The sequence below is a fragment of the Arthrobacter sp. 05L428 genome, assembly GCF_056397665.1.
Genome location: NZ_JBFTNW010000011.1, coordinates 1 through 56,919, shown reverse-complemented (window position 1 = coordinate 56,919; position 56,919 = coordinate 1). Strand labels below are relative to the sequence as shown.

General features: G+C 68.7%; 51 protein-coding genes and 1 rRNA gene (1 of these 52 only partly in view). 39 read left to right on the top strand and 13 right to left on the bottom strand.

Annotated features, from left to right (window positions below; translation table 11 throughout):
* A protein-coding gene (gene hflX / locus AC1DH3_RS16085; protein ID WP_476893588.1) for a GTPase HflX crosses the window boundary here: on the top strand, positions 1-881 show its 3' portion. The gene continues 703 nt to the left of window position 1, outside the view; only the last 881 of its 1,584 coding nucleotides appear in the window; its start codon lies beyond the left edge, outside the window; it ends in the stop codon at positions 879-881.
* Positions 874-3,006 (top strand): ATP-dependent DNA helicase, encoded by a 2,133-nt coding sequence (locus AC1DH3_RS16080; RefSeq protein ID WP_476893587.1) that lies wholly within the window; start codon positions 874-876, stop codon positions 3,004-3,006. The genes hflX and AC1DH3_RS16080 overlap by 8 nt, the downstream gene beginning before the upstream one ends.
* Before the next feature lie 255 nt (positions 3,007-3,261).
* Here the strand turns inward: AC1DH3_RS16080 and lexA are convergent, their stop codons facing one another.
* Positions 3,262-4,011: a transcriptional repressor LexA gene (gene lexA, locus AC1DH3_RS16075; protein WP_175323240.1), complete on the bottom strand. Its 750-nt coding sequence runs from the start codon at positions 4,009-4,011 to the stop codon at positions 3,262-3,264.
* Positions 4,012-4,462: 451 nt separating this feature from the next.
* Between lexA and AC1DH3_RS16070 the strand changes: the two genes are divergently transcribed.
* The 8 genes from AC1DH3_RS16070 (at position 4,463) to AC1DH3_RS16035 (ending at position 10,774) form a co-directional block, all read left to right on the top strand.
* Complete coding sequence (locus AC1DH3_RS16070; protein WP_476893622.1) at positions 4,463-4,807, top strand: LysM peptidoglycan-binding domain-containing protein; 345 nt, start codon at positions 4,463-4,465, stop codon at positions 4,805-4,807.
* A gap of 101 nt (positions 4,808-4,908) precedes the next feature.
* Entirely contained in the window at positions 4,909-6,027 is a 1,119-nt protein-coding gene (locus AC1DH3_RS16065) for a histidinol-phosphate transaminase (RefSeq protein WP_441419407.1), read from the top strand.
* A gap of 67 nt (positions 6,028-6,094) precedes the next feature.
* Positions 6,095-6,715, top strand: coding sequence for an imidazoleglycerol-phosphate dehydratase HisB (gene hisB / locus AC1DH3_RS16060; protein ID WP_175323243.1), 621 nt, complete (start codon positions 6,095-6,097; stop codon positions 6,713-6,715).
* Positions 6,712-7,470 (top strand): imidazole glycerol phosphate synthase subunit HisH, encoded by a 759-nt coding sequence (gene hisH / locus AC1DH3_RS16055; protein WP_441419408.1) that lies wholly within the window; start codon positions 6,712-6,714, stop codon positions 7,468-7,470. The genes hisB and hisH overlap by 4 nt, the downstream gene beginning before the upstream one ends.
* A complete protein-coding gene (locus AC1DH3_RS16050; protein ID WP_441419409.1) occupies positions 7,471-7,629 on the top strand; it encodes a hypothetical protein in 159 nt (52 codons plus the stop codon).
* A gap of 96 nt (positions 7,630-7,725) precedes the next feature.
* A complete protein-coding gene (gene priA / locus AC1DH3_RS16045; RefSeq protein ID WP_476893586.1) occupies positions 7,726-8,472 on the top strand; it encodes a bifunctional 1-(5-phosphoribosyl)-5-((5-phosphoribosylamino)methylideneamino)imidazole-4-carboxamide isomerase/phosphoribosylanthranilate isomerase PriA in 747 nt (248 codons plus the stop codon).
* Between the two features lie 13 nt (positions 8,473-8,485).
* The gene (locus tag AC1DH3_RS16040; protein ID WP_476893585.1) at positions 8,486-9,391 is read left to right on the top strand and encodes an SseB family protein; all 906 of its coding nucleotides are present in this window, start codon (positions 8,486-8,488) and stop codon (positions 9,389-9,391) included.
* A gap of 63 nt (positions 9,392-9,454) precedes the next feature.
* A complete protein-coding gene (locus AC1DH3_RS16035; RefSeq protein ID WP_476909748.1) occupies positions 9,455-10,774 on the top strand; it encodes an MFS transporter in 1,320 nt (439 codons plus the stop codon).
* Between the two features lie 151 nt (positions 10,775-10,925).
* Here the strand turns inward: AC1DH3_RS16035 and AC1DH3_RS16030 are convergent, their stop codons facing one another.
* Complete coding sequence (locus AC1DH3_RS16030; protein ID WP_476893583.1) at positions 10,926-11,312, bottom strand: DUF1844 domain-containing protein; 387 nt, start codon at positions 11,310-11,312, stop codon at positions 10,926-10,928.
* Positions 11,313-11,706: 394 nt separating this feature from the next.
* Between AC1DH3_RS16030 and infC the strand changes: the two genes are divergently transcribed.
* From infC to AC1DH3_RS16010, 4 genes are all read left to right on the top strand, one after another.
* On the top strand, positions 11,707-12,741 hold the full coding sequence (infC, locus tag AC1DH3_RS16025) for a translation initiation factor IF-3 (protein WP_441419414.1): 1,035 nt from the start codon (positions 11,707-11,709) through the stop codon (positions 12,739-12,741).
* Between the two features lie 115 nt (positions 12,742-12,856).
* A complete protein-coding gene (gene rpmI, locus AC1DH3_RS16020; protein WP_009358635.1) occupies positions 12,857-13,051 on the top strand; it encodes a 50S ribosomal protein L35 in 195 nt (64 codons plus the stop codon).
* A 119-nt stretch (positions 13,052-13,170) separates the two neighbouring features.
* Positions 13,171-13,641 carry a 50S ribosomal protein L20 gene (gene rplT / locus AC1DH3_RS16015; RefSeq protein ID WP_175323251.1) on the top strand — a complete coding sequence of 157 codons (471 nt, stop codon included), beginning with the start codon at positions 13,171-13,173 and terminating at the stop codon, positions 13,639-13,641.
* A 65-nt stretch (positions 13,642-13,706) separates the two neighbouring features.
* Positions 13,707-14,606, top strand: a complete 900-nt coding sequence (locus tag AC1DH3_RS16010) for a TrmH family RNA methyltransferase (protein WP_476909747.1) — start codon at positions 13,707-13,709, stop codon at positions 14,604-14,606.
* 111 nt (positions 14,607-14,717) lie between these two features.
* Here AC1DH3_RS16010 and AC1DH3_RS16005 read toward each other — a convergent pair whose 3' ends face one another.
* Positions 14,718-14,984, bottom strand: a complete 267-nt coding sequence (locus tag AC1DH3_RS16005; protein WP_441419416.1) for a GlsB/YeaQ/YmgE family stress response membrane protein — start codon at positions 14,982-14,984, stop codon at positions 14,718-14,720.
* 230 nt (positions 14,985-15,214) lie between these two features.
* Between AC1DH3_RS16005 and AC1DH3_RS16000 the strand changes: the two genes are divergently transcribed.
* Positions 15,215-16,135, top strand: a complete 921-nt coding sequence (locus tag AC1DH3_RS16000) for a cation diffusion facilitator family transporter (RefSeq protein ID WP_476909746.1) — start codon at positions 15,215-15,217, stop codon at positions 16,133-16,135.
* Positions 16,136-16,183: 48 nt separating this feature from the next.
* Here AC1DH3_RS16000 and AC1DH3_RS15995 read toward each other — a convergent pair whose 3' ends face one another.
* On the bottom strand, positions 16,184-17,392 hold the full coding sequence (locus tag AC1DH3_RS15995) for an MFS transporter (protein WP_441419418.1): 1,209 nt from the start codon (positions 17,390-17,392) through the stop codon (positions 16,184-16,186).
* A gap of 186 nt (positions 17,393-17,578) precedes the next feature.
* On the opposite strand from AC1DH3_RS15995, the gene AC1DH3_RS15990 reads away from it, so the two are divergent.
* The 4 genes from AC1DH3_RS15990 to AC1DH3_RS15975 are packed head-to-tail and all read left to right on the top strand — an operon-like array spanning position 17,579 to position 20,942.
* Positions 17,579-18,022: a (deoxy)nucleoside triphosphate pyrophosphohydrolase gene (locus tag AC1DH3_RS15990; protein WP_441419419.1), complete on the top strand. Its 444-nt coding sequence runs from the start codon at positions 17,579-17,581 to the stop codon at positions 18,020-18,022.
* 42 nt (positions 18,023-18,064) lie between these two features.
* The gene (locus AC1DH3_RS15985) at positions 18,065-19,222 is read left to right on the top strand and encodes an NAD(P) transhydrogenase subunit alpha (RefSeq protein WP_476909745.1); all 1,158 of its coding nucleotides are present in this window, start codon (positions 18,065-18,067) and stop codon (positions 19,220-19,222) included.
* On the top strand, positions 19,222-19,572 hold the full coding sequence (locus AC1DH3_RS15980) for an NAD(P) transhydrogenase subunit alpha part 2 (protein ID WP_476909744.1): 351 nt from the start codon (positions 19,222-19,224) through the stop codon (positions 19,570-19,572). The genes AC1DH3_RS15985 and AC1DH3_RS15980 overlap by 1 nt, the downstream gene beginning before the upstream one ends.
* A complete protein-coding gene (locus AC1DH3_RS15975) occupies positions 19,569-20,942 on the top strand; it encodes an NAD(P)(+) transhydrogenase (Re/Si-specific) subunit beta (protein WP_441419422.1) in 1,374 nt (457 codons plus the stop codon). The genes AC1DH3_RS15980 and AC1DH3_RS15975 overlap by 4 nt, the downstream gene beginning before the upstream one ends.
* Positions 20,943-21,006: 64 nt before the next feature.
* Here the strand turns inward: AC1DH3_RS15975 and AC1DH3_RS15970 are convergent, their stop codons facing one another.
* The gene (locus AC1DH3_RS15970) at positions 21,007-22,134 is read right to left on the bottom strand and encodes an Rv2578c family radical SAM protein (protein ID WP_476909743.1); all 1,128 of its coding nucleotides are present in this window, start codon (positions 22,132-22,134) and stop codon (positions 21,007-21,009) included.
* Positions 22,135-22,227: 93 nt separating this feature from the next.
* Here AC1DH3_RS15970 and pcp point away from each other — a divergent pair, with 93 nt between their 5' ends.
* Positions 22,228-22,869, top strand: coding sequence for a pyroglutamyl-peptidase I (gene pcp / locus AC1DH3_RS15965; RefSeq protein WP_441419424.1), 642 nt, complete (start codon positions 22,228-22,230; stop codon positions 22,867-22,869).
* Between the two features lie 36 nt (positions 22,870-22,905).
* Here the strand turns inward: pcp and AC1DH3_RS15960 are convergent, their stop codons facing one another.
* Together AC1DH3_RS15960 and AC1DH3_RS15955 are read right to left on the bottom strand one after the other, a co-directional pair.
* Positions 22,906-23,544 (bottom strand): SIMPL domain-containing protein, encoded by a 639-nt coding sequence (locus AC1DH3_RS15960; protein WP_476909742.1) that lies wholly within the window; start codon positions 23,542-23,544, stop codon positions 22,906-22,908.
* A 1-nt stretch (position 23,545) separates the two neighbouring features.
* Positions 23,546-24,031 (bottom strand): hypothetical protein, encoded by a 486-nt coding sequence (locus tag AC1DH3_RS15955; RefSeq protein ID WP_476909741.1) that lies wholly within the window; start codon positions 24,029-24,031, stop codon positions 23,546-23,548.
* A gap of 202 nt (positions 24,032-24,233) precedes the next feature.
* Here AC1DH3_RS15955 and pheS point away from each other — a divergent pair, with 202 nt between their 5' ends.
* From pheS to AC1DH3_RS15940, 3 genes are read left to right on the top strand one after another with little or no spacing between them, the layout of a single operon-like run.
* The gene (gene pheS / locus AC1DH3_RS15950; protein WP_476909740.1) at positions 24,234-25,295 is read left to right on the top strand and encodes a phenylalanine--tRNA ligase subunit alpha; all 1,062 of its coding nucleotides are present in this window, start codon (positions 24,234-24,236) and stop codon (positions 25,293-25,295) included.
* 2 nt (positions 25,296-25,297) lie between these two features.
* A complete protein-coding gene (gene pheT / locus AC1DH3_RS15945; RefSeq protein WP_476909739.1) occupies positions 25,298-27,841 on the top strand; it encodes a phenylalanine--tRNA ligase subunit beta in 2,544 nt (847 codons plus the stop codon).
* A 55-nt stretch (positions 27,842-27,896) separates the two neighbouring features.
* Entirely contained in the window at positions 27,897-28,574 is a 678-nt protein-coding gene (locus AC1DH3_RS15940) for a 4'-phosphopantetheinyl transferase family protein (protein WP_476909738.1), read from the top strand.
* Between the two features lie 28 nt (positions 28,575-28,602).
* Here AC1DH3_RS15940 and AC1DH3_RS15935 read toward each other — a convergent pair whose 3' ends face one another.
* The 4 genes from AC1DH3_RS15935 to AC1DH3_RS15920 form a co-directional block, all read right to left on the bottom strand.
* Entirely contained in the window at positions 28,603-29,979 is a 1,377-nt protein-coding gene (locus AC1DH3_RS15935) for a M1 family metallopeptidase (RefSeq protein ID WP_476893573.1), read from the bottom strand.
* A 66-nt stretch (positions 29,980-30,045) separates the two neighbouring features.
* Complete coding sequence (locus AC1DH3_RS15930; protein WP_476909772.1) at positions 30,046-33,978, bottom strand: Pls/PosA family non-ribosomal peptide synthetase; 3,933 nt, start codon at positions 33,976-33,978, stop codon at positions 30,046-30,048.
* A gap of 94 nt (positions 33,979-34,072) precedes the next feature.
* Positions 34,073-35,038 (bottom strand): quinone oxidoreductase family protein, encoded by a 966-nt coding sequence (locus tag AC1DH3_RS15925; RefSeq protein WP_476893572.1) that lies wholly within the window; start codon positions 35,036-35,038, stop codon positions 34,073-34,075.
* A gap of 128 nt (positions 35,039-35,166) precedes the next feature.
* Positions 35,167-36,270: a fatty acid desaturase family protein gene (locus AC1DH3_RS15920; RefSeq protein WP_476909771.1), complete on the bottom strand. Its 1,104-nt coding sequence runs from the start codon at positions 36,268-36,270 to the stop codon at positions 35,167-35,169.
* Positions 36,271-36,455: 185 nt separating this feature from the next.
* On the opposite strand from AC1DH3_RS15920, the gene argC reads away from it, so the two are divergent.
* The 10 genes from argC to AC1DH3_RS15870 all read left to right on the top strand — a co-directional run bounded on the left by argC (position 36,456) and on the right by AC1DH3_RS15870 (position 46,645).
* Positions 36,456-37,487: an N-acetyl-gamma-glutamyl-phosphate reductase gene (argC, locus tag AC1DH3_RS15915; RefSeq protein ID WP_476909737.1), complete on the top strand. Its 1,032-nt coding sequence runs from the start codon at positions 36,456-36,458 to the stop codon at positions 37,485-37,487.
* A complete protein-coding gene (argJ, locus tag AC1DH3_RS15910) occupies positions 37,484-38,650 on the top strand; it encodes a bifunctional glutamate N-acetyltransferase/amino-acid acetyltransferase ArgJ (RefSeq protein ID WP_441419433.1) in 1,167 nt (388 codons plus the stop codon). Before argC ends, argJ begins: the two co-directional genes overlap by 4 nt.
* 16 nt (positions 38,651-38,666) lie before the next feature.
* Complete coding sequence (gene argB / locus AC1DH3_RS15905; RefSeq protein ID WP_441419434.1) at positions 38,667-39,599, top strand: acetylglutamate kinase; 933 nt, start codon at positions 38,667-38,669, stop codon at positions 39,597-39,599.
* A gap of 107 nt (positions 39,600-39,706) precedes the next feature.
* On the top strand, positions 39,707-40,936 hold the full coding sequence (locus tag AC1DH3_RS15900; RefSeq protein WP_476909736.1) for an acetylornithine transaminase: 1,230 nt from the start codon (positions 39,707-39,709) through the stop codon (positions 40,934-40,936).
* An 8-nt stretch (positions 40,937-40,944) separates the two neighbouring features.
* The gene (argF, locus tag AC1DH3_RS15895) at positions 40,945-41,940 is read left to right on the top strand and encodes an ornithine carbamoyltransferase (protein WP_441419456.1); all 996 of its coding nucleotides are present in this window, start codon (positions 40,945-40,947) and stop codon (positions 41,938-41,940) included.
* Positions 41,940-42,470: an arginine repressor gene (locus AC1DH3_RS15890; protein ID WP_441419436.1), complete on the top strand. Its 531-nt coding sequence runs from the start codon at positions 41,940-41,942 to the stop codon at positions 42,468-42,470. The genes argF and AC1DH3_RS15890 overlap by 1 nt, the downstream gene beginning before the upstream one ends.
* Before the next feature lie 60 nt (positions 42,471-42,530).
* Positions 42,531-43,736: an argininosuccinate synthase gene (locus AC1DH3_RS15885; RefSeq protein WP_175323273.1), complete on the top strand. Its 1,206-nt coding sequence runs from the start codon at positions 42,531-42,533 to the stop codon at positions 43,734-43,736.
* A gap of 5 nt (positions 43,737-43,741) precedes the next feature.
* Entirely contained in the window at positions 43,742-45,178 is a 1,437-nt protein-coding gene (argH, locus tag AC1DH3_RS15880; protein ID WP_441419437.1) for an argininosuccinate lyase, read from the top strand.
* Between the two features lie 148 nt (positions 45,179-45,326).
* Entirely contained in the window at positions 45,327-45,848 is a 522-nt protein-coding gene (locus tag AC1DH3_RS15875) for a pyridoxine/pyridoxamine 5'-phosphate oxidase (protein ID WP_441419438.1), read from the top strand.
* Between the two features lie 56 nt (positions 45,849-45,904).
* A complete protein-coding gene (locus AC1DH3_RS15870) occupies positions 45,905-46,645 on the top strand; it encodes a maleylpyruvate isomerase family mycothiol-dependent enzyme (protein WP_476909735.1) in 741 nt (246 codons plus the stop codon).
* Here the strand turns inward: AC1DH3_RS15870 and AC1DH3_RS15865 are convergent.
* A complete protein-coding gene (locus AC1DH3_RS15865; protein ID WP_441419440.1) occupies positions 46,642-47,157 on the bottom strand; it encodes a methylated-DNA--[protein]-cysteine S-methyltransferase in 516 nt (171 codons plus the stop codon). The genes AC1DH3_RS15870 and AC1DH3_RS15865 overlap by 4 nt on opposite strands.
* Positions 47,154-48,737, bottom strand: a complete 1,584-nt coding sequence (locus tag AC1DH3_RS15860; protein ID WP_441419441.1) for a DNA-3-methyladenine glycosylase 2 family protein — start codon at positions 48,735-48,737, stop codon at positions 47,154-47,156. The genes AC1DH3_RS15865 and AC1DH3_RS15860 overlap by 4 nt, the downstream gene beginning before the upstream one ends.
* Before the next feature lie 102 nt (positions 48,738-48,839).
* On the opposite strand from AC1DH3_RS15860, the gene AC1DH3_RS15855 reads away from it, so the two are divergent.
* From AC1DH3_RS15855 to AC1DH3_RS15830, 6 genes are all read left to right on the top strand, one after another.
* Positions 48,840-49,481 carry a DNA-3-methyladenine glycosylase gene (locus tag AC1DH3_RS15855; RefSeq protein WP_441419442.1) on the top strand — a complete coding sequence of 214 codons (642 nt, stop codon included), beginning with the start codon at positions 48,840-48,842 and terminating at the stop codon, positions 49,479-49,481.
* Between the two features lie 9 nt (positions 49,482-49,490).
* Complete coding sequence (locus tag AC1DH3_RS15850) at positions 49,491-50,126, top strand: hypothetical protein (RefSeq protein ID WP_441419443.1); 636 nt, start codon at positions 49,491-49,493, stop codon at positions 50,124-50,126.
* 54 nt (positions 50,127-50,180) lie between these two features.
* A complete protein-coding gene (locus AC1DH3_RS15845; protein WP_441419444.1) occupies positions 50,181-50,744 on the top strand; it encodes an adenine phosphoribosyltransferase in 564 nt (187 codons plus the stop codon).
* Positions 50,745-50,872: 128 nt separating this feature from the next.
* On the top strand, positions 50,873-53,101 hold the full coding sequence (locus tag AC1DH3_RS15840; protein WP_441419445.1) for a HelD family protein: 2,229 nt from the start codon (positions 50,873-50,875) through the stop codon (positions 53,099-53,101).
* A 148-nt stretch (positions 53,102-53,249) separates the two neighbouring features.
* Positions 53,250-54,563 (top strand): tyrosine--tRNA ligase, encoded by a 1,314-nt coding sequence (gene tyrS / locus AC1DH3_RS15835; RefSeq protein ID WP_441419446.1) that lies wholly within the window; start codon positions 53,250-53,252, stop codon positions 54,561-54,563.
* 369 nt (positions 54,564-54,932) lie between these two features.
* Positions 54,933-56,459: ribosomal RNA gene (locus AC1DH3_RS15830) — 16S ribosomal RNA — on the top strand.
* Positions 56,460-56,919 lie beyond the last annotated feature (460 nt).

The following is a 56,919-nucleotide window of genomic DNA, read 5'->3' as shown; positions in this document are numbered from 1 at the left end:
GCCTGCGCGGCTGGGGTGAGTCGATGTCCCGCCAGGCCGGTGGCCAGGTGGGCGGCGCCGGAGCCGGCATGGGTTCGCGCGGCCCCGGTGAAACCAAGATCGAGCTGGACCGCCGCCGGATCCGCACCCGGATGGCCAAGCTGCGGCGCGAAATCGCCGCGATGAAGCCGGCCCGGGAAACGAAGCGGGCCAACCGGCGTCGTAATGCCGTGCCGTCGGTGGCGATCGCCGGCTACACCAACGCCGGTAAGTCCTCGCTGCTGAACCGCCTGACCGACGCCGGCGTCCTGGTGGAGAACGCCCTGTTCGCCACCCTGGACCCGACGGTCCGCAAGGCCGAAACCTCGGACGGCCTGGGGTACACCCTCGCCGACACCGTGGGCTTTGTCCGCTCGCTGCCGACCCAGCTCGTGGAGGCCTTCCGCTCCACCCTGGAGGAGGTCGCCGACTCGGACCTGATCCTGCACGTCGTCGACGTCTCCCACCCAGATCCGGAAGGCCAGATTGCGGCCGTCCGCAAGGTGTTCAGCGAAGTCGACGCCCGCAAGGTGCCGGAAATCATCGTCCTGAACAAGGCCGACGCCGCCGACCCGTTCGTGATCGAACGGCTCAAGCAGCGCGAGCCGCGCCACGTTGTGGTCTCGGCCCGCACCGGGGAAGGCATCCCGGAGCTGCTCAAGGCCATCAGCGAGGGCATTCCGCGGCCCAGCGTCAAGATGGAACTGATGATCCCGTACAACCGCGGGGACCTGCTCAGCAAGCTGCACGAGACCGACGCCGAGATCATCAGCCTCGACCACGAGGAGACCGGCACCCGAGCCGTGGTGATGGTGCGCGAGGGGCTCGCGGCCGAACTGGATTCCTTCGTCAGCAATGACTGAACCAGCGGTGGCCGAGGGGGCGGCCGCGCCGTCCGAAAGCGCGCCGTCCGGAAGCGGCCCGGCTAAAGGCAAGGCTAAAAGCGGTCCGTCCGGCGAGCAGTTCGTGGTTGAACTGCTCGACCGGGCGGTCGCCGGCATGGGCGGCCAGAGCCGCGACGGCCAGCACGAAATGGCACGGCAGGTGGCGCGCGCGATCGAGACCGGCGACCACCTGCTGGTCCAGGCCGGCACCGGCACCGGCAAATCCCTGGCCTACCTGATTCCGCTGATCGCCCACTCGCTGGTCAGCGACAAGCCCACCCTTGTCTCCACCGCCACCCTGGCACTTCAGACCCAGATTGTCGGCAGGGACCTGCCCCGGCTGCTCAAGACCATCACCCCGGCCCTGGAGCGGCCGGTGAAGGTCGCACTGGTCAAGGGCCGGTCCAACTATGTCTGCCGCCATAAGCTCGAAGGCGGCTTCCCCTCCGAGGAACCGTCCGAGGGCCAACTGTTCTCCCTCGGCGAGGACACCTCGGTGCCGCACTTCGCGGCCGCGATGGGCGGCCCGTCCTCGCAGCTCGGCAAGGAAGTGGTCCGGCTCCGCGAATGGGCCGAGGACACCCAGACCGGGGACCGCGACGAGCTCATGCCGGGCGTGACCGACCGTGCCTGGCGGCAGGTCTCCGTTACCTCCATGGAGTGCCTGGGCGCGCAGAAGTGCCCGCTCGCCGCCGAATGCTTCAGCGAACTCGCCCGCCAGAACGCCGCCGACGCCGATGTGGTGGTTACCAACCACGCCATGCTGGCCGTCAGCGCCTTCGAGGGCCTGGCCGTGCTGCCCGAATACGACGTCGTGGTGGTGGACGAGGCGCACGAACTGCAGGACCGGGTCACGGGCGCCGTGTCCGGCCAGCTGTCCGTGGCCATGGTCCACGCCGCCGCCTCCGGCGCCCGCAAGCACGCCGGGATCACGGTAGATGCGCTCAATAACGCCGCGTCCAACCTTGAGCTCGCCATCGAGGGCGTTCCCAGCGGCCTGATGCCGAACGGACTGAACAGCGAACAGCTCGACTGCGTGGACCAGCTGCGCGACGCCTGCCGCGCCGCGCTCTCCGATTCAAAGGGGGACAGCGCCAACACGGCCGACGGCGGCCGGCAGCTTGCGCGGTCCCGGCTGATGGTGATCCTGGAACTGTGCGAACGGCTTCTGGCCGCCAAGGAGAACCGCGAGGTGGTCTGGTTCTCCCGCAACAGCAGCTTCGACCCGCAACAGGGCTACTCGCAGCCCGATGACTCCGCGCCGGCCCTGATCAACATCGCCCCGCTCAGCGTCGCCGGTCGGCTCCGCGAGGGACTGTTCGCCGACCATACAGTCGTCCTGACATCGGCAACCCTGGCGATCGGTTCGGCTTTCGAGCCGGCGGCCGGAGGGCTCGGCCTGGTGGGCCCGGGCGCACCCAGCTGGACGGGCGTCGACGTCGGTTCGCCCTTCGAATATCCGAAGCAAGGCATCCTCTACGTTGCCAAGCACCTGCCCAAGCCGGGCCGGGGAACATCCCCGGAAGCCCTCGATGAGCTCGAGAAGCTGATCCGTGCCTCCGGCGGCGGCGCCCTGTGTCTCTTCTCTTCCCGGCGCGCCGCCGAGGATGCGGCCGAGGCGATGCGTCCCCGGCTGGGCCTGAGCATTCTCTGCCAAGGCGAGTCGACCATGACCGCGCTCGTGAAGCAGTTCGCCGATGAGCCGGACACCTGTCTCTTTGGCACCATGTCGCTCTGGCAGGGCGTCGACGTGCCCGGGAACTCCTGCCGCCTGGTGGTGATTGACAGGATCCCGTTCCCGCGGCCGGACGATCCATTGATGACCGCCCGCTCCCGGGCTGTGGCCCAGTCCGGCGGCAACGGCTTCATGAGCGTCTCGGCGACCCACGCGGCCATCCGCCTCGCCCAGGGCGCCGGCCGGCTGATCCGTTCGACGTCGGACAAGGGCGTGGTGGCGGTCCTCGATTCCAGGCTGTCCACCGAACGGTACGGAGCGTTCCTGCGGGCCGCCCTGCCCCCCTTCTGGCCCACTACCGACACCTCGGTGGCCTTGGCCGCCCTGGAACGCCTCGCCAAGGAGAGCCCCAAGCAGCCCGCCACGTAACCGGTGAAGCGGCCCGCCACGCAGGCTGCCGTCGGCCGGGGCCGGGCCGGGGGTATGTGGGCCGGCGCTTGCGTTCCCGCCCGCTTTTCCGCGCCCGGGACCGGCACTGCCGGGTCACCGCGGCACCGCGCGGGCGGGCGCGCTGTCAGTGTGCCAAGAACCGGGCGGGAGCGCAGAAGGCCCCGTCCGGAACTGCGGACGGGGCCTTCGAGCTGCCGGGAGATGGGCCGGCCGGAGAGTGGTGTGGCAGGGGCGCTACAGGGAGCGCAGCACCGAGACGACCTTGCCCATAATGACGGCATGGTCGCCGAGGATCGGCTCGTACTGGGTGTTCTGCGGGAGCAGCCAGGTGTGGCCGTCCCGCTGGCGGAACGTCTTGACCGTTGCCTCGTCATCGAGCAGGGCGGCCACGATGTCCCCGTTGACGGCATCGTTCTGACGTCGGACGACGACCCAGTCGCCGTCGCAGATGGCGGCGTCGATCATCGAATCGCCTGCCACCCGGAGCATAAACAGTTCGCCGTGGCCCACCAGTTGGCGCGGCAGGGGCATCACGTCCTCCACCACCTGGTCGGCCAGGATCGGCCCGCCGGCGGCGATACGGCCCACGAACGGCACCATGGCCGTGTCCGTGGCGCTGGCAAGCTCCGAGACGGCGAGGCCGCCGACAGCCCGCAGGCCGCTGGACTTCTCCACGCCGGAAATCCTGGTCGTGCCTTCATCCAGTGTCAGCGGCATGAGGACTTCCATGGCGCGCGGCCGCTTGGGGTCCCGCCGCAGGTAGCCGAGCTTTTCCAGTTGCGAGAGCTGGTGGGTGACGCTGGAGAGGCTGGCGAGCCCGACCGTGTCGCCGATCTCGCGCATCGAGGGCGGGTAACCGTTGTCCGTCACGGAACGCTGGATGGTCTCCAGGATCTTTTTCTGCCGGACGGTCAGGCTTTTCGGCGCCCGGCCGGTTTGGGGGCTGCGCTGGGAAGCCCTCCCGCCGGCGGCTTGTGCTGCCATGTTCGCCATGCCTTTCCATTCCGCCCGGCCGCTGTGGCTACCGGGACCTGCCGAGCTGAAAATGTCAGACCCCGCTGATCAACTGATGTTCATCAACACAAGTGGTTGTCCTGTGATTCAAAAGTAGGCCAGCCGACAAGGTTTTTCAAACATTTGTTCTAGCGAGTCTCGACAATGTTCGTTCATAAGTGCTAAAACAGGAACAGCGAAGTTCGAATATGTGTTCGAAGCTTCACCCTTGGGTCGGTCCGCTGGTTTCGGTTCTGTATTCGAAGTTTCGGGTTTGAGGGTTCGCATTCAAGGGTTTTGCGTTTGAAGGTTAGGCCGGTTGGCGGCAGGTACGAGGAGTACGCCGGGCGGCACAGGTATTTCCAGTGGCACAGACAAGTCCAGGAGGGCTCAGCTCATGTCAGCAGTAAGCGCTATTTCCGGTTCGCTGGTTTCCATCCCCATGGAGGCCGCACCCGCGGCACCAGCCCGGCAGGCTCGGCTGCGGCTGACCCGCCGCGGTCGGTTCGTCTTCTTCGGGCTGCCGCTGGTTCTGTTGGCCGTGCTCGTCCTGTCACTGTCCGGCTTCCTGAATGCTCCGGCCAAAGCCGCCGACTCGGCCGCGGAGCTCTCGCTCACCCCGACGGTCACCGTCACGGTCCAGCCGGGGGAGTCACTCTGGGCCATCGCCGGTGCCGTCGCCCCGGAGCGCGACCCCCGTGACGTGGTCGCCGACATCGTTCAGCTCAACAACCTCGGAGCCGGCCGCGTCCTCCCCGGCCAGCAGCTCTACGTACCCTCCAAGTAAGCCCTACCCGGGCGAGTGGCGCGCCGGGCCATCGGTGCCGCCGGGCGGCCATTCGCGGTCACAGTTTCGGGGCGGGGCCGGGTCTCACTTAAACTGGGCAAGTGACTGACCAGCTAGAGCGCCTCAACCGACTGCCCCTCCGGACCAATCTGCGGGGACTGCGCCCCTACGGTGCGCCCCAACTGGATGTCCCCATCCTGCTGAACGTCAACGAAAACACCCACGGAGTCCCGGCGGACGTCCGCGCCGCCATCGCCGAAGCCGTGACGGAGGCCGCTGCGGGACTGAACCGCTACCCGGACCGCGAGTTCACCGAACTGCGGGAAGCCCTCGCCGAGTATCTCGGCCACGGACTGGACGCCACGAACATCTGGGCAGCAAATGGCTCGAACGAAGTACTGCAGCAAATCCTCCAGGCCTTCGGTGGCCCGGGACGGACCGCGCTCGGCTTCCCTCCCACTTACTCGATGTACCCGCTGCTCGCCGCTGGCACAGACACCGAATACATCGTCGGTGTACGCGCCGAGGACTACGGGCTGAGCGCCGACTCGGCGGCCCGCCAGGTCAGGGAGCTGAAGCCCAACGTCGTCTTCCTCTGTTCGCCGAACAACCCCACCGGCACGGGCCTGGGGCTTGACGTGGTCGAGGCGGTCTACGAGGCCGGAGAAGCAAGCCAGACCATCGTCATCGTCGACGAGGCCTACCACGAGTTCGCCCACGACGGGACGCCGAGCGCCCTGGCGCTGCTGCCCGGCCGGGAGCGGCTGATCGTCTCACGCACCATGAGCAAGGCCTTCGCCCTGGCCGGCGCCCGGCTCGGCTACATGGCGGCGGCGCCGGAGGTGACGGATGCCCTGCGGCTGGTCCGGCTGCCGTATCACCTCTCCGCCATCACCCAGGCGACGGCGCTGGCCGCCCTGCACCACCGCGTCGCGCTGATGGCAGACGTCGAGGACATCAAGCGCCAGCGGGACCGGATCGTGACGGAGTTGACCCGGATGGGCCTCAAGCCGGCCGCTTCGGATTCGAACTACGTTTTCTTTGGCGGCCTCGAGAACCCGCACGAGACCTGGCAGGGTCTGCTCGACGCCGGCGTCCTCATCCGCGACGTCGGCATTCCCGGCCACCTCCGCGTGACCGCCGGAACTGAGACGGAAACCACAGCGTTTCTGGAAGCCCTGGAACGGATCCTGACCGGCCACGAAGTACAGTCCGCCTAGACTTAAGCCAGGACCCACGCACACCGCCCCGTTCGCCGGGCGCCCGCCACATCCAAAGGACACCCACATGAGCAACACCGGATCAGCCGCTGCCCGGACCGCACGCATGGAGCGGACCACTAGCGAATCGTCCGTCCTGGTCGAGATCAACCTGGACGGCACCGGCGTCTCGGACATCAGCACCTCGGTACCGTTCTACGACCACATGCTGACCGCGCTGAGCAAGCACTCGCTGATCGACATGACGGTCAAGGCCACGGGCGACACCCACATCGACGTCCACCACACCGTGGAAGACGTCGCCATCACCTTCGGCGAGGTCCTCCGCACGGCGCTGGGCAATAAGGCCGGCATCCGCCGCTTCGGCGAGGCCACGGTCCCGCTGGATGAGGCGCTCGCGCAGGCCGTCGTCGACGTGTCCGGCCGGCCCTACCTGGTACACGCCGGCGAACCGGCCGGCCAGGAATACCACCTGATCGGCGGACACTTCACCGGGTCCTTGACCCGGCACGTCTTCGAAGCCATCACCCTGCACGCCGGGATCTGCCTGCACATGAATGTCACTGCCGGCCGGGACCCGCACCACATCGTCGAGGCCCAGTTCAAGGCCTTCGCCCGTGCGCTCCGGGCCGCCGTGGAGCCGGATCCCCGCGTCGAGGGCATTCCCTCCACCAAGGGCGCACTGTGACCGGCAAGGTGCTCCGGGACGGCGCCATCATCGACCCCGACGCCGCGAGGAAGCCGGCTTCGCCGGAGGGCAAGCCCACCGTCACCGTGCTCGACTACGGTTCCGGCAACGTCCGCTCGGCCGTCCGCGCCCTGGAACGCGCCGGCGCCGAGGTCATCCTCAGCTCCAAGCCCGAAGACGTGCTCAACGCCGACGGGCTCGTTGTCCCCGGCGTCGGTGCCTTCGAAACCGTCATGAACGAGCTCAAGGCCGTTGATGCCGTACGCATGATCGGCCGCCGCGTCGCCGGCGGCCGGCCCGTGCTCGCGATCTGCGTCGGGCTGCAGGTCCTGTTCGAAGCCGGCGTGGAACACGGCACCGTCGCCGAAGGCATGGGGGAGTGGCCCGGCAAGGTCGAGCTCCTCCCGGCCGAGGTCGTGCCGCACATGGGCTGGAACACGGTCACCGTGCCGGAGGGCTCCCGGCTCTTCGCCGGCGTCGAGAACGAGCGCTTCTACTTCGTGCACTCCTACGGCGTCCAGCACTGGGACTTCGACGTGATCCAGCCGCGCATGGCGGCCCCGCTCGTCACCTGGTCCGAGCACGGCGCCCCGTTTATCGCGGCGGTGGAAAACGGCCCGTTGTGCGCCACCCAGTTCCACCCGGAGAAGTCCGGCGACGCCGGTGCGCGCCTGCTGCGCAACTGGGTCGACAGTCTGCGTGGCGGCGCCAAAGCCCGCACCGGCCAGGCCGGCACCCCGGAACAGACCGCCTAGATGTGGTCCCTAGTCCTGATGGGGCTCGCCGGGCTGCTGGTCGGCGGCGCCTTGTCCTTCCGCCAGCAGAAAAGCCCGCTGTGGGTCCAGATCGTCTTCTACTTCCTGGCCGGGATGTCGCTGCTGGCCGCCTGGCTCTTGACCTTGCCGGGAAACTGACCCCTCCCGGGAAACTGGCCCCAGCCGGAAAACTGACCGGCCCGCAAGCACGCTCCCTATCCCGACCTGCCGCCCCAACACCGTGAGGACCCTACGATGACCACCGAAACCCCGCTGCCGGTACTCGAGCTGCTCCCCGCCGTCGACGTCGTCAGCGGCCAGGCCGTGCGCCTGGTCCAGGGCGAAGCCGGCAGCGAAACCAGCTACGGCACGCCGCTGGAAGCCGCGCTCAACTGGCAGGAACAGGGCGCCGAATGGGTCCACCTCGTTGACCTCGACGCCGCCTTCGGCCGAGGCTCCAACGCCGAACTGCTGCGCGAAGTCGTGGGCCGGCTGGACATCAAGGTCGAGCTCTCCGGCGGCCTGCGCGACGACGAGTCCCTGGAAAAGGCCCTGGAGCTCGGCGTCGCCCGGGTAAACCTGGGCACCGCGGCGCTGGAGAATCCCGAGTGGACGCAGCGGGTGATCGAGCGCTTCGGCGACAAGATCGCCGTCGGCCTCGACGTCCGCGGCACCACCCTCGCCGGCCGCGGCTGGACCAAGGAAGGCGGCGACCTCTGGGAGGTCCTCGGCCGCCTCGAAGAGGCCGGCTGCGCCCGCTACGTCGTCACCGACGTCACCAAGGACGGCACCTTGCAGGGACCCAACGTGGAGCTGCTGCGCCAAATGGTGGAGAAGACCGGCAAACCCGTCGTGGCTTCCGGCGGCATCTCCAGCCTCGAAGACCTCAAGGTCCTGCGCTCCCTCGTGCCGCTCGGCGTCGAGGGCGCCATCGTCGGCAAGGCCCTCTACAACGGGAACTTCACGCTGCCCGAGGCCCTCGACGTCGCCGGCCGCCGCTAGGCACGTCCCAGCCATGGAGCACAGCACCCAGCCCGCCGGGCGGCCGTTGCCCGGGCATATCGCTGCCGCCCTCGCCGGTGCCGGCGGCGCGACGGACTCGGCCGGGCAGCCCTGGGCGGGCCGCAGCCTCAGCGGTGACGACGCCAGGATCCACAACTTCGAGGACGACGACGGCGCCGCCGACGCCGGCTACCTGGCGGCGCTGGCAGCGCTGGCCGCCGGCCAGGGCGACGAGGCATCGGTAGTGGCATCCCTGGCGACCGCACGTGTCTTCGTGCCGATCCTCGCCCGGCTCGCCGAAGAAGGCGAGGCTGTGATCGGCCAGGAAGGCAAGGAACAGTACGGCGGGGAACTGCACGGGGACAAGCAGGCGGATATGGCCCTGGTGACCCTCAAGGCGCCCGACGGCCGGACCGCGCTGCCGGTGTTCACCTCGGCCGAAGCCCTGGCCGCGTGGCACCCCGAGGCCCGGCCCGTGGCGGTGTACGCGGCACGTGCCGCGCTCTCCGCCGTTGCCGAGGGCGGCGAACTGCTGGTGCTGGACCCCGGCTCCGCCGCCACCTTCGTGGTGCGCCGCCCGGCCGTGTGGGCGCTGGCCCGGCAGCACGCCTGGACGCCGAGCTACAGCGATCCGGCAGTGGCGGAAGCGGTCGAAGCGGCCGCGGCCGGTGTTCCGGCGCTCCGGCGCGTGGAAATTCGTCCCGGCGGTGGCGTTGCGTCGGCGCAGGCCGGCGGCAGGCAGCTTCCCGGCGGTGGCGCCGGTCCGGAGCTGCGCGTTGTGCTGTACCTTGAAGACGGACTCGACGCCGCCGCGGTGCAGTCCCTCGTGGCCGGCCTCAACGGAGCCTGGGCCCGGAATGAAACGTTTGCTGAACGGGTTGACTCGATCGAAATCAAGTTGCAGCGCGCAGCTCAATAGCCGACGGCCAGTTCGGAGACATCCCGGGGCTGCCGCAGGCAGTACTCAAAGGAATGCAGTTTCGTGAATTTCGCGCTTTACCGGGACCTGCTTGCCGTGAGGCCCATCAGGAACCTCCTGCTGGTCGGCATGGTCGCCCGCATCCCGCACTCCGCCGCAGGCGTGCTGTTGACCCTTCACATCGTCCTCACCCTGGGCCAGGGCTACGCCGCGGCCGGGGCGGCAGCCGCTGTCATGACGATCGGCATCGCCGTCGGCGCCCCGTGGCGCGGCCGCCGCGTGGATACCGTGGGTCTGCGGAGGGCGCTGATCCCGTCTGTCGTCTCCGAGACCGTCATCTGGTCGATCGTGCCGCACGTCAGCTATCAGCTGCTGCTGCCACTGGTCTTCGTGGGCGGCCTGCTGACGCTGCCGATCTTCAGCGTCGTGCGCCAGTCGCTGGGCATCCTGGCCAGCGGCGAGCAGCGGCGGACAGCTTTCGCCCTGGACGCGATCAGCACCGAACTGGTCTTCATGATCGGCCCCGCCGCAGGGGCCCTCGTCGCCACCGCGGGTTTCTCCGTGTTGGGCCTGACCGTGGTGGGGGTCGCCACTTCCCTGTCCGGCCTGTTCCTGATGTGGATCAACCCGCCCACCCGCAGTGCCGCGCCCGGCGTCGAACCGGATCCGGCCTTCGAAGCGGGCCAGCAGGAGGGTGCGGAGACGGCCCTCGTCGCCGCGGCACCCCATGTCCAGGAGGCTGCAGCGGAACTGGCGCCGCTGGCCGGCGCGGAACAGCGGCGGCAGAGCAGGCCCGGCTTGCGGCACAAGGTCATCCACAACTTCGCCTGGTTCACGGCCGCCGTCGCGGCGGTCTTCGCCGTCGCAGCCGGGGCGGGCATGGTGCTGAGCGGCACCGACGTCGGCATTGTCGCCGCCCTGCAGACGGGTGGCCATCAGGCCGAAATCGGCATCGTGTTCCTGTTCTGGTGCGCGGCATCGGTGCTGGGCGGCCTGGTCTACGGCGCCATGCACCGGCCCGTCTCACCGGTCCTGCTGCTGCTGGGCATGTCCGCACTGACCCTTCCAATGGCGTTCGCCCAGGACACCTGGACGCTCGCACTGCTCTCGCTGCTGCCGGGCCTGCTGTGCGCACCGGTGCTCTCTGCCGCGTCCGAGAAGGTGGCGGAACTGGTTGAGGAGGGCCGCCGAGGCGAGGCGATGGGCTGGTATGGCTCCGCCCTTACCGGCGGGGTGGCACTCGGCGCCCCGCTGGCCGGGCTTTTCATCGACGGCGTGGGCCCTGGCGCGGGCTTCGTCTCGGTGGGGCTGGCCGGCGTCGTGCTGTGCCTCGTGGGCCTGGTGCTGCAGCACCGCCGCCGGCGGCGGCTGGCCGCAGCCTGACCTGCCGCAACCCTGATAACGGAGGGTTAACGACGACGGCGGCGGGCGGACCGATGTGGTCCGCCCGCCGCCGTGGTCGTTGCCCGTTGGCCGTGGATGCCCGGCAGGTGCCGGCAAACGGGCCCTGTTGGCGGGCCCTGGTTGACTGGGCCTAGTTGACCGGTCCGGTGTACTTCTCGCCCGGACCCTTGCCCGGGGCGTCCGGAATGGCGGATTCCTCGCGGAAGGCCAGCTGCAGGGACCGCAGTCCGTCGCGCAACGGGCCGGCATGCTGGGAGCCGATCTCCGGGGCCGCGGCGGTGACCAGCCCGGCGAGGGCGGTGATCAGTTTGCGCGCCTCATCCAGGTCCTTGAGTTCCTCGGCGTTCTCCTCGGCGGCCAGGCCGAGCTTCACTGCGGCGGCACTCATCAGGTGCACGGCGGCGGTGGTAATGACTTCGATCGCGGGGACCTCGGAGATGTCGCGGATCTGCTGGGAAACATCGGCCTGGGCATCGGCCGGCTGGTAAACGTGTGAATTACTGTCTGGAGTGCTCATGCTGGTAAGCTTGTCACAGACCAACTGAATGTCGTTATTTCTGCAGAAGTCCACAAACGGAACAGAGACCCGGCGGCGCCACGTGCGTTGAGCCGGTATCTTTCTGTAGAATTGGTTTTCAGTTTGCAAGCGGAGTTCTCTCCCACCCGCGTCAGCCGCGAGTATTCCCTAGGAATCAAGGTTGCCGGGTACCTGGTCGGGCATTTTCTCCGGGCATTTAGCCTGGCGGGTATGCATGCCTCCTCCTCGCGGGGACGGCAGTACCGATCTTTGAGGCCTTCGATTGCTCCGGCAATTGGAGGCCTTCTTCATTTGCCGGCGGAGTACCCCTCACGAACACAGGAGCTTTAACATTAGCGAGCCAAGAATCAATGAGCGTATCCGCGTCCCCGAGGTGCGGCTGGTCGGCCCTGCAGGCGAACAAGTAGGCGTCGTCCGTATTGAGGATGCCCTGCGTTTGGCTGCCGAGTCGGATCTTGATCTCGTTGAAGTTGCACCGCAGGCCAAGCCTCCGGTGTGCAAGCTGATGGACTTTGGCAAGTACAAGTACGAAGCCGCCGTCAAGGCACGCGAAGCCCGGAAGAACCAGACCAACACGGTCCTGAAGGAAATCCGCTTCCGCCTGAAGATCGACACCCACGACTACGAGACGAAGCGCGGCCACGCGCTCCGCTTCCTCGGCGCCGGTGACAAGGTCAAGGCCATGATCCAGTTCCGCGGCCGTGAGCAGCAGCGCCCCGAGATGGGCATCCGCCTGCTCCAGCGCTTCGCTGACGACGTCGCCGAAGTGGGCGTCGTGGAGTCAAGCCCGCGCATCGACGGCCGCAACATGGTCATGGTTGTCGGACCGCTGAAGAACAAGGCAGAAGCCAAGGCAGAGGCCCGCCGTGCAACGCAGCGCGCAGAAGCCAAGGCCGAGAACGAAGCCAAGTCTTCGGGCGGAGGCCGCGTTGACACGTCCGCTCCCGAGGCACCCCTGACGCAGTCGCTTGCCGATCTGCTGCCGGAGGGCTACCAGGTCCGGACTGAGGCGCCCAAGGCTGAGGAAGCCGCGACGGAGGCTCCGGCAACGGAAGCCCCCGCCGCTGAGGCGCCCAAGGCTGAGGAAGCCGCGACGGAGGCTCCGGCGACGGAAGCCCCCGCCCAGGAAGAGCCGAAGCAGGAGGCCCCCAAGGCCCCCAAGGCGGCTGCTCCGAAGCAGGCAGCTCCGAAGGCCGCCGCGAAGCCCGCAGTGACCAAGGCGCCGGCCGCTCCCAAGGCTGCAGCACCGAAGGCACCTGCGGCACCGGCAACGCCGGCGGCCGAGAAGCCTGCGCCGAAGCCGGCTGCGGCACCGAAGCCGGTCGCCCGGCCCGCGGCTCCGAAGCCTGCGGCACGGCCGGCGGCTCCCAAGGCCGCCCCGAAGCCGGGCAGCAAGAAGACCAACTAGTTCACGGCTGCCGGACAGCAATGTCCGGCAGCAAGCAACCAGCACGCCGCCCGCAGGGGTGGCTGCACGAAAGACTGCAGACCCCGTCTGCGGATACGTAAGGAGATCGGTTCCCATGCCGAAGATGAAGACCCACAGCGGTGCTAAGAAGCGCTTCAAGCTGACCGGTAGCGGCAAGCTGCGCCGCCAGCAGGCCAACCGCCGCCACTACCTCGAGCACAAGTCCTCCAGGCTGACCCGCCGTCTCGCCGGCGACAAGATCGTCTTCAAGGGCGACGCCAAGGTCATCCGGAAGATGCTCGGCATCTAAGTTCCAAGTTCTCGGATCGATTGCCACCTGGCAGCGGTCCACTACCAAAAAGGCTTCTCAGGCCAGCCGGGTTTTCCGGCAGTAGATGCTTGGGATCAGAATTCTGAAGGAGTACGCACGTGGCACGTGTGAAGAGGGCGGTCAACGCCCACAAGAAGCGCCGGGTTATCCTCGAACGCGCAAAGGGCTACCGTGGACAGCGTTCACGCCTGTACCGCAAGGCCAAAGAGCAGCTGCTGCACTCGTTTGTGTACAGCTACGGCGACCGCAAGAAGAAGAAGGGCGACTTCCGCCGCCTGTGGATCCAGCGCATCAACGCTGCTTCCCGCGCCAACGGCCTGACCTACAACCGTCTGATCCAGGGCCTCAAGGCCGCTGAGGTCGAGGTTGACCGCCGTATGCTGGCCGAGCTGGCCGTCTCCGACGCCAACGCCTTCGCCGCGCTGGTCAAGGTCGCCAAGGACTCGCTGCCTGCCGACACGTCCGCTCCGGCCGTCCAGGTCGAGGCTGCTGCGGCCCCGAAGGCTGCGAAGAAGCCTGCCGCGAAGAAGCCTGCTGCCAAGAAGGCTGACGCCGAGGCCGCAAAGTAGTTCCTCCCGCCGTCGAAAGACAGCGTCGTTCAAGAACTGCTCGCGAGAGCAACTAAGGTTCTTATATGAACGAAACCGGGCGCCCGCAAGACTTTCCACTTTCCAACCCTCGAGCCGATCGAGTGAGGAAGGTGGCACAGCTTGCCGGGCGCCCGGCCCGTTTAAAGCGCAGCGAGTTCCTGGCGGAGGGGCCGCAGGCCGTCCGGGAAGCCCTGGTCCTGCACCAGAAGAGGGTTGCCGCGGGGGAGCCGGGCATCGTCTACGAGGTCTACGCGAGTGAGGCCTGCCTGGACCGGCACCCGGACCTGGAGGCACTCGCGGAGGGCACCAGCGCGTACCTGGCCACCGACGAAGTGCTGGCCGCGATGGCGGACACGGTCACCCCGCAGGGCATCCTCGCGGTCTGCGGCTTCCTGGACGTCGGCGTCGATCAGGTGCTGGACGCGGACCCGCAACTGGTCGCGGTCCTGTGCCAGGTGCGCGATCCCGGCAACGCCGGAACCGTGCTCCGGGCCGCCGACGCCGCCGGGGCGGATGCCGTCATCCTGACTGCCTCCAGCGTTGATATCTACAACCCCAAAGCCGTGCGCTCTACGGCCGGATCCCTGTTCCACCTGCCCGTGGTGCTCGGCGCCGATGTCGAGGAACTGGTGGCACGCTGCAAGGAACGCGGCATCGGTGTCCTCGCGGCGGACGGCCAGGGCCAGCTGAATCTGGACCGGCTCCAGGACGAGAACGCGGCCCGGCGGCTCGGCGCGTCCGCGGCCGAATCAGAGTACGCCCTGGAACAGCCAACCGCCTGGCTGTTCGGCAACGAGGCCCAGGGGCTCTCCGAAGAGGAACTCGCCCTCGCAGACCACCGTGTCGCCGTACCGGTCTACGGAGCGGCGGAAAGCCTCAACTTGGGCACCGCGGCAACGGTCTGCCTTTACGCCAGCGCCCGGTCGCAGCAGCGCACGGCTTAGCCGGCAATACCTATAGAAGAACCAACGACGGCGGGGGCCCACCAATTGGTGAGCCCCCGCCGTCGTGCCTTCACCGCTGCGGCATTGCTGCCGGGCGGTGGCGTGAGAGATTTACGTGGTCCGGTTTCGCCCGGTGATGGCGCCGTAGATGCCTGCTACGACGAGGCCGCCGACTATGGCCAGGATCCAGGAACCCAGGTTCCAGAATTCCATCTTGCCGCCGCCGAACAGCAGGTCGCCGATCCAGCCGCCGACAACGGCCCCGACGACGCCGAGCACGAGGCTGGTGACCCAGCCGCCGCCGACCCTGCCAGGCATGATTGCCTTAACGATTGCACCTACAATGAGTCCGAGAATGATCCAGCCTAGAAAGCCCATGTCTCCTCCTACATATTCGTCGGCATTCACCTTAGGAATCCCGATTATGGCTTCAAGCTAACACAGGCGTGATCGCGTGTCAGCAACATCACACTCAATCGTTACGTACCGCAAACCGGCCCCGCCGCGGTGCGGTGGCGGGGCCTAAACGGGTACGGTGTTCCTTGCGGACACGGGCCCCAAGCGCTTTCCGCACGTTCCCCTGAAAAACCTCCAAAGGAGAAGCTCTCTTGGCTGCAAACGGCGGTACCAAGGCGATTGTCGCGGCGTTGGCCGCCAACCTGACGATCGCCGTCCTCAAGTTCGTCGCATTCATCCTGACGCTGTCCTCGTCGATGCTCGCGGAGGCCATCCACTCGCTCGCCGATTCAGGGAACCAGCTGCTCCTGCTGGTCGGCGGAAAGCGCGCCAAGAAGGAAGCGAGCCCTGAACACCCGTTCGGGTACGGCCGGGAACGGTACATCTACGCGTTCATCGTCTCGATCGTGCTCTTTTCCGTCGGCGGCCTTTTTGCGCTCTACGAGGCCTGGGGCAAGATCCAGCACCCGCACGGCATTGAAGGCGACTTCTGGTGGGTCCCTCTGGCCGTGCTGATCGGCGCCATCGTCGCCGAGTCCTTTTCGTTCCGGACCGCGATCCGGGAGTCCAACCCGCTGCGCGGCAACCAGAGCTGGGTCCACTTCATCCGCAACGCCAAACAGCCCGAGCTGCCCGTGATCCTGCTGGAGGACTTCGGCGCCCTGCTGGGCCTGGCCTTCGCCTTCTTCGGCGTGAGCATGACGCTGGTGACCGGCAACGGCATCTGGGACGCCCTCGGCACCGGGATGATCGGCCTGCTGCTGGTGGCGATCGCCGGGGTGCTGGCGGTGGAAACCAAGTCCCTGCTGCTGGGCGAGTCGGCGACCAAGGCCGACGTCGCAAAGATCCGCGGCGCCATCGAGTCCGACGGCACCAGCATCATCCACATCAAGACCATGCACCTCGGCCCCGAGGAACTGCTGGTGGCGGCCAAGATCGGCGTCGGCGCGGCCGACTCGGGCCGGGACATCGCGGCGGCCATCGACGCCACCGAGGTCCGGATCCGCGAAGCCGTGCCCACCGCACGGGTGATTTACCTGGAACCGGACGTGCAGCGCGTCAGCGCCAGCTAGTTCGCGCGTTCCACCCCGGGGCCGCTGGGCCGGTACCGCATCAATCGGCTACCGGACCAGCGGCTTCCTGCGTTCGACCGCACCGCTGAGGGCGGCGACGCCGAGGCCCAGGATGGCCAGCACCGCCCCCACGAGGGCCGGCGCCACGTAGCCCCAGCCCCACGCGATGACGAGACCGCCGAGGAAAGCGCCCAGGGCGTTCGCCACGTTGAGGGCCGCATGGTTCAGCGAGGACGCCAGCGACGGCGCGCCGGGGGAGGCATCGAGGAGCCGCGTCTGCAGCGCCGGGACGAGCATGGAACCGGCGGCCCCCACGACGAAGACCATCACGTAGGCGGACCAGGGCCAGTGCACGGCCACCGCGTAGACCACGAGCGCCACGGCAACGCCGGGCAGGACCCAGTAGATGGTGCCCATGACGGACTTGTCCGCAATCCGTCCGCCGACGATGTTTCCCACCACCATGCCCACGCCGTAAAGGGCGACGACGAGCGGCAGCCACTCCGAGGGAATGCCCGCCACTGAGGTCATGGTGTGCGCGATGTAGGTGTACGTGGCGAAGAAACCGCCGAAGCCGACCACGCCGATCAGGACGGCGAGCCAGACCTGCAGCCGCTTCAGCGCGCCGAGTTCACGGCGGATGCTCGCGTCGGCGTGGGGTTTCTGGAACGGCACGAACTTCCACAGCATGGCCATGGTGGCGATGCCGATCAGGCCGACCAGCAGGAAGAGCAGCCGCCAGCCAAAGTTCTGGCCCAGCCAGGTCCCGAACGGCACACCGATGACGTTGGAAACGGTGAGGCCCGCCATCACCATCGAGATGGCCCAGCCCCGTTTGGTCGGGGCGACCAGGGACGAGGCAATGACCGCGGCAACCCCGAAGAAGGCGCCGTGCGGCAGACCTGCGGCGAAGCGGGACACCAGCATGGTGCCGTAGTCCGGGGCGATGAAGGAACTGAGGTTCGCGAGGCTGAAGAACAGCATGAGCCCCAGCGCGAGGTACTTGCGCGGCAGTTTGGCTCCGACGGCGGCCAGTACCGGTGCGCCGACCACCACGCCCAGGGCATAGGCGGAGATCAGGTGCCCGGCCTCCGGGGTGCCGATGCCCAGGCCCTGTTCCACCTCCTTGAGCAGGCCCATCATGGTGAACTCTGTGGTGCCGATGCCGAATCCGCCCATCGCAAGGGAAATGATGGCGAGGGCAAGGTGGCGGCTGCCGGTTTTCGGCGTCGCGGGGGCGTCTTTGGTGGTCGTCATTCATCTACTTTTCGGGAATGATCCCGGCTGGAGCCAGGAGAATGCGGCGCAGTGGTTCGGCGTGGAGTCTCTGAGCAGGGAATGCGGAGCGCAGGCTCCGGTATTCCAATATTCCAACGGCGTACGCCAGGTCTCCCATCATTGTCCCCCGGCAACCACGGCCGCGGCGCCCCTAGACTGGTGGACGTGACTGAACTCATCAACGTCGTCGGCGGCGCAGTAGTGGATTCCCTGGCCGACCCCCGGACCCTCCTGGTGGCGAGGCGGACCGCACCACCCCAGTTTGCCGGCATGTGGGAGTTCCCCGGCGGCAAGGTGGACCCGGGTGAGGCTCCGGAGCGTGCACTGCACCGTGAACTGCTGGAGGAACTCGGGGTGGAAGTCCGGCTGGGGCCGGAGCTGCCCGCTGAGGCACCGGCCGGCTGGCCGCTCAACGACCGGGCCGCGATGCGAGTCTGGTTCGCCGAGCTGGCGGCCGGCACGCCGCAGCCACTTCAGGACCATGACGAACTCCGCTGGGTGGCGCTGACGGACCCGCAGGAAGTCCTGGAGCTGCCCTGGATCCCGGCCGACCTGCCGATCGTGGAAGCACTCCTGGCGGCGGTCGCGGCGGAACCCTCGCCAAACTAGGCGCTGTGTGCCTACGCTGGGGCGAACCGAGAGGAGCTTGGCGTGCAGGTGGGGGTCAGACGGGAACAGCGTGCGGGGGAACGCCGGGTTGCGGCCACCCCCGAGACGGTGCGGCAGCTCACGGGCCTCGGCTTGTCGCTGCTGGTGGAATGCGGTGCCGGCGTCGAATCCGGCTACGGCGACGCCGACTATGAGGCGGCCGGGGCCAGCCTCACACCGGAGCTCCCGCTGGACGCCGTGGATGTCCTGTTGCACGTCCGCCCGCTCTCCCCGGAAACAGCCGGCGCGCTGCGGCCCGGCACCGTCACCATCGGTTTCGCCTCACCGGCTTCGGAACTTCCGGCCGTGGGCGCCCTCGCCGCCGCCGGCGTGACGTCCTTTGCCTTGGAACTCGTGCCCCGGATCTCCCGTGCCCAGTCTATGGACGCGCTCAGCTCCCAGTCCCTGGTCGCCGGCTACCGCGCCGTGCTGGAGGCGGCCCTGCGCTACCCGAGGTTCTTTCCGCTGTACATGACCGCCGCCGGGACCATCCCGCCGGCGCGGGTGCTGGTGCTCGGCGCCGGCGTCGCAGGCCTGCAGGCGATCGGCACCGCGAAACGGCTCGGCGCGCGGGTCTCGGCCAACGACATCCGCGCCGCCTCCGCCGACGAGGTCGCTTCGATGGGCGGCACCTTCATTAACCTGGAGCTCGATACCGGAGCTGCGAACGCGTCCGCTGAGGGCAGCGGCGGCTACGCCCGTGAACTCGCGGAGGACCGCGCGGCCCGGCAGCGTGCCTTGCTGGCGCCACACGTCGCCGCGGCGGATGTGCTGATTACGACGGCGGCGATTCCGGGCCGGGCCGCCCCGCTGCTCGTCACCGCCGACATGGTGGCCGGGATGCGGGCCGGATCGGTCGTCGTGGATCTTGCCGCCGAATCCGGCGGCAACGTCGAGAGAGTCATCGCCGGCCGGGACATTTTGGTTCCGGTCCCGGGCGGCGCCGTGACGCTGGTCGGGATGCAGGACGCGGCGTCTGCCGTAGCTTCCGACGCGTCCCGGCTGTACGCCAAGAACGTCGCCAACCTCCTGGCCCTGATGACCCTGGACGGCAAGGTGGTCCCGGACTTCGACGATGACGTCGTCGCCGGGGCCTGTCTGACCCACGACGGCGCCGTACGGCACGCCGGCACGGCGGCAGCGATGGAGGCCCACAACTAATGGATGCTGTCACGTTACTCACGGTGGTGGTGCTCGCCGTCTTCGTCGGCTTTGAAGTCGTCTCCAAAGTCACCAGCAAGCTGCATACCCCGCTGATGTCCGGCGCCAACGCCATCCACGGCATCATCCTGGTCGGCGCGGTCATCGTGGCAGGCCAGGCCGACGACCCCTGGCTGCTCGCCGTCGCCTTGCTCGCGGTGGTCCTCGCGACCGTCAACCTGGTGGGCGGTTTTGTCGTCACGGACCGGATGCTGGAGATGTTCGGCCCGCGGAAGGCCGCGCGTCCCGGTGCCACTACGGTATCCGGCCCGTCTGCCGGCGCCGGTGCGGCGCGGGAGGAGGGCAAATGAGCGTCCTCGCCCCGGGCTGGACCGCGCTGTTCTACCTCGTGGCGGCCGTCTGCTTCATTCTCGCCCTGAAGGGCCTCAGCTCGCCCCGGACCGCCCGTCGTGGCAACGCCATCGGCGCGGCCGGTGCTGCGGTGGCCGTGGTGACCGTGTTCCTCTCCGCGCGGCTGGAGAACATTCCGCTGATCCTGGCCGCCATCGCCGTCGGCACCGCACTGGCCGTACCGGTGGCCCGGCGGGTGCAGATGACCCAGATGCCGCAATTGGTGGCCCTGTTCAACGGGGTGGGCGGCGGCGCGGCGGCGCTGGTAGCGGTGCTGGAACTCGGCCACAGCGCGGACTCCTGGGTGCGGCCGGCCGTCGTGTTCACCATGCTGGTCGGCGCGGTGTCCTTCGCCGGTTCGGCCGTCACGGTCGGGAAACTGCAGGAGCTGATCAGCACCCGACCATTGCTCTTCCCGGGTATGCCTGCCGTGATGGTGCTCGTCCTGGCGGGCGCCCTGACCGCGGGTGCACTCGTTGTGCTGACGGGGTCGGCGGCCTGGGCCGGGGCGCTGCTGGTGCTGGGCCTGGCCGCGGGGCTACTGCTGGTGCTCCCGGTCGGCGGCGCCGACGTGCCGATCGTGATCTCGTTGCTGAACGCCTTCACCGGCCTCGCCGTCGCGGCGTCCGGGATCGTGCTCGGCAACGTGCTGCTGCTCGTCGCCGGGACACTTGTGGGCGCCAGCGGCACCATCCTGACCAAGGTGATGGCCTCGGCCATGGGGCGCGGCGTGGCCGGCATCATGTTTGGCGCCTTCCGGGGCGGATCCACAGCGGGTTCGACCGCCCTCAGCGACCGGCCGGTGCGCTCCTCCTCGGCCGAGGACGTCGCCGTCCAGCTCGGCTATGCCCAGCGCGTCGTGATCGTGCCGGGCTACGGCCTCGCCGTCGCCCAGGGCCAGCACACGGTAGCCGAGCTTGCCACCGCCCTCACCGCCAGGGGAGTCGACGTCGTCTTCGCCATCCACCCGGTCGCGGGCCGGATGCCCGGGCACATGAACGTGCTGCTGGCGGAGGCAAACGTGCCGTACGAGTCGCTCCGGGAACTCGAGGAGGTCAACCCGGAGTTCGCCAACACGGACATCGCCCTGGTGGTGGGCGCGAACGACGTCGTCAACCCGGCCGCGAAGTCGTCCCCGGGGTCGCCGATCTACGGGATGCCGATCCTCGAGGTGGTCCAGGCGCAGCAGGTGGTGTTCCTGAAGCGCTCGATGCGGCCGGGCTTCGCCGGCATCGAGAACGAGCTCCTGCATGACCCCAAAACCACCCTGCTGTTCGGCGACGCCAAGGATTCGCTCTCCAAGGTCCTCGGAGCGGTCAAAATCCTCTAGGCACACCGGAAAGGAATGGCGCCGGGAAGGCGCCCTGCCGGAGAACAGGAAGAGGCCGCGCCGGTCAGAAGAGCGTGGGCTGCGCTGTTCCGGCGTTGACGCCGGCACTGTAGGCCGCCGCTCCCGGCGCGGCCGGTCCGGGGATGCTGCCCGCCGGGTACTGGGCTTCCTCCTCCCGCGGATCATCGTTGAGGTCCCGGTGGCTGAACCCCGAGGATCCCAGGAAGCCGTGCCGGGACTTGAAATACCGGATGCGGCCCGCCAGCCACGCGCGATATTCCTTGGAAGCGTAGGAACCGCTGCCATAGAGGCGGCGGTATTTTCCGGCGAGCTGGGGGTGCTCACGGGCGATCCACTGCATGAACCACTCCCGGGTGCCGGGCTTGAGGTAGAGCGCCCCTGCCGTGACGCCTGTGGCGCCCGCCGCTGCGAGCGAGCCGAAGAGCGAGTCCAACGCTTCGTCGGAGTCCGAGAGCCAGGGCAGGATGGGCATGGCCATCACGCCGCAGGGAAGCCCCGCGTCGCGCAGCCGGGAGACCAGCTTCAATCTGGCCCGCGGGCCCGGCGTTCCGGGTTCCACCGCCTCGGCGAGCCGCTCGTCGGTCATGGCCAGCGAGATCCCCACGCCCACCGGGACCTGGGCGGCGGCGTGCTTGAGCAGCGGGATATCCCGGGCCAGCAGCGTGCCCTTGGTGAGGATGGACAGCGGAGTGCCGGAGTCGGCCAGGGCGCCGATGATGCCGGGCATCAGCTGGTAGCGGCCTTCGGCGCGCTGGTACGGGTCCGTGTTGGTGCCCAGGGCGACGTGGTGGCGCTGCCAGGAGGGCTTGGCGAGTTCCTTGCGCAGCACCTCGGCGGCGTTGATCTTGACTACTACCTGGCTGTCGAAGTCGAGGCCGGAGTCGAAGTCGAGGTAGGTGTGGCTCTTGCGGGCGAAGCAGTAGACGCAGGCGTGGCTGCAGCCGCGGTAGGGATTGACCGTCCACTCGAACGGCATGCGGGAACCGGCGGCCACCTTGTTGAGCACCGATTTGGCGGTGACCTCATGAAAAGTGACCCCGGCAAACTCAGGGGTGGAGACGGACCGCACGAGTCCGGCCAGCGGCAGCAGGGCCGGCGAGGCGGGCCCTGCGGCGGACCCTGCAGGGAGAGCTTCGCCGCTTGGCTTCAGTGCTTGCGCGTCCCATCTCATGGATACATTCGAATATATGTTCGATCTTAAGTCAAGGACCCGGGGCCAAAGAAACAGCGCCGGCATGGATCGTGCCGTTGCTAGGCTGGGCGCATGATTCTCCTGACTGGCTTCGAACCGTTTGGCGGCGAAAGCACCAACCCGTCCTGGACCGCGGCGCGCGGTGCGGCGGCCCTGCTCGAAGCCGAAGGCCATGAGGTGACGGCGATCGAACTTCCCTGCGTCTTCGGGGAGGCCATCACGGTGCTGCACGCGGCCCTGTCGGAGCACCGACCGGACCTCGTGGTCTGCGCAGGACAGGCCGGCGGCAGGGCACGCATTTCGCTGGAGCGGATCGCGATCAACTGCGATGACGCGCGAATCCCTGACAACGCGGGCAACGCCCCGGTCGACGAGCCTGTGGTGCCCGGCGCTCCGGCGGCCTACTTCAGCACGCTGCCGGTAAAGGCGGCGCTGGCGGCGCTGGGAGCGGCGGGCATTCCCGCCGAGGTGTCGCAGACGGCCGGGACCTATGTCTGCAACCACGTCTTTTACGGCCTGATGCACGCCCTGCGGCTCACCCAGGGGGCGCGCGGCGGCTTTGTCCATGTACCGTACGGGCCGGACCAGGTCCCGCCGGGAAGCGGACTGGCCTCACTCCCGCAGGAGCAGATGGTGCAGGCGCTCGCCGTCGTCGTACGGACCGCGCTGGCGACGACGGCTGACCTCAAGCTCGCCGCGGGCGCCACCCACTAGCCCCGCCCCGCACGAAGTCCCGCCCGGTCGGCGAGCTCAGTCGAGCAGCTCCCAGACGACGTCGACAGTCGCCGTGACGCTCGAACCGCCCGCCTCGACGGTCAGCGGCTCGGATGCCGCCACGCGCTGCATCTTGGCCAGCGGGATGGGTGAGGCGGTCCCGGACTGCTGCGTTACCGAGAGTGTCCTGCCTAGCCGGGCGCCCGCCAGCGCGGCGAAGTGCTCGGCTGCGGTGCGGGCGTCGTTCCATGCCGCCTCCCGGGCGCGCACCTCGACCGCCGACGGATCGGTAAAGCCGAGCTCCAGCCCGTTGAGGCGTACATCGTCCCCGCCTGCTGCGACCGCCGCGGCGATGAGCGCCGACGCGGCCGCCGGCTCGCGGAGCCGGACACTCAGCATGCTGGAGGCCAGGTAGCCGGAGACGAGCTGCCCGCGGCCCTCCTGCCAGCTGACCTCCGCCCGGACGTTCAGCCCCGACGTCGTGATGTCCGCGTCCGGCACGCCGTGCCTCCTGAGCACGGCCGTGATCGCGGACGCGGCGAGGGCGGCGTCGCCATACGCCGCCTCCACGCCGGGCCGGCGGCATTCGACGCCGATGGCGAGGGTCAGCAGGTCCGGCGCGGCTTCCGCGGTGCCGGATCCGGTGACCGCAATGGACCGGGGAGTTTCCGTCATGTCATGCCTCGTTCCGCTCGGGGGCCTTGCTGGCCGGTTTTCCTGTGGCGTCTTTTCCTGGGGGTCGTCGGGAAGCGCTTGGGGAGGGCAGGAGGGGGTAACCGCCGGCGCGGAGCCCAGCGTGCCGTTCAAAGGGGTTGGCCGATCCGGGATTGCCCGTCCGCCACAGGGACCAGGCAGCGGACAGGAAGTACAGCGGCAGGAACGGCATGCCCAGGCACCAGGCGTACTGGGTGCTGTGGCGTTCCTCGTGTCCCAGCAGCACCGGGTTGCCCAGGGCTTCGGCGGGACCGGCCCGGAACAGCACCACGTTGCCCACGGTGAACGCCGCCGCGAACGGCAGCCGCCAGCGGTAGCCGGTGGCGAGGATCAGGCCGCGGGGGCCGCGACGGACCCTGGTCCGGGCGCAGGCTGCCAGCAGCAACCCCAGCGGGGTAGATGCATTCAACAGATTGGCAAGCTGCCGCAGCCGCTGTCCGGAGGTCATGAGGCCATGGTAGCGGGGGAGCCGTGCTGCCCGGCGGTCCCTGTCCGTCACGTTCGGGCGCCCGGACGCGTTCAACTAGACTGGACGGGAGCGCCCGCCGGGAAGTTCCGGTGAGCCCTGACCTTTGTCAATGCACCGGTCCCTGCACCCGTTGAGGCCCTGCGTGCGTTGGCATCACCCGACTCGTAGCTAAGAACAGTAGATGACTGAAACTTTGCCGGGCGCCCCCGTCCCGAACCCTCTGGATGAAGCCGCCATCACCGCCGCCGTAGACCAGGCCGTCGCCGCCATTGCCGCCGCCTCGACGCTCGATGAGCTCAAGGCCGTGCGCCTCGCCCACACCGGGGAGAAATCCGCGCTGAGCCTGGCCAACCGTGAGATTGGCGCCCTGCCCAAGGACCAGAAGGCCGCCGCCGGCAAGCTTATGGGAGCCTCCCGCGGACGCGTCAACAAGGCGCTCGCGGACCGCACGGTCGAACTGGAGGCGGAGAACGACGCCCGCATCCTGGTCGAGGAAACCGTGGACGTTACGGCTGCTCCGCGCCGCCGTCGCGCCGGTGCCCGCCACCCGCTGTCCACGCTGCAGGACCGCGTCGCGGACATCTTCGTCGGGATGGGCTGGGAGATCGCCGAAGGCCCCGAGGTCGAGTCGGAGTGGTTCAACTTCGATGCGCTGAACTTCAAGCCGGACCACCCGGCCCGCGAAATGCAGGACACCTTCTTCGTGGAGCCGCCCGAGGCCCACCTGCTGATGCGCACCCACACCTCCCCGGTGCAGGTCCGCTCCATGCTGGAACGCGAGGTGCCGATCTACGTGCTGTGCCCGGGCGAGGTCTTCCGCACCGACGAACTCGACGCCACGCACACCCCGGTCTTCCACCAGTTCGAGGGCCTCGCGATCGACAAGAGCCTGTCCATGGCGGACCTGCGCGGGACCCTGGAGCACTTCGCCCGCCAGATGTTTGGCGACGAGGCCCAGATCCGGTTGCGCCCCAACTACTTCCCGTTCACCGAGCCGTCCGCGGAGCTGGACATCTGGCACCCCGGGGCCAAGGGCGGCCCGCGCTGGATCGAGTGGGGCGGCTGCGGCATGGTCAACCCCAACGTGCTGCGCGCCGCCGGCATCGATCCGGACGTCTATTCAGGTTTTGCCTTCGGCATGGGCATCGAACGCACCCTCATGTTCCGCAATGAGGTCGGCGACATGCGCGACATGATCGAAGGCGATGTACGTTTCAGCGAGCACTTCGGGATGGAGATCTAACAGTGCGTATCCCACTTTCCTGGCTGCGTGAATTCGCAGCGGTACCGGCCGGAGCGACGGCCGAAGACGTGATGGCCGATCTGGTCAAGGTCGGTTTTGAAGAGGAAGCGGTCCACCGCCCCACGGATGCGCTCCAGGGCCCCATCGTGGTGGGCCAGGTCCTGAGCCTGGTCAAGGAGCCGCAGTCCAACGGCAAGACCATCAACTGGTGCCAGGTCCGTGTGGTCCCCGAAGGCCAGGAGCAGACGCTCACCGGCGACGGCATCGACCCCTCCGGCGTGCAGGGCATCATCTGCGGCGCCCACAACTTTGTGGAAGGCGACAAGGTGGTGGTCACGCTTCCGGGCGCTGTCCTGCCCGGCGACTTCCGGATCTCCGCCCGCAAGACCTACGGGCACCTTTCCGCCGGCATGATCGCCTCGGTCCGCGAACTCGGCATCGGCGAGGACCACGACGGCATCCTGGTGCTGTCCCGGATCGGCCTGGACCCGGAACTGGGTACCGACGCCATGGAACTGCTCGGCCTCTACGACCAGGCCGCGGAAATCAACGTCACTCCGGACCGGGGCTATGCCTTCTCGATCCGCGGCGTGGCCCGGGAATACGCGCACGCCACCGGCACGCCCTTCACCGACCCCGCGTCCAAGGTGCAGGCCCCCGCCGCCCTGGCCGGCGGCTACCCGGTCAAGCTCAACGACGACGCACCGATCTACGGCAAGCCCGGCTGCGACCGCTTCGTGGCCCGCACCGTGCACGGTGTGGACGCCACCCGTCCCACCCCGCCCTGGATGTCCGCCCGGCTCCGCCTCGCCGGCATCCGCTCCATCTCGCTGCCGGTGGACATCTCCAACTACGTCATGCTGGAGCTCGGCCAGCCGCTGCACTTCTACGACCAGGACAAGCTTTCCGGCGAGATCGTGGTCCGCCGCGCCGTCTCCGGCGAGAAGCTCAAGACCCTGGACGGCAAGGACCGCGCGCTCGACGCCGAAGACCTCCTGATCACGGACGGCTCCGGCCCGATCGGCGTCGCCGGTGTGATGGGTGGCGCCGCCACCGAAGTCAGCGACGCGACGTCGACCATCCTGATCGAAGCGGCGCACTTTGAGGAAGTCTCGATTGCCCGTTCGCGCCGCCGCCACAAGCTGCCCTCCGAGGCGTCCAAGCGCTTCGAACGCGGCGTGGACTGGCACGTTGCCCACGTGGCCGCCCAGCGCGCCGTCGACCTCCTCGTTGAACTCGCCGGAGGCACCGATGCGGCCGAGGGCACCGACGTTGGCACCGCGCCCGCTCCGGTTACCGTGCAGTTGCCGGCGGCGTTCGCCGCCGAGCGGATCGGCATCGACTTCACCGAGGAACAGATCCTGACCTCGCTCCAGGACCTCGGCGCCGTCGTCGAAAAGACCAGCACCGGCTACAGCGTCACGGCCCCGAGCTGGCGCAACGACCTGGAAACGAAGGAAGACCTCTCCGAGGAAATCGCCCGGCTGGTCGGCTATGACAAGATCCCCGCGACCCTCCCGGTGGCGCCCCCGGGACGCGGCCTTACTCGAGTCCAGCAGCAGCGCCGCCGGCTCGTGCAGGCCCTGGCCGACGCCGGCCTCACCGAGGTGATGGCGTACCCGTTCGTCTCCAAGGCCGCCAACGACACCTTCGGGGTCCCCGTGGCCGGCGCGGAGCGCAAGGCGCTCAAGCTGGCCAACCCGATCAGCGAAGAGCAGGGCTACCTGCGGACCTCCATCCTGCCGGGCCTGATCGAGGTCGCCAAGCGCAACCACTCCCGCGGCTTCCGCGACCTCGCGCTCTTCGAGTCCGGGCTGGTCTTCCTGCCCGGCGACACGCTGGGCACCGCCTCGATTCCGCCGCTGGGCGCCAAGCCCTCCGACGAGGTGCTGGACGGTCTGTACGACGGCGTCCCGGACCAGCCGCTGCATCTCGGCGCCGTGCTGACCGGCCACGATTCCCCGGCTGGGCCGGCACACACGCCCCGCGCCTGGGACTGGGCCGACGCGCTGGACATCGCCCGGCTCGCCGGCGATGTGCTCGGCGTCGAACTCGTGGTCAGCAAGGGCCAGCACCAGGCGTTCCACCCGGGCCGTGCCGCGCAGTTGGCGCTGCGCAGCGGCGAGGTCGTGGGCTACGCCGGCGAACTCCACCCGAAACTGCTCGCAGCGCACGACATGCCGGCCCGCTCGGTGGCGCTGGAGCTGGACGCCGAGGCGCTCTTCGAAGCCGCCGCCGACGTGATCGTCGCCCGGCACATCTCCAGCTACCCCGTGGCGACCCAGGACGTCGCCCTCGTGGTCGCGGCCGACGTTGCGGCGGACGAGGTGCTGGCCGTCCTGCGCGAGGGCGCGGGGGAGCTGCTTGAGGAGGTGTCCCTGTTCGACGTCTACGCCGGCAAGGGCATCGAGGAGGGTAAGAAGTCGCTCGCTTTCAACCTGCGCTTCCGGGCCGACGACCGGACGCTGACCGCGGACGAGGCTTCGGCTGCCCGCGACAGCGCGGTCGCTGCCGCCCACGAGCGTTTCGGCGCCGTGCAGCGCTAGCGGCCCGGAGGGGGAGCCCCTGACGGGAGAGCCTGAAATATAGGAGGGCGGGACCATGGCATCGCAGCTGATTGTGCGGTCGGTCCCGCCCTTTGGCGTACCTGGCGCACCCGGGTTACCGGACGCCGCCGCCCGCGAACAGCTGGACGACGTCGAGCTCGGGCGCGCCCTGGGCCTGGAGCCCGGTCCGCGGGCGGCGTTCCTGGCCGGCCGGCTGGCTCAGCGGCAGCTTGCCGCCGAACTGCTGGACGTGCCGCCGTCGGAGCTCACAGCCGCCTACGACTGTCCGCAGTGCGGTCCCGGCAGCCCGCACGGCAGGCCCGGCTACACCCTGGCCGGCGCGCCGGCTCCGCTTCTGCTCAGCCTGTCCCGCAGCGCGGGCTGGGTCCTGCTGGCCGCCGTGCTGGATCCTGACGCGGGGCTGCGCCTTGGCGTCGACGTGCAGGACCCGGCGGGTGCTGATTTTGACGGCTTCGATGAGGTGGCGCTGGGCCCGGCAGAACGCCAGAGCCTTCGCGGCCTCTCCGGCGCGGAGCTGTTGCACGGACGTGCCCGGCTCTGGGCACGCAAGGAGGCCTGGCTCAAGCTGTGCGGCGCCGGGTTGCGCACCGCGCCCGAGACCGTGGAGGTGCTGGACCAGCCCGGCATCCGGGACCTGCCACCCGATGAATCCGGACTGCCCGCGCAGTTCGCTGCCGCCGTCGCCCTTTCCGCGCTCCCGGCCCGGGATTAGCGCGGTCCCGGGGTCAGCTTTCAGGCGGTCAGCTGGCCGGAAGGGGCGGCAGCGCCTCTTGATAAAGCCAGGGGTGCAGCACAGCCTCGGCGTCCATCCCGGTGACGCGGTCCGCCGCCACGATGAAATCCTCGGTGGTGACGGAGCCGTGCCGGTGGCTGCCGGTCCACTCGTGCAGGAGCGCGAAGAAGGCAAGATCGCCGCAGTGGAGGCGGACCGCGTGCAGTGCGAGGGCGCCGCGCTTGTAGACGCGGTCATCGAACATCAATTCCGGCCCCGGGTCACCGACCAGCAGGTCCTGGCCCTCGCGGTTGAGCATCCGCCAGGCCGCCCGGGCGCGGTCGGCCACACTCATGATGCCGGCCTCCTCGGACCAGATCCACTCGGCGTAGCAGGCGAAGCCTTCGTGCAGCCAAATGTCCTTCCACGACGCTGCCGTCAGCGAATTCCCGAACCATTGGTGGGAGAGCTCGTGCGCGATCAGCCGCTGGGATTCCCAGTCCGGCGTCAGGTGGTTGCGCCCGAAAATGGACAGGGACTGGGCCTCCAGCGGGATCTCCAGGACGTCCTCGGTCACCACAACGGTGTAGTCGGCGAACGGATAGGGCCCGAAGCGGCTGGTGAAGGTACGCATCATCTGCGGCTGGCGGGCGAGCCCGGCGCGGGCCTCGGCCGACAGTTCGGCCGGCACCGCGGCGGTCTGGGCGACGTCGCCGGCCGTCCGGTCCGGGTTCAGCGGCAGCAGTTCGTACCGGCCGATCTGGACCGTGGCGAGGTAGCTGGCCATGGGTTCGGACTGCTCGTAGACCCAGGTTTCGCGGCTGGAACGGGCCTGGTGCGAGACCAGTACCCCGTTGCAGACGGCCCGGTAGTTGGCGTCGGTGGTGACCGCGATGCGGTAGCTGGCCTTGTCCCGCGGATGGTCGTTGCAGGGAAACCACGACGCCGCGCCGTTGGGCTGCCCGGCGACCAGGACGCCGTCGCTCAGTTCCTCCCAGCCCACCTCTCCCCAGAGCCCGCGGCGCGGCGCCGGGTTGCCCTCATAGCGGATGTCCAGGGTGAATTCGTCACCGGGCAGCAGCGCCGTGTCCGGCACCACGACCAGCCGCTCAGCCCGCTGGTTGAACTTGCGCACCTTGCGGCCGGGCATCAGCACCTTCGTGGCGCGGAGCCCGGTCAGGTCCAGGACAATCGCGGAGCTCTGGCGCCGGGCGACGGCGTGCAGCGTCGCCCGGCCGCCCAGATGGTTGCTGCTGATGCGGTAGTCGAGCTCCAGTTCGTAGCGCGTGACGCGGTAGACGTCGGTGCCATGGCCCGGCATGTACGGATCCGGAGCGGCTGCGGGCGTTGCGGGCGGCAATTCAGCGGGGAATTCCTCGGCAGCGGCTGAGGCGATGGGACTCATGGCACGGCTTTCGGTCGTTGCGGTGGACGGGAGGCGTCTTCCGGGCGGGGAACTACCCGGGCGGGGCTACTTGGGCTTGGGCGCCGGAACATCCGGGCCGACCCACGGGCTGACCGGATTTCCCATCCAGTACGTGGCGGCCGGGACCGTTTCGCCCCGCATCACGAGTGATGCAGGGCCCACCGTCCCGCCGTTGCCGATCCGGGCCCGCGGCAGGATGACTCCGTGCGGACCCATCGTGGCCCCGTCTTCGAGCGTAACAGTGTCGATGCTCATGACCCTGTCGTGGAAGAGATGGGTTTGGACCACGCCGCCGCGGTTGACCGTGGCGCTGCGGCCCAGGGTGACGAGGTCCGCCTCCGGCAGCCAGTAGCTCTCGCACCAGGTGCCAGCCCCGATCTTGGCGCCCAGGGCGCGCAACCACCAGACGAGGGCCGGGGTGCCGGATGCCGCGCGCGCGAACCATGGGGCGCTGACCATCTCGATGAAGGTGTCCACCACTTCGTTCCGCCAGATGAACGAACTCCAGAGCGGGTGCTCACCGGGGCGGATGCGTCCCACCAGGAGCCACTTCGCGACGACGGCGCTGCCGGCAGCGGCCGCGCCGGCCAGCAGGACCACGACGCCGCCCAGGAGGGCGGCTACGGCGTAGTTGAAGGTGCCGGCCAGCCAGTCCAGGGCCACGAGCACGGCCGCGGCGACGGCGACCGTGAGGACCACCGGGACAAAGCGGCAGAGCTCCCACAGGGCGCGGGCCAGTTTGAGCCGCAGGGGCGGCTGGAAGGTGCGGGTGTCATCGGAGGCGATGGCGGTCCTGCGCAGCCGCACCGGCGGGCTCCCCAGCCAGGAGGTCCCTGATTTCGCCTTCGCGGGGGTCGCGGAGAGGACCGCCACGAGGGAGTTCTTGGGCACGCTGCGCCCTGCGGCGGTCATGCCTGAGTTGCCGAGGAAGGAGCGTTTGCCCACCTTTGCCGGCGCGATCCTCATCCAGCCGCCGCCGAGCTCGTAGGACGCGATCAGGGTGTCGTCGGCCAGGAAGGCACCCTCGCCCACGGTCGTCATTTTCGGGATCAGCAGAACCGTGGAGGCCTCCACGTTCCGGCCGACCCTGGCGCCGAGCAGGCGGAGCCAGACCGGCGTGAAGAGGCTGGCGTAGACCGGGAAGAGCAGGTCTCGGGCCAGGTCGAGGACCCGTTCCGTCGCCCACACCTGCCAGCCGATCCGGCTGCGCACCCGGTAGTAGCCGGGGCGCAGCCCGGCGCCGAGCAGGCGCGTGGTCGCGAGAACCAGGACCAGGTTGGCGCCGAACCACGCGAGCGCGGCCGGCGGGAGTGAGACGGCCAGCTGCGGCAGGGCCGCGGCCAGCGAGTCGCGGCCCTGGATGAAGAGGAACATCACCAGTCCGGCCGCAGCGGCGGACAGGTAGGGGATCAGGGCCAGGAGAGCCGAGGCGGAGGCGAAACCGGCAAACCAGAGCCGGCCGATCAGATGGTGCTCCGGTGGCGTCGCGGGCCAGCCCTGTTTGGCTTTGCCCCGGCGTTCTGCCGGGGAGCCGGCCACCAAATGGCCGGCCTTGACCCGGCCAAGGACGGCCGAACCCGCCTCCACCTGCGCCCCGGCGCCGATGCTGGCACCCGGCATGAGCGTGCTGCGGGCGCCGACGACGGCACCGGCGCCGATCCGGATCGCGCCGATGTGGACGGAGTCGCCGTCGATCCACCAGCCGGAAAGATCGACTTCGGGTTCGATGTTGCAGCCGTTGCCGAGCGTGAGCAGCCCGGTCACCGGCGGCAGCGAATGGAGCTGGACGTTGTTGCCTATCGTGGCGCCCAGAGCCCGGGCGTAGTAGGGCACCCACGGGGCGCTGGCGAGGCTGACGGCCCCGGCCAGGTCCTGGATTTGTTCGGCCAGCCACAGGCGCAAATGCACTCGGCCGGAGCGAGGGTAGCTTCCGGGGGAGACGTTGCGCAGCAGGAGCCGGGCCGCGGCCACCGAAATAGCCATCCGCCCGGCCGGGCTGACGAACACCAGCCAGGAGGCTCCCACCCACCACCAGGACAGGGTCGGCGCCGCGGTGAACCCGGCGAGGGAGGCGAGCAAATTGTTCGCCACCATCAGGTAAGTCAGCCAGCGCATCCCGACGAGGATGTGCAGCGGAACACCCAGCAGCGTCTGGACCCACTGGGCGCGGCGGGACGTGGGACGGACCGAACGCTGGCCGGCCGCCGGGGCCCCGCCTTCCGGGAGGGACTGGCGTGCGGTGTCGATCAGGGCGCCGATCCGGGGCGTGGCGTAGATATCCGCCACCGTGATCGTCGGGTAGCGGACCCGCAGCGCGGAGACCAGCTGGGCCGCGGCCAGCGAGCCGCCGCCGAAGGCAAAGAAATCGGCATCGAGGTCCGAAACGGTCCCGCCCAGGACAGCGCTCCACTGCTCGACGATCCAGCGGGCGTCCTGCGGGAGGTCCATGGGCGCCGCCGCAGTATCCGCCGCCCCCGGGCCGGTCAGCGGCCACTGCAGTGCTTGCCGGTCCACCTTGCCGCTGGTTTTGGTCGGTAAGGCGTCCACGACGGTGAGCAACGGGATCAGCGGGGCGGGCAGGGTGGACGCGAGCAGCAGCCGGGCGGCTGCCAGGTCCAGTTCCCTGCCGTCGGCCGGTGAGAGGTAGCCGACCAGCACCTGGTTCCCGGCCGCCGTCGTCCGCACCGCTGCCGCCGCCCCGGCGACGTCGGGCAGCGACTGGAGGGCGGCGTCGATTTCGCCGAGCTCGATCCGGCGCCCACCCAGTTTGACCTGTTCGTCCGCGCGGCCGACGAAGAGCAGTCCCGCCCGCTCGTAGCGCACCAGATCGCCGGAGCGGTAGGCGCGGGACCAGCCCAGCGCCGGCAGGGGAGCATACTTCTCCGCGTCCTTGGCCGGATCGAGATAGCGGGCAAGCCCGACTCCGCCGATGATCAGCTCACCGATTCCGCCCTCGGAGACCGGCACCCCGTCGGAGTCGACGACAGCGAGGTCCCAGCCGTCGAGCGGTAGCCCGATCCGGACCGGTCCCGGGCCGCCCAGCGGCGCGGCGCAGGCGACGACGGTGGCCTCGGTGGGTCCGTAGGTGTTCCAGACTTCGCGTCCGTCCACGGCCAGCCGCTCGGCGAGTTCGGGCGGGCAGGCTTCGCCGCCGAAGATCAGCAGTCGGACGCTTTCGAGCGACTCCACCGGCCACAGCGCCGCGAGAGTGGGCACCGTGGAGACCACCGTGATGCCGTGGTTGATGAGCCAGGGGCCCAGGTCCATGCCGGTCCGGACCAGGGCGCGCGGCGCCGGGACCAGGCACGCACCGTGCCGCCAGGCGAGCCACATTTCCTCGCAGGAAGCATCGAAGGCCACCGAAAGCCCGGCCAGCACCCGGTCCTGGGGCCCGATCGGTTCGGCCTGGAGGAAGATCCGAGCCTCGGCGTCGGCGAAGGCGGCAGCCGAACGGTGCCGGACGGCGACGCCTTTGGGCGTGCCGGTGGATCCGGAGGTGAAGATGACCCAGGCATCGTCGCCTGGGACCGGCTCCCTGGCGGCCGGGAAGGGCCGGGGACGGCCGGAGTCCGTGACGATCGTCCCGCCGGCACGCAGCACGCCGGCAACGCCGGCCTCGCCGAACACCAGCGAGGCCCGCTCCTCGGGGTCGTCGGCGTCCACCGGAACGTAGGCGGCCCCGACGAACAACACCGCCAGGATGGAGATGTAAAGCTCGTTGGTGCCCGAGGGGATCCGGACGCCGATCTTGTCGCGCGCGCCCAGCCCGGCCAGGTGCAGCTTCCTCGCGGTGGCCCGGACCTCGTCCATCAGCTGGGCATAGCTTAGGGAGCGTCGGCCGTCGTCGAGCGCGGAGGCGTCCGGAAAGCGGTCGGCGGTCTCCCGCAGGACGTCGACCAGGGTCCGCTCCGGCGGCGCCGCGAAGGCGCCCGGCAGCTGCGGCTGATAGGCGGCGCCGGCCGGGCGGCCGCCGCCCAAGGGAACGCCGACGGCCGGCGTTTGCTGCTCAATCACAGGGTGATTCTCCCTGCAGCAGATGAACGGAAGACATCGGTGCCACTCCAGGGCCGATTCAGGGGACCAGGATGACCTTGCCGGTGGTGCGGCGCTGCTCCAGGTCGGTGTGGGCTGCGGCGGCGTCGGCGAGATCGTAGCGGGCGCCGATCCGGACCTTGAGGCTGCCGTCCGCCACTGCGGCGAAGAGTTCGTCGGAGCGCCAGCGGCGTTCCCGCGCGTCGCGGAGGAAGTGCGTGATGGTCGGCCGGGTCAGGTAGAGCGAGCCGCCGGCGTTGAGCCGCTGCGGGTCGAACGGCGGCACCGGACCGGACGCGGCGCCGAAGAGCACAAGGGTGCCGCGGATCCGGAGCGCCGCCAGGGAATCGTCGAAGGTGTCTTTTCCGACGCCGTCGTACACCACGTGCGCGCCGGCGCCGTCCGTCAGCTCGCGCACCTTTGCGGCGAAGCCGTCATAGCGCAGCACGTGGTCCGCGCCGGCGCCGCGGGCCAGCGCCTCCTTCTCATCGGTGGAGACGGTGGTGATGACGTTCGCGCCCTTGGCCTTGAGCAACTGGATCAGCAGCAGGCCGACGCCGCCGGCGCCGGCGTGCAGCAGCACGGTCTGGCCCTCTTCCACCTTGAAGGAGGAGTTGATCAGGTAGTGCGCGGTGATGCCCTGCAGGGGGAGGGCAGCGGCGGTGTAGTCGTCGACGCCGCGGGGCACCGGCAGCGCCTTGTCCGCGTCCACGAGGGCGTACCCGGCGTAGCAGTTGACACCCTCGGCGGTCGCGACCCGGTCGCCGGCGGAGAAGTTGCTCACGCCGTCGCCCAGCTCCTCCACGGTCCCGGAGGCCTCGGAGCCCGGAGTGAAGGGGTACTGCACTTTGTAGACGCCGCTGCGCTTGTAGGTGTCGATGAAGTTCACGCCCGCGGCGGCGACCTTGATCAGCAGCTGGCCGGGCCCCGGAACCGGCCGGTCGACTTCTGCCAGCTCGAGGACCTCCGGTCCGCCGGCCTGCCGGGCGAGGATTGCGTGCGTCATGTGTCTCCTTCTGAAGTGTCAGGGCCTTTTGAAGCGCCAGCGCTCCGGGCGAGGAAGCTTCCTCGGCGCGGATCCTGAGACCATCCTAGGGACACCGGCGCGCCGGGCGCAGTATGCCCGGCGTGCCGCTAGTAACGGCGGGTAACGGTGGCCATTGGGCACTCGAAGTGGCGGCCCGCGGCGAGGCCGACGTCGTTGAGGTAGCGCACGATGATGCCGTAGGACTGCAGCAGGGTGGTTTCGGTGTACGGGACCTGGTGCTTGGCGCAGAACTCGCGGACGATCACGGCGGCCTTGTCCAGCTGGGGGCGTGCCATGTCCGGGAAGAGGTGGTGCTCGGCCTGGCGGTTGAGGCCGCCGAGCAGGATGTCCATGAAGCGGCCGCCGGAAATGTTCCGGGACGTGAGGACCTGGCGGCTGAAGAAGTCCACCCGGCTGTCAGCCGCAAGCACGGGCATGCCCTTGTGGTTCGGTGCGAAGGAGGCGCCCATGTAGAAGCCGAAGACGGCGAGCTGCACGCCGATAAACGCCAGTGCCATGCCCCAGGGCAGGAACGCGAAGGCGAGCACGGGCAGCAGGCTCAGCCGGGCCGCGAGGATGGGGATCTCCACCCAGCGGTGCGTGACCTTGGCGCGGCGGACGATGAACCTGACCGAATCGATCTGCAGGCCCAGGCCCACGAGGAACAGCAGCGGGAAGAAGAACCAGCCCTGCTTGCGGGTCAGGAAGGAGAACCGTCCCTGCCGGGTCGCCGCGGCTTCGGGGAAGAAGGCGATCGCGCCGGTGGCGATGTCCGGATCCTTGGAAATCACGTTCGGGTGGTTGTGGTGCGCGCCGTGCTTCTGCTCCCACCAGGAGTAGCTGATGCCGGCCACCGACGTGGCCAGCAGCCGTGCGGCCCAGTCGTTGGCGCGGCGGGAGGCGAAGATCTGGCGGTGCCCGGCCTCGTGGGCCAGGAAGCTCAACTGGGTGCAGAGGATACCCAGGGCTGCCGCGATGAGGAGCTGGAACCAGCTGTCCCCGATCAGCGCGAAGCCGAACCAGGTGGCGGCCATCAGCAGGGCCAGGATGGAAAACACCGTCACGTAGAACCCGGTGCGGCGTTCCAGCAGGCCTTCGGCCTTGACGCGCTTCAGCAGTTCCGAATAGCTCAGGACGACGGCGTTGGGCTGCCGGACCCGCGGCTGCGGGTGCGCCGGGGAGTCGGCGGAAAGTGTGGTGGAGGGGGTCATGAAACGCATGCCTCGTAACTGTTACGGGCAACGCTGCAGCCGACATTTGCGGCCGCACGGTCTGGATCACCCTCTACCCAGCATACGCTGACGGTTTCGTCCGCGTCCGGACACGGACTTGGACATGGCCGCGCGCATGCATAAATATCGGGCTCTATGCATAGTCTTGCTGTACACTCGGTGCTATGACTATTTCTGTTGCCGTCTCCGGCGCAAGCGGCTACGCCGGCGGCGAGGTATTGAGGCTCCTGGCCGGTCATCCCGACGTCACCATCGGGGCCATTACCGCGCACAGCAACGCCGGTTCCAGACTAGGGGAATTGCAGCCGCATCTCCATGGCCTGGCGGACCGCATCCTCGAAGACACCACCGTGGAAAACCTGGCCGGACATGACGTCGTGTTCCTTGCCCTCCCGCACGGGGCGTCCGCCGAGATCGCGGCGCAACTGCCCGCCGGCACGGTCGTGATCGACGCCGGCGCGGACCACCGGCTGGAGGATCCGGCGGCGTGGGAGAAGTTCTACGGATCGCCGCACGCCGGCACCTGGCCCTACGGGCTGCCCGAGCTGCCGGGCCAGCGCGAGGCACTGCGCGGCGCCACCCGAATCGCCGTGCCCGGCTGCTACCCGACGTCGGCCCTGCTGGCCCTCACCCCGGGCTTCAGTAGCCACCTGCTACAGGCCGACGACGTCGTGATCGTTTCCGCTTCCGGTACGTCCGGGGCCGGCAAGGCCGCGAAGGTGAACCTGATCGGCGCCGAGGTGATGGGTTCGATGAGTCCCTACGGCGTCGGCGGCGGGCACCGGCACACCCCGGAGATCGAGCAGGGGCTGTCCAAGGCGCTGAACGCGCCGGTGACGGTGTCCTTTACCCCCACGCTGGCCCCGATGAGCCGCGGCATCCTCACCACGGCCACCGCGAAAGTCCGGCCGGGCGTGACTGCTGAGGAACTGCGCCGCGCCTGGGCCGAGGCGTACGACGAGGAGCCGTTCGTGCACCTGCTGCCGGAAGGCCAGTGGCCCTCCACCAAGTCCGTGCAGGGCTCCAACCACGCCGTGATGCAGCTGGCCCTCGACGGACACACCGGCCGCGTGATCGTCACCTGCGCCATCGACAACCTCACCAAGGGGACCGCCGGCGGCGCCGTGCAGTCCATGAACATTGCCCTCGGCCTGGCGGAAACCGCCGGCCTCGACCTCCAGGGAGTCGCACCGTGAGCATCACCGCCCCCAAGGGATTCCGCGCTGCCGGGGTCAAGGCCGGCCTCAAGGCCTCCGGAAACCCGGACCTGGCCCTCGTGGTCAACGACGGCCCCAACAAAGCCGCCGCCGCCGTCTTCACCTCGAACCGGGTGGCCGCCGCGCCCGTGCACTGGTCCCGCGAAGTCATCAAGGACGGCCGGGTGGACGCCGTGATCCTCAACTCCGGCGGCGCCAACGCCTGCACCGGCCCGCAAGGCTTCCAGAACACCCACACCACCGCCGAAAAGACCGCCGAGGCACTCGGGGCCTCAGCGACGGACATCTTCGTCTGTTCCACCGGCCTGATCGGCGAACAGCTTCCGATGGACAAGCTCGTCCCCGCGATCGGCGTCGCAGCCGCGGAATTGAACGCCGACGGCGGCCCGGCAGCGGCTGCCGCAATCATGACCACCGACTCGGTGTCCAAGCAGGCGGTCTTCACCGGCGCCGACGCCGAGGGCCGGGAATTCACCATCGGCGGCATGGCCAAGGGAGCCGGCATGCTTGCCCCGGGCCTGGCCACGATGCTCGTGGTCCTCACCACGGACGCGGAGGTCCAGCCCGAACTGCTCGACGTCGTGCTCCGCGACGCCACCCGCGTCACCTTCGACCGGGCCGATTCGGACGGCTGCATGTCCACCAATGACACCGTGGTGCTGCTCGCCTCCGGCGCCACGGGCGCCGTGCCCTCCGCCGTCGACTTCGGCAAGGGGCTCACCCAGGTGTGCGCGGAACTGGCCCGCAAACTGATCGGCGACGCCGAGGGTGCCAGCCACGACATCGCCATCCGTACCTTCAACGCCGCGAGCGAGAAGGACGCCGAAGTGGTCAGCCGGGCCGTGGCCCGCTCCAACCTCTTCAAGACGGCGATCTTCGGCAAGGACCCGAACTGGGGCCGCGTGCTGTCCGCCGTGGGCACCACGGACGCGGCCTTCGAACCGGACCAGCTGAATGTCTCGATGAACGGTGTGCAGATCTGCCGCAACGGCAGCATCGGCGAGGACCGCGGCCTGGTGGACCTGGAGCCGCGCGAAGTCCTGGTCGAGATCGACCTGCAGGCTGGCGCCGCCGAGGCCACGATCTGGACCAACGACCTGACGCACGAGTACGTCCACGAAAACAGCGCCTACTCCAGCTAAGGGAATGACGAACGACATGAGCACCCAGACCCGCGAGACCACTTCCATGGCCGACGCGCAGGGCAAGGCCGGCACCCTGATCGAGGCGCTGCCCTGGATCCAGCGCTTCGCCGGAACCACCATGGTGATCAAGTACGGCGGCAACGCCATGGTCAACGACGAACTCCGCCGCGCCTTCGCCGAGGACGTCGTCTTCCTGCACCACGTCGGCATCCACCCCGTCGTGGTGCACGGCGGCGGCCCGCAGATCAACGCCATGCTCAGCCGGCTCGGCATCGAATCCGAGTTCAAGGGCGGCCTGCGCGTCACCACCCCCGAGGCCATGGACGTGGTCCGGATGGTCCTTACCGGCCAGGTGGGCCGCGAGCTCGTGGGCCTAATCAACTCGCACGGGCCCTACGCCGTCGGGATGTCCGGCGAAGACGGCGGACTGCTGCGCGCCGTCCGCACCGGCACCGTGGTGGACGGCGAAGAGGTGGACCTGGGCCTCGTCGGCGAAGTCGTCGGGGTGAACCCGGAAGGCATCCTGGACATCGTGGCGGCCGGCCGGATCCCGGTGATCTCGACCGTCGCGCCGGAGATCTCCCCGGACGGGTCCACCACCGGGCAGGTACTCAACGTCAACGCGGACACGGCTGCGGCGGCGGTCGCGTCGGCCCTGGGTGCCTCCAAGCTGGTCATCCTGACCGATGTCGAGGGCCTCTACGCCAACTGGCCGGACAGGTCATCGCTCATCTCGTCGCTGACGGCGTCGGAGCTGCGCGAGATGCTCCCGCGTCTTGAATCCGGCATGATCCCGAAGATGGCGGCCTGCCTGAAAGCGATTGACGACGGCGTCGAGCGCGCGCACATCGTGGACGGCCGGCTGCCGCACTCGATGCTGCTGGAAACCTTCACGACCGCCGGCATCGGCACCCAGGTCGTCCCGGACGAGGAAGTGAACGCATGAACGAAACTGTAGGCGCGAGCCCGACCGGCGATGGGGCCCCCGCCCGCTTCGCGGTGCCCGACCACACCCGGGCCCCCATCGCCGGCCGGGCTCCGACAGCTTCCGTTATGACTGGCGAAAGTAGCGGCGCGCAGTGGCTGTCCCGCTACTCGTCCTCGCTGCTTGGCGTCTTCGGCACCCCGCAGCGCGTACTGGTCCGCGGCGCCGGCTGCCTCGTCTGGGACGCGGACGGCAAGGAATACCTGGACCTGCTTGGCGGCATCGCGGTCAACGCGCTGGGCCACGCCCACCCCTTCGTCACCTCGGTGATCTCCAGCCAGTTGGCCGCCCTGGGCCACGTCTCCAATTTCTTCACCAGCCCCACCCAGATTGCCTTGGCGGAGAAGCTGCTGGAAATTTCCAAGGCACCGGCCGGGTCCAAGGTGTTCTTCGCCAATTCCGGCACCGAGGCCGTCGAAGCGGCGTTCAAGCTGGCCAGGCGCAATGCTGGCGTCAGCCAGACAGACACGGACGCGCAGCCGCGGACCAAGATCATCGCCCTCGAAGGCGCCTTCCACGGCCGCACCATGGGCGCCCTGGCCCTCACCTCGAAGGAAGCCTACCGGGCGCCGTTCGCGCCGCTGCCCGGCGGCGTCGTCCACGTCCCCTTCGGTGACATCGACGCCCTCCGCGCCGAGATCGACGACTCCACCGCCGCGGTCTTCCTCGAACCCATCCAGGGCGAGGCGGGCGTCCGCCCGCTGCCCGCCGGCTACCTCCGGGCCGCCCGCGAAGCCACCAGCGGCGCCGGCGCCCTGCTGATCCTGGACGAGGTCCAGACCGGCATCGGCCGCACCGGCAAGTGGCTGGCCAGCGAAGACGCCGGAATCGTTCCCGACGCCGTGACCCTCGCCAAGGGCCTGGGCGGCGGGTTCCCGATCGGCGCCCTGCTCACCTTCGGCCCCGAGGTGTCCGCACTGCTGTCCGCCGGCCAGCACGGGACGACATTTGGCGGCAACCCGGTCGCCACCGCGGCCGCCCTGGCCACCCTGCACGTGCTGGAGAACCAGCAGGTGCTCGCCCACGTCCGGGAGGTGGGGGAGCACCTGCGCACCGGGCTCGCCGGAATCGCCGGCGTCACCGAAGTCCGCGGCGAAGGCCTGCTGATCGGCTTCGACCTCGACGCCGACGTCGCCCCCGCCGTCGTCACCGCCGGACTCGACGCCGGATTCATCGTCAACAGCCCCGGCCCGCACACCATCCGGCTCGCGCCGCCGCTGATCCTCACCGAGGCCCAGGCCGACCGCTTCCTCGCCGCCCTGCCGGCCCTCCTCCAGACCGCAAAGGACGCCCAGTGACCGCCTCCATGACCGCATCCGTGCCGACCCGCCACTTCCTCAAGGACACGGACCTCACCCCGGCCGAGCAGGCCGAGGTCCTGGACCTCGCCCTCCGGATGAAGGCGGCCCCGTACAGTGTCCAGCCCTTCGCCGCGGAAGGCAGCGGCCGCAAGACCGTGGCCGTGATCTTCGACAAGACCTCCACCCGGACCCGTGTCTCCTTCGCCACCGGCATCGCGGACATGGGCGGCAACGCCCTCATCATCAACCCGGGCGAAGCCCAGATCGGCCACAAGGAGTCGGTTGAGGACACCGCCAGGGTCCTCGAACGCATGGTTTCCACCGTCGTGTGGCGGACCGGGGCGCACGCCGGCCTCGTCGCGATGGCCGAACACTCGCGCGTCCCGGTGATCAACGCCCTGTGCGACGACTACCACCCCTGCCAGCTCCTGGCCGACCTGCTGACCGTCAAGGAGCACAAGGGCACGCTGGCCGGCCTCACCATGAGCTACCTCGGCGACTCGGCCAACAACATGGCCAACTCCTACCTGCTGGCCGGCGTCACCGCTGGCATGCACGTGCGCATCTCCGGCCCGGAGGGCTACCTGCCCGCAGCGGAGATCGTCGCCGCCGCGGAGGAGCGCGCCGCGGAGACCGGCGGCTCGGTGCTGGTCACCGTGGACGCCGCCGAGGCGCTCCGCGGAGCCGACGTCGTCGCCACCGACACCTGGGTGTCGATGGGCCAGGAGGACGAGAAGGAGGCCCGGCTGCAGCTGTTCCGCGACTACTCCGTGGACGAGGACGCGATGACGCTTGCCGCGCCGGACGCCGTCGTGCTGCACTGCCTCCCGGCCTACCGCGGCTACGAAATCTCCGCCGGCGTGATCGACGGCCCGCAGTCCGTGGTCTGGGATGAGGCCGAGAACCGGTTGCACGCGCAGAAAGCCCTGATGGCCTGGCTCATGCACCGCTCCGGCCTGGCAGTTGTTGACGGGCTCGCGCCGGTTGACGGGCTGGGCTGATGTCCGTCCAGCCCGCCGCCCAGGGAGCCAGCCCGGCCACCAAGACGGCCCGGCAGGCGCGGATCACCGCCATCCTGACCGGCGAATCCGTCCGCTCGCAGGCCGAGCTGGCGGCCCTGCTCGCGGACGACGGCGTCCAGGTCACCCAGGCCACGCTGTCCCGCGACCTCGTGGAGCTCGGCGCCGTCCGGGTCCGCGGCAAGGAAGGCGTGCTCGTGTACGCCGTGCCGGGGGAGGGCGGGGAACGCGCGGCCAAAAGCGGCGTGACGCAGGAGATCCTCGACGCCCGGCTGGCGCGGCTCTGCGGGGAACTGCTCGTCACGGCCGAGGCCTCCGCGAACCTTGTGGTGCTTCGCACCCCGCCGGGCGCCGCGAACTTCCTGGCCCTCGCGATCGACCACTCGGTGATGCCCTCGATCCTCGGCACCATCGCCGGGGACGACACCGTGCTGCTGGTCACCCGCGACCCGGCCGGCGGCGCCGCGGTCGCCGCCCGTTTCCTGTCACTGGCCGAAGAGGCCGGCCAATGACCCCCACCCGTGAACTTTCACCAGAGACCCCAAGAACCCAACAACTAAGGAGCATTTGAAGTGACTGAGCGTATTGTGCTGGCCTACTCCGGTGGCCTGGATACTTCCGTAGCCATCGGCTGGATCGGAGAAGCGACCGGCGCCGAGGTCATTGCCGTGGCGGTCGACGTCGGACAGGGCGGCGAGTCGCTGGAGACCATCCGCCAGCGTGCCCTCGGCTGCGGCGCCGTCGAAGCCTACGTGGCCGACGCGTCCGACGAGTTCGCGAACGAGTACTGCATGCCCACCCTGAAGGCGAACGCCCTCTACCAGGGCCACTACCCGCTGGTCTCCGCAATCTCCCGCCCGGTGATCGTCAAGCACCTGGTCAAGGCCGCCCGCGAATTCGGCGCCACCACTGTGGCCCACGGCTGCACCGGCAAGGGCAACGACCAGGTTCGTTTCGAGGTCGGCATCCAGACCCTCGGCCCGGACCTGAAGTGCATCGCCCCGGTCCGCGACCTCGCCCTGACCCGCGACAAGGCCATCGCCTTCGCCGAGGAGAAGGGACTGCCGATCGAGACCACCAAGAAGAACCCGTACTCGATCGACCAGAACGTCTGGGGCCGCGCCGTCGAGACCGGCTACCTTGAGGACATCTGGAACGCCCCCACCAAGGACATCTACGACTACACCGCCACCCCGGAGTTCCCGCCGGCCCCGGATGAAGTCACCATCTCCTTCGAAGCCGGCGTGCCGGTCGCAATCGACGGCGTCAAGGTCACCCCGCTGCAGGCCATCAAGGAACTGAACCGTCGCGCCGGCGCCCAGGGCGTCGGCCGGATCGACGTCGTCGAGGACCGCCTGGTCGGCATCAAGTCCCGCGAAATCTACGAGGCCCCCGGCGCGATGGCGCTGATCACCGCGCACAAGCACCTCGAGGACATCACGATCGAACGCGAGCAGGCCCGCTTCAAGGCCACGGTCGGCCAGCGCTGGTCCGAGCTGGTCTACGACGGCCAGTGGTTCTCCCCGCTCAAGCGCTCCTTGGACGCCTTCATCGAAGACACCCAGCGCTACGTCTCCGGCGACATCCGCATGGTGCTGCACGGCGGCCAGGCGATCGTCAACGGACGCCGCTCCGAGACCTCGCTCTACGACTTCGACCTCGCCACCTACGACACCGGCGACACCTTCGACCAGTCGATGGCCCGCGGCTTCATCGAGCTGTGGGGCATGTCCGCCAAGGTTGCCTCCGGCCGCGACATCCGCGTCGCAGGAAAGTAGCCCCTGTGGCTGAGTCGGAATCCACCAAGTCCGAGGCTACGAACACGGGTGCGTTGTGGGGCGGCCGGTTCGCCGGCGGCCCCGCCGACGCCCTCGCGGCGTTGAGCAAGTCCACACACTTTGACTGGCGGCTGGCCCGCTACGACATTGCCGGGTCGCAGGCGCACGCCCGCGTGCTGCACAAGGCCGGGCTGCTGGACGACGCCGAGCTTGAAGGCATGCTGGACGCCCTGGGCCGGCTGGATGCGGACGTCGCCTCCGGCGCCTACACCCCGGCCGAGTCCGACGAGGATGTGCACGGTTCGCTGGAACGCGGCCTGATCGAGCGTGCCGGCAGCCAGCTGGGCGGCAAGCTCCGCGCCGGCCGGTCCCGCAACGATCAGGTGGCCACGCTGGGCCGGATGTTCCTGCGCGACCACGCCCGGATCATCGCCCGCGGCGTCCTCGCCACCATCGACGCGCTGATCGGCCAGGCCAAGGAACACCGCGGGGTGGCCATGCCCGGCCGCACCCACCTCCAGCACGCCCAGCCGGTCCTGCTCAGCCACCACCTGTTGGCCCACGCCTGGGCGCTGCTGCGCGATGTGCAGCGGCTGGCCGACTGGGACAAGCGCGCTGGGGTCTCGCCCTACGGCTCCGGCGCCCTCGCCGGTTCCTCGCTGGGCCTGGACCCGGAGGCCGTCGCGGCGGACCTTGGCTTCAACTCGGCCACGCACAACTCGATCGACGGCACCGCCTCCCGCGACGTCTTTGCCGAGTTCGCGTGGGTGTCGGCGATGATCGGCGTGGACCTGTCCCGGGTCTCGGAGGAAGTGATCCTGTGGGCCACCAAGGAGTTCTCCTTCGTGACCCTGCACGACTCCTACTCCACCGGCTCCTCGATCATGCCGCAGAAGAAGAACCCTGACGTGGCCGAACTGGCCCGCGGCAAGGCCGGCCGGCTGATCGGCGACCTGACCGGGCTGCTCGCCACGCTCAAGGGCCTGCCGCTCGCGTACAACCGCGACCTGCAGGAGGACAAGGAACCGGTCTTCGACGCCGCCGACACCCTGGAGCTGCTGCTCCCGGCCGTGTCCGGCATGATCGCGACCCTGAAGTTCAACACCGAACGGATGGAAGCGCTGGCACCCCAAGGCTTCGCACTGGCCACGGACATTGCCGAATGGCTGGTCCGGCAGGGAGTTCCGTTCCGCGAGGCGCACGAGCTCTCCGGCGCCGCCGTGAAGCAGGCCGAAAGCCGCGACGTGGAACTCTGGGACCTGACGGACGAGGAATACGCCGCCATCTCGGAGCATTTGACCCCGGAGGTCCGCACGGTGCTGTCAACCGAGGGCTCGCTCAACAGCCGCAACTCGCAGGGCGGCACCGCGCCGGCCGCCGTCGAACGCCAGCTGCTGGCGCTCGAGGCGGAGCTCGACGGCGTGCGCGCGTACGCGGGGTAGCACTTCGACACCCGCGAGATGGGGGCCCACACCCGCAGGGTCCCCTGACCGAGCTTGCGAGGTTAGGGGGCGGGTGGGGACACTTCGCGGCAATGTTTTTCGTAAACACTGCCGCGAAGTGTCATCTCGTGGCGCTTAAGGTGGGTGCATGAGCGAATCGTTCCGCCAGTTCCTGCGTGCCCTGCCCGACTTCCCGGACGTGCTCCCGGACTTCGACCCGGCGACGGCACCCGAGGACCCGGGGGAACTGTTCCGGCAGTGGCTCGCCGAAGCCCTGGCGGCCGGAGTTCCGCAGCCCAACGCCTGCAGCCTGGCCACCGCCGACGCACTCGGACGTCCGTCCTCGCGGATGCTGATCCTCAAGGACATCGACGACGACGGCTGGCACTTCGCGACGTCCCGCCAGTCGCGCAAGGGCCGGGAACTGGCAGAGAACCCGAGCGCTGCGCTGAACTTTTTCTGGCAGCAGCAGGGCCGCCAGGTCCGTGTGGCCGGCCAGGTTGTGGCGCTCTCCGCGGAAGCCTCCGCCGCCGACTGGCACGATCGGCCCGGCGCCGACGGCAGCGAGAACCCCAGCTGGCAGCTCTACGCGCTCCGGCCCCGCGAACTCGAATTCTGGCAGGCCCGGCATGACCGGCGGCACATCCGGCACCGCTACGGGGCGCGCTGAGACGGCTCAGCCCAGTTAATCACCGTTAATCCGGAGGCTCCGTTAGGATGGGCGCCATGACCTCAATCACCCCTGAAAACCTGCTGGAGGAACTCCGCCGCGCCGCGGACGTCGTGACCGGAATCGCCGCCAAACTCAACGACCAGGACGTCCTGGCCGCGTCCGAACTCCCTGGCTGGACCCGCGGGCACGTGCTGGCCCACCTGGCCGGAATCGCCAACGCGATGGCCCGCCAGGTTGAGTACGCCGGCCGCGGCGAAAGCATCGAACTCTACGACGGCGGCTTCGAGGGACGCACCCGCGCCATCGAACTGGCGGCCGGCCACAGCGCTGAGCAGCACCGGGCCGCGCTGGCCGCGGCCTTCGAGCGTGCCCTGGGCGCCTTCGGTTCGCTGGAGGCGGCGGGCTGGCGGGAGCCGATCAGTTACCGCGGCGGCGTTGTGTTCGACGGCGGCCTGGCGCTCTGGCGCGAACTCACCATCCACGCCACGGACCTGGGCACCGGCCGCGGCCCCGAAACGTGGAGCAAGCCGTTCTGCGAGCATCTCTTCGAGTTCCTGGCCGCCCGGGTGCCTGAGGGCGAGCGTTTTGTGCTCCAGCCGCTCGGCCTGCCCTCCGTCGCGATCGGCGCCGCCGGCGGACGCTCCACCGCGATCAACGGCATGCTCACCGACATCGCGGCGTGGCTGGCCGGCCGCACCTCCACCCTGGGGAGCCTGCGCGCCACGGCAGCGGCCGACGGCGTCGAGCTGCCCGCGCTGTTGCCGTGGCCCGCGGGCGTTCCAGTGACGAACTAGGCCCGCACGGCCAGGGCCAGCTGCCGTTCGCGGTCCAGCAGGCTCTTTTTGATGGCGAGTCCCCAGCGGAACCCGCCCAGGCTCCCGTCGGTGCGGATCACCCGGTGGCATGGCACGAACAGAGCGGCCGCGTTGAAGGCGCAGGCGCTGGCCGCCGCCCGGACGGCCTTCGCGTTGCCGGACAGTTCCGCGTACTCGGTGTACGTCACCGGATGCCCCGGCGCCACGGTCCGCAGCATGTCCCAGGCATGGCTGCGGAAGGGGCCCGATTTCTGCAGCACCGGGACTTCCATCGCGGCTCGCGGGTTGCCGGCGTAGAACTCCTCGACGGCGGCCGAGATGCCGCGCAGTTCCGACACCGGTTCGTAGCCGCCGGGCAGCAGGTCCGGGTGGATCTGGCCCGTGAGTTCGCCGGGCACCGCGGTCCAGCCCGAGGCCAGCACCGCGCCGTCCCGGGCAATGATGGTGAACGGACCGTCCGGGGTGGAGATGGTCAAAAGCTGGGCTTTCATGTCGTCACTTTCTTCGAAGCTGCTGTCTTGGGCCGGGCTGCCATGGTCCGCGCTGCGGACTGGGCCGCTGCGGCCGCACGCCAGAGGTGCATGGTGGCGTAGGAGCGCCAGGGACTGACCTCCCGAAAATCGGGAGAGAGCGAATCGGGGGCGATCGGGTCGGCGGGCAGGCCATCCGCAGCCGCGGCGGCGCCACCGGCGTTATCGTCTGACGCCTGCGCCAGCGAGCGGATACCATTGCGGACCGCGGCGTCGTTGGCCAGGAAAACGTCCGGGGCGCCGATCACGCGCATTGCGACATAGCCCACAGTCCAGGGCCCGACGCCGGCCAGCGGCAAGAGCTTGGCCTGCAGGCCGGCGAGGTCGTCGCCGTAGCCAAAATCCAGGTCACCGGCGGCCATTGCCGCGGCGGCGGCACGGACCGAGTCGATGCGGCGCTGAGGTCCGCGCAGCAACTGGAACCCGGTGTCCGCGATGTCCGCCGCCGTCGGGAAGAGCCGGTGCAGGCCGTCCGCCGGAACCAGGCTCTCGCTGCCGCACGCGGAAAGCTGGACCAGGGCCGTCCTCGCAGCCGCCACGGTGATCTGTTGGCCGATCATGGCGCGAATCAGCAGCTCCTGCGGATCCACGGCCCCGGGCATCCGCATGCCGGGGGCGGCGGCAACGCTGGCCGCCAGCCGCGGATCGGCGGCGAGGGAGGTATCGATCGCGACCGGGTCGGCGTCGAGATCCAGCAGGCGCCGCACCCGGCTGAGCAGCGAGGCCAGGTCCCGCAGGTCCACGGCCCCAATCGTCAGCCTCAGGGGCCGGCCCGGGGAGCCGGCGTCGTAGTCCACCCGGAAGCGGGCATCCCCGTGCGCCAACCGCAGGGTGCGGGCGTAGGAGGTGGAGCTTCCTTCCTCGATGCCCGGAATGGCTCGGACGGCCAGGAATGCGAACACCCCAGGATCGAACGGCTCCCGGTACGGCAGGTTCAACGTAAGCGCCGTGGAGGCCACCGCCGTCCGGGCCGTCGCCTGCTGGTGCCGCGCCGTGGCCCGCAGCGCCGAGGGGGTCATGGCAAAGACCTCGGTGATGGTCTCGTTGAACTGCCGGACGCTGCTGAAGCCCGAGGCGAATGCGATGTCGGCGGCCTTCATTGAGGTGGAGACCAGCAGGGTCCGGGCGGTCTGCGCACGGCTGGCCCTCGCCAGCGAGAGCGGGCCGGCACCGAGTTCGTGGCTGAGGATGCGGTTGAGCTGGCGCGAGGAGTAGCCGAGCCGCGAGGCGAGCCCTTCCACGCCGTCGCGGTTGATCACGCCGTCGTTGATCAGGCGCATGGCCCGGCCGGCGATGTCCGAGCGGACATTCCACGCCGGGGTGCCCGGCACGGCTTCGGGGAGGCAGCGTTTGCATGCCCGGTAGCCTGCGTCATGCGCGGCGGCGGACGTCTCGTAAAAGGTGACATTGCCGGCCTTCGGGGTCCGCGCCGGGCAGGAGGGCCGGCAGTAGATGCCGGTGGTGCGGACAGCGGTATAGAACTGCCCGTCGAAACGGGGGTCCCGGGCATCGATTGCCCGGTAGCGCTGCCAAAAGTCCATGGCTCCATCCTGCCAGCTTCCGGCGGACCTCTGCTAGCGGAAATCGGACACGGCCGTGAGGGGCCGCTATGCCGCGATTCAGGGGTTTGTTAAAGTCGGAGGATGGATTCCAGCCTGACGCCAGACGCCCTGCGCGGGCTGCTGTCCGCCGACGCCCGAACCGTGGCCCCGCTGCTGCTCGGCGCAGTGCTGACGCACAGCAGCCATGGTGGGCCGGTAGCGGTGCGGATCACCGAGGTCGAGGCCTATCTGGGGCCGGAGGACTCGCTGCACCCTGATCCCGGCTCGCACACTTTCCGCGGCCAGACCCGGCGGAACGCCCCGATGTTCGGCCCGGCGGGGCACCTCTACGTCTACTTCACCTACGGGATGCACCATTGCGCCAACATCGTCTGCGGCCCCGAGGGAGTGGCCTCCGCCCTGCTCCTGCGCGCCGGTGAAGTCGTGGTCGGGGAGGAACTGGCCCAGGCGCGGCGGCCGACGTCGAAAGCCCCGAAGGACCTCGCCAGCGGTCCGGCCCGCTTCGCCACCGCCCTGGGACTGACGACGGCGGACAGCGGCCGCGACGCGCTCAGTGCACCGTTCCGGCTCGAGCTCCCGGCCGTGCCGGCGGCCGCGATCAGTTCCGGGCCGCGGGTGGGCGTCTCCGGCGCCGGCGGCACCGACGACTACCCGTGGCGCTTCTGGCTCAGCGGCGACCCGACTGTATCCCGTTACAAGGCCGCGAAGGTCCGAACGGCTTAGCCGGCAATCATGGGCGAAGGCAAGCGCGGGAAGCCAGGCAGCGAGCTCGAACGGCTGGTGATCTTCGAGCAGCTCGCCGCCGAGTACTTCCGGATGGTGGCGCTGTTCCAAGCCGACGCGGAGCCGCCGGCGGTGCCCTCCAGCGCGGGTGGGACAGAGGGGGAGCGCCGGCATTGGATCGAGCTTTTTCGGGCCGCACTGCTGCGCAAATTCATCGTGCGCGATGAACACGTTTCACTCAAGCTGGTGGTGAGGGCACTCCGCCTCTGCAACTACTCGGCGGACCGACACCTGACGGAAGGCACGGAACACGTGGTTGAGCTGTTCACCGCGGAGATGGTCCAGGGACGTCAACGTGTGCTGCCAGGGCCCGGCCATGACGAAGTGCCGGCCCCGGATGAAGGGCCGGACCGCTTCGAAGACGTTCTCTATGGACGGCTTTTGCACGGCGACGCCGACCGCTTCCGCCGGTCCGGTTGGGCAAACGACTACGCCCGCCTCAGCGCCGCAGCGGACAGCCGGTTCGACGCGGAGCACGCGCTCGCCAAGGCGCTGGAACTCGTCAGGTACGGATTTGCCCATGACCTCTTGCGGTCCCCGGAAGCAGCGGGTGACGCGGCCGGGCCCCCGACGGCCGGAGGGTAGGCCGGTAGCCCGCGGCCGGAACGGCCGTTTGCTACCAGCCAGTAAGATTGATGGGTGAAACAAAGCGAGCAGGCCCAGCCCCAGACCAGCAACGCAATCCCGGTGGACGAGCTGATCGCCAGCCTGTGCGCCACCGTCCCTGACTACCCCAAGCCGGGAATCATCTTCAGGGATCTGACCCCGGTCTTCGCCGACGGGGCCGCCCTCAAAGCTGTGGTCGATGCGCTGGTGGCGCCCTTCCACGGCCAGTTCGACGCCGTCGCCGGGGTGGAAGCCCGGGGCTTCCTGTTGGCTGCGGCCGCCGCCTACGCCACGGACACCGGCGTCGTCACCGTCCGCAAGGCCGGCAAGCTGCCGCGCGAAGTGGTCTCCGAGGACTACTCGCTGGAATACGGCACCGCCACCCTGGAACTGCACAGCTCGGACCTGGCGCCGGGTACCCGGGTGCTCATCCTCGATGACGTCCTCGCCACCGGCGGCACTTTGGGCGCAGCCTCCCGGCTGTTCGAACGCTGCGGCGTCGAGGTGGCTGGCGTCGGCGTCGTGATGGAGCTCGGCGACTTGAACGGCCGCGCGGCCCTGGCCGGCCACCGCATCCACTCCCTGCTGAACCTCTAGCGGCCAGCAAACGCCTCGGTAGAATGCCTGCAAAAAGTCCAGTCTGATGAAAACTGACATATTTCGGGAGCGAACACCGAAATGGTTGTAGAATGGTTGGTCTGTCTTTTTCGATAGGGGAACGTTCGATGCACGACGCTGATTTGGCCCATGAACGCGACTATGTAGCCGGACTGTATGCCCGGCTGGATGAGCTGCGGGCGGAGAAGCGCGCCCAGCTCGCCCAGGTTCGCCGCGCCGGTGCCGTGGGCACCATGCAGAACGTCTCCGAGCGGGACGCGTTCGCCGCACTCTACGAGGACCGCCTCGCACAGCTCGACGCCGTCGACGACCGCCTCGTGTTCGGCCGCCTCGACCTCGACTCCGGGGAAGCCCAGTACATCGGCCGCATCGGCCTGACCACCGAGGACCTGCAGCGGCTGATGGTGGACTGGCGGGCGCCCGAAGCCGGCCACTTCTACCAGGCCACCGCCTTCGACCGTCAAGGTGTACGCCGACGCCGGCACCTGATCCTGCAGGGCCGCGAAGTCAAGGCCATCGAGGATGACGTGCTCGACGCCGACATGCTGGCCGACAACGCCTCCCTGCAGGGCGAAGGCGCGCTGCTCGCGGCCCTGAACTCCAAGCGCACGGGCCGGATGTCGGACATCGTGGGCACCATCCAGTCCGAGCAGGACCGGATCATCCGTTCGTCCATCTCCGGTGCCCTCGTGGTCCAGGGCGGACCGGGTACCGGCAAGACCGCCGTCGCCCTGCACCGCGCCGCCTACCTGCTCTACACCCACCGGGACCGGCTCAAGACCGCCGGCGTGCTGCTGGTGGGCCCGTCGTCGTCGTTCATGAACTACATCGAACGGGTGCTGCCGTCCCTGGGCGAGACCGGCGTCGTGATGGCCAGCCTGGGCCGGCTGATGCCCGGCATCCACGCCGTTGCCGAAGACGATTCAGACGTCGCGGCGATCAAGGGCCGGCTCGACATGGCCGAGGTCGTCGCCAACGCGGTCGCCAACCGGCAGCGGATCCCGGCCGAAAACCGTGTCCTCGAAGTGGACGGCCGCAAGCTGGTGCTGACGCCGAGGCAGGTCCGCCGTGCCCGCGAAAAGGCGCGCGCCACCGGGAAGCCGCACAATGAGGCCAGGGTCTCCTTCGTCAAGATCCTGCTGCGCGAACTGACCGAGCAGATGACCGAACTGGTCGAGGCCAGCAGCATCGGCAACAACGCCGACCGTTCCTACCTCGCGGAGGACGTCCGTTCGGCGCGTGACGTGCGTGTGGCCCTGAACCTGTGCTGGATGCCGATGACCCCGGAGAAGCTGGTGGGCGAGTTGCTGAGCAAGCCCGCCATCCTCGAGGCCTGCACCCCGAACCTCAGCGCGGCCGAACGCGCCCGACTGCTCCGGCCGGCCGGTTCGCCGTGGACCGAGGCCGACGTGCCGCTGCTGGACGAGGCCGCCGAACTGCTCGGCGAACTGGATCCGGCTGCTGGCCGTGGCCTGGCCCAGCAGGAGCACGACCGGGCCCGCGATCTCGCCAACGCCAAGCAGACCCTGGTCAACATGGAAACGGCCGGGGTGGATGTCCTCATCTCAGCCGAAGAACTTGTGGACCAGAACCAGGAACGCGAGGCGCGGCTGACCGCGGCGGAGCGGGCCACGAGCGACCGCAGCTGGGCGTTCGGGCACATTGTGGTGGACGAGGCGCAGGAGCTCTCGCCCATGCAGTGGCGGCTGCTGGTCCGCCGCTGCCCGCTGAAGTCCTTCACGATTGTCGGCGACATCGCCCAGACGAGTTCGGTGGCCGGGGCGAAGTCCTGGCAGAGCGCGCTGGCCCCGATGTTCGGGGACCGCTGGCAGCTTGAGGAACTCACCGTCAACTACCGCACCCCGTCGCAGATTGCCGAGGCGGCGGCCCGGATGGCCAATGCCGCCGGACTCGTCGTCTCCGCGCCAAAGGCAGTCCGCGAGGGACGCTGGTCGCCGGTGATTGATCGCGTCGAGCCCGGGGCGATCGTGGACCGGCTCCTTGAGGTGCTCCCCGAGGAACTGGATGCGCTCGACGGCGGCCTGCTGGCCGTGATCGCCGACGGCGGGCTCTTGCCGGAGGCCACCGCCGCGTTGCGCGCAGCGTACGGCCGCCGCGTCGGCACGGGCGCCGGCAGCTACGAGCAGGACATCGTGGTGATCAGCCCCCGCGAGGCCAAGGGCCTGGAGTTCGACGGCGTCGTGGTGCTGGAACCGTCTGCCATGCTCAACCACGAGCACGGCCGGGTAGGCGATCTGTACGTCGCGATGACCCGCCCCACCCAGCGCTTACGGCTCATCGCGGCTGCTCCCGTACCGGCAGGCATCGAAGACTGAGGCTCCCCTCCCCGGTGGCGGCGGCCTGGGTTGCCGCCCCGGACGCTGCGGCTGTGCCGGGCCCGTCACGACGGCGCCGTCGCGCCCGGCGCCGTCACGAGCTGGAGCGGGGCCGTCCGGCCCTGTCGATCCTGCTAACTTAGATTCCGTGTCCCAGCTAAATGATCTTCAGTCCCAGCAGAACGACCCCGGCTTCGCCAACATCTGGCAGGAGCTGAAATGGCGCGGCCTTGTGCACGTTTCGACGGACGAGGCGGAGCTGGAGAAACTGCTCGCCGGCGCCCCCGCAACGTACTACTGCGGCTTCGACCCCACCGCGCCAAGCCTGCACCTGGGCAACCTCGTGCAACTGCTGCTGATGCGCCGGCTCCAGCTGGCCGGGCACAAGCCCCTCGGGTTGGTGGGAGGTTCCACCGGACTGATCGGTGACCCCCGGCAGACCGCCGAGCGGGTGCTCAACACTCCGGAGACCGTGGCGGAATGGGTCGGCCGGCTGCAGGGCCAGGTCCAGCGCTTCCTCAGCTTCGAGGGCGATAACGCGGCCCGGATGGTCAACAATCTCGACTGGACCGCCCCGCTGAGTGCCATTGATTTCCTGCGCGGCATCGGGAAGCACTTCCGCGTCGGCACGATGATCAAGAAGGACATCGTTGCCACCCGCCTGAACTCGGATGAGGGGATCAGCTACACCGAGTTCAGCTACCAGATCCTGCAGGGCATGGACTACCTGCAGCTGTTCCGCGACTACGGTTGCGTGCTGCAGACCGGCGGCTCGGACCAGTGGGGCAACCTCACCAGCGGCACGGACCTGATCCGCAAGGTGGAGGGCAAGCACGTCCACGCGCTGGGCACGCCGCTGATCACCAACTCGGACGGCACCAAGTTCGGCAAGAGCGAGGGCAACGCGATCTGGCTGGACGCGGAGATGTGCAGCCCGTACGCCTTCTACCAGTTCTGGCTCAACACCGCCGACGCCGACGTCGCGGCCCGCCTCAAGGTCTTCACCTTCCTCAGCCGCGCCGAAATCGAAGCCCTCGAAACCTCGGTTGCCGAGCGCCCGTTCGCACGTGTTGGCCAGCGGAAGCTTGCCTACGAGGTGACCTCGCTGGTGCACGGCGTCGAGGCCACCGAAAAGGTCATTGCCGCCTCGGCAGCCGTGTTCGGCGGCGGGGACCTGACCGCACTGGACGCAGAGAGCCTCAAGGCCGCGACGGCGGAACTGCCCTCCGCCACCGTGGACGGCTCCGGGCTCGGCATCATTGACCTGCTGGTGGCTACCGGGCTCTCCGAAAGCAAGTCCGCGGCCCGGCGTACCGTGGGGGAGGGCGGGGCTTACGTGAATAACACCAAGATCTCCGACCCCGACGCCGTCATCACGGCCGACGAACTGCTGCACGGGCGCTACCTGTTGCTGCGCCGCGGCAAGAAGAACCTGGCAACCGTGGAGGTTTCGGGAGCCTAGCCGGCACTGCACGGCTAAGCAGCGGTTCAGCCTCATGCACGCTCCCCTCCGGCCGATTTGCACGGCCGCAGGGGAGCGTGTATTGTTTTCTGAGTCGCCGCCGTTGAGCGGTGACCAACCCCCAACAAAAAAGAAGCAATTCTTCCTGCGCAAGATGTGGGAAAGCGAAATTGCTTCGCATTTTGCTGGGCGGATTCGCTTCTTCGGAGTGAATTTCGGAAGAACTTCCGGGTTTGCAAAGTGGAAATGAATGAAATAAGCTAAATACATCGCAGCGAAGAAATGCGGAACAAAAAGAAATTCACTGAGTGAATTGTTTCGAGAAGTATTCGAATGTGTCTGTTGTTTGAGAACTGTGTCTGTTTTACTTCAACGGAGAGTTTGATCCTGGCTCAGGATGAACGCTGGCGGCGTGCTTAACACATGCAAGTCGAACGATGATCCGGTGCTTGCACCGGGGATTAGTGGCGAACGGGTGAGTAACACGTGAGTAACCTGCCCTTAACTCTGGGATAAGCCTGGGAAACTGGGTCTAATACCGGATATGACTCCTCATCGCATGGTGGGGGGTGGAAAGCTTTATTGTGGTTTTGGATGGACTCGCGGCCTATCAGCTTGTTGGTGAGGTAATGGCTCACCAAGGCGACGACGGGTAGCCGGCCTGAGAGGGTGACCGGCCACACTGGGACTGAGACACGGCCCAGACTCCTACGGGAGGCAGCAGTGGGGAATATTGCACAATGGGCGCAAGCCTGATGCAGCGACGCCGCGTGAGGGATGACGGCCTTCGGGTTGTAAACCTCTTTCAGTAGGGAAGAAGCGAAAGTGACGGTACCTGCAGAAGAAGCGCCGGCTAACTACGTGCCAGCAGCCGCGGTAATACGTAGGGCGCAAGCGTTATCCGGAATTATTGGGCGTAAAGAGCTCGTAGGCGGTTTGTCGCGTCTGCCGTGAAAGTCCGGGGCTCAACTCCGGATCTGCGGTGGGTACGGGCAGACTAGAGTGATGTAGGGGAGACTGGAATTCCTGGTGTAGCGGTGAAATGCGCAGATATCAGGAGGAACACCGATGGCGAAGGCAGGTCTCTGGGCATTAACTGACGCTGAGGAGCGAAAGCATGGGGAGCGAACAGGATTAGATACCCTGGTAGTCCATGCCGTAAACGTTGGGCACTAGGTGTGGGGGACATTCCACGTTTTCCGCGCCGTAGCTAACGCATTAAGTGCCCCGCCTGGGGAGTACGGCCGCAAGGCTAAAACTCAAAGGAATTGACGGGGGCCCGCACAAGCGGCGGAGCATGCGGATTAATTCGATGCAACGCGAAGAACCTTACCAAGGCTTGACATGGACCGGACCGGGCTGGAAACAGTCCTTCCCCTTTGGGGCCGGTTCACAGGTGGTGCATGGTTGTCGTCAGCTCGTGTCGTGAGATGTTGGGTTAAGTCCCGCAACGAGCGCAACCCTCGTTCCATGTTGCCAGCGCGTAATGGCGGGGACTCATGGGAGACTGCCGGGGTCAACTCGGAGGAAGGTGGGGACGACGTCAAATCATCATGCCCCTTATGTCTTGGGCTTCACGCATGCTACAATGGCCGGTACAAAGGGTTGCGATACTGTGAGGTGGAGCTAATCCCAAAAAGCCGGTCTCAGTTCGGATTGGGGTCTGCAACTCGACCCCATGAAGTCGGAGTCGCTAGTAATCGCAGATCAGCAACGCTGCGGTGAATACGTTCCCGGGCCTTGTACACACCGCCCGTCAAGTCACGAAAGTTGGTAACACCCGAAGCCGGTGGCCTAACCCCTTGTGGGAGGGAGCTGTCGAAGGTGGGACTGGCGATTGGGACTAAGTCGTAACAAGGTAGCCGTACCGGAAGGTGCGGCTGGATCACCTCCTTTCTAAGGAGCGCCTACAATCACCGTGCCTCATGTATGTGGGTGTGTCGGGGTTGTCAGGAGTACGCCCGTTGCGCAGACGTAAGTTCTGCGGCGGGTGCTCACGGGTGGAATATCAGCAAATAGCGGCCGCATGGTTTKGTCCTTGCCCAGTACGGATGCTTTTGAGTGTCCTGGAACGGTGGGGGCCCGGGTTGTGCGGTTTAGTGTTTGGCACACTGTTGGGTCCTGAGACAACAGGACCGGGGGGAGGGTGACTTTCTTCCGGGACTTGTGTTTCTGGTTTCCCGGCTGCAGCGTTTCATGCAYTGTGTGGGTCCTTTYGGGGGTCCGGGTGTGTGGGGTGTGTGGTACGGGGTTGTTGTTTGAGAACTACATAGTGGACGCGAGCATCTTTTATAAGAAGCAATTTCCAAGAATATGAACCTGGATCTGGTTCCATGCCTTCGGGTGTGGGGACGGT

Excerpts from the sequence above, each read along its gene's own strand:
- AC1DH3_RS16080 (WP_476893587.1), top strand. The coding sequence starts at position 874 with ATGACTGAACCAGCGGTGGCCGAGGGGGCGGCCGCGCCGTCCGAAAGC.
- lexA (WP_175323240.1), bottom strand. The coding sequence starts at position 4,011 with ATGGCAGCACAAGCCGCCGGCGGGAGGGCTTCCCAGCGCAGCCCCCAA.
- AC1DH3_RS16070 (WP_476893622.1), top strand. The coding sequence starts at position 4,463 with ATGGAGGCCGCACCCGCGGCACCAGCCCGGCAGGCTCGGCTGCGGCTG.
- hisB (WP_175323243.1), top strand. The coding sequence starts at position 6,095 with ATGAGCAACACCGGATCAGCCGCTGCCCGGACCGCACGCATGGAGCGG.
- AC1DH3_RS16050 (WP_441419409.1), top strand. The coding sequence starts at position 7,471 with ATGTGGTCCCTAGTCCTGATGGGGCTCGCCGGGCTGCTGGTCGGCGGC.
- priA (WP_476893586.1), top strand. The coding sequence starts at position 7,726 with ATGACCACCGAAACCCCGCTGCCGGTACTCGAGCTGCTCCCCGCCGTC.
- AC1DH3_RS16040 (WP_476893585.1), top strand. The coding sequence starts at position 8,486 with ATGGAGCACAGCACCCAGCCCGCCGGGCGGCCGTTGCCCGGGCATATC.
- AC1DH3_RS16030 (WP_476893583.1), bottom strand. The coding sequence starts at position 11,312 with ATGAGCACTCCAGACAGTAATTCACACGTTTACCAGCCGGCCGATGCC.
- rpmI (WP_009358635.1), top strand. The coding sequence starts at position 12,857 with ATGCCGAAGATGAAGACCCACAGCGGTGCTAAGAAGCGCTTCAAGCTG.
- AC1DH3_RS16010 (WP_476909747.1), top strand. The coding sequence starts at position 13,707 with ATGAACGAAACCGGGCGCCCGCAAGACTTTCCACTTTCCAACCCTCGA.
- AC1DH3_RS16005 (WP_441419416.1), bottom strand. The coding sequence starts at position 14,984 with ATGGGCTTTCTAGGCTGGATCATTCTCGGACTCATTGTAGGTGCAATC.
- AC1DH3_RS15995 (WP_441419418.1), bottom strand. The coding sequence starts at position 17,392 with ATGACGACCACCAAAGACGCCCCCGCGACGCCGAAAACCGGCAGCCGC.
- AC1DH3_RS15980 (WP_476909744.1), top strand. The coding sequence starts at position 19,222 with ATGGATGCTGTCACGTTACTCACGGTGGTGGTGCTCGCCGTCTTCGTC.
- AC1DH3_RS15975 (WP_441419422.1), top strand. The coding sequence starts at position 19,569 with ATGAGCGTCCTCGCCCCGGGCTGGACCGCGCTGTTCTACCTCGTGGCG.
- AC1DH3_RS15970 (WP_476909743.1), bottom strand. The coding sequence starts at position 22,134 with ATGAGATGGGACGCGCAAGCACTGAAGCCAAGCGGCGAAGCTCTCCCT.
- pcp (WP_441419424.1), top strand. The coding sequence starts at position 22,228 with ATGATTCTCCTGACTGGCTTCGAACCGTTTGGCGGCGAAAGCACCAAC.
- AC1DH3_RS15960 (WP_476909742.1), bottom strand. The coding sequence starts at position 23,544 with ATGACGGAAACTCCCCGGTCCATTGCGGTCACCGGATCCGGCACCGCG.
- AC1DH3_RS15955 (WP_476909741.1), bottom strand. The coding sequence starts at position 24,031 with ATGACCTCCGGACAGCGGCTGCGGCAGCTTGCCAATCTGTTGAATGCA.
- pheS (WP_476909740.1), top strand. The coding sequence starts at position 24,234 with ATGACTGAAACTTTGCCGGGCGCCCCCGTCCCGAACCCTCTGGATGAA.
- AC1DH3_RS15940 (WP_476909738.1), top strand. The coding sequence starts at position 27,897 with ATGGCATCGCAGCTGATTGTGCGGTCGGTCCCGCCCTTTGGCGTACCT.
- AC1DH3_RS15935 (WP_476893573.1), bottom strand. The coding sequence starts at position 29,979 with ATGAGTCCCATCGCCTCAGCCGCTGCCGAGGAATTCCCCGCTGAATTG.
- AC1DH3_RS15925 (WP_476893572.1), bottom strand. The coding sequence starts at position 35,038 with ATGACGCACGCAATCCTCGCCCGGCAGGCCGGCGGACCGGAGGTCCTC.
- AC1DH3_RS15920 (WP_476909771.1), bottom strand. The coding sequence starts at position 36,270 with ATGACCCCCTCCACCACACTTTCCGCCGACTCCCCGGCGCACCCGCAG.
- argC (WP_476909737.1), top strand. The coding sequence starts at position 36,456 with ATGACTATTTCTGTTGCCGTCTCCGGCGCAAGCGGCTACGCCGGCGGC.
- argB (WP_441419434.1), top strand. The coding sequence starts at position 38,667 with ATGAGCACCCAGACCCGCGAGACCACTTCCATGGCCGACGCGCAGGGC.
- AC1DH3_RS15900 (WP_476909736.1), top strand. The coding sequence starts at position 39,707 with ATGACTGGCGAAAGTAGCGGCGCGCAGTGGCTGTCCCGCTACTCGTCC.
- argF (WP_441419456.1), top strand. The coding sequence starts at position 40,945 with ATGACCGCATCCGTGCCGACCCGCCACTTCCTCAAGGACACGGACCTC.
- AC1DH3_RS15890 (WP_441419436.1), top strand. The coding sequence starts at position 41,940 with ATGTCCGTCCAGCCCGCCGCCCAGGGAGCCAGCCCGGCCACCAAGACG.
- AC1DH3_RS15875 (WP_441419438.1), top strand. The coding sequence starts at position 45,327 with ATGAGCGAATCGTTCCGCCAGTTCCTGCGTGCCCTGCCCGACTTCCCG.
- AC1DH3_RS15870 (WP_476909735.1), top strand. The coding sequence starts at position 45,905 with ATGACCTCAATCACCCCTGAAAACCTGCTGGAGGAACTCCGCCGCGCC.
- AC1DH3_RS15865 (WP_441419440.1), bottom strand. The coding sequence starts at position 47,157 with ATGAAAGCCCAGCTTTTGACCATCTCCACCCCGGACGGTCCGTTCACC.
- AC1DH3_RS15860 (WP_441419441.1), bottom strand. The coding sequence starts at position 48,737 with ATGGACTTTTGGCAGCGCTACCGGGCAATCGATGCCCGGGACCCCCGT.
- AC1DH3_RS15855 (WP_441419442.1), top strand. The coding sequence starts at position 48,840 with ATGGATTCCAGCCTGACGCCAGACGCCCTGCGCGGGCTGCTGTCCGCC.
- AC1DH3_RS15850 (WP_441419443.1), top strand. The coding sequence starts at position 49,491 with ATGGGCGAAGGCAAGCGCGGGAAGCCAGGCAGCGAGCTCGAACGGCTG.
- AC1DH3_RS15840 (WP_441419445.1), top strand. The coding sequence starts at position 50,873 with ATGCACGACGCTGATTTGGCCCATGAACGCGACTATGTAGCCGGACTG.